General features: G+C 70.8%; 44 protein-coding genes and 1 tRNA gene (2 of these 45 only partly in view). 20 read left to right on the top strand and 25 right to left on the bottom strand.

The window, feature by feature from the left end; all coding sequences use genetic code 11:
* Positions 1-1,278 carry the 3' portion of an ABC transporter ATP-binding protein/permease gene (locus HZU84_RS08180; protein WP_149503840.1) on the top strand. 510 nt of this gene lie to the left of the window's left edge, so 1,278 of the gene's 1,788 nt are visible here — the last part of the coding sequence; its start codon lies off the left edge, out of view; its stop codon occupies positions 1,276-1,278.
* A gap of 9 nt (positions 1,279-1,287) precedes the next feature.
* Here HZU84_RS08180 and tcuB read toward each other — a convergent pair whose 3' ends face one another.
* From tcuB to HZU84_RS08150, 6 genes are all read right to left on the bottom strand, one after another.
* On the bottom strand, positions 1,288-2,454 hold the full coding sequence (gene tcuB / locus HZU84_RS08175; RefSeq protein WP_149503839.1) for a tricarballylate utilization 4Fe-4S protein TcuB: 1,167 nt from the start codon (positions 2,452-2,454) through the stop codon (positions 1,288-1,290).
* Positions 2,441-3,862 carry an FAD-dependent tricarballylate dehydrogenase TcuA gene (gene tcuA / locus HZU84_RS08170; protein WP_149503838.1) on the bottom strand — a complete coding sequence of 474 codons (1,422 nt, stop codon included), beginning with the start codon at positions 3,860-3,862 and terminating at the stop codon, positions 2,441-2,443. Before tcuA ends, tcuB begins: the two co-directional genes overlap by 14 nt.
* A gap of 9 nt (positions 3,863-3,871) precedes the next feature.
* Entirely contained in the window at positions 3,872-4,849 is a 978-nt protein-coding gene (locus HZU84_RS08165) for a Bug family tripartite tricarboxylate transporter substrate binding protein (RefSeq protein WP_149503837.1), read from the bottom strand.
* Between the two features lie 113 nt (positions 4,850-4,962).
* Positions 4,963-5,889 carry a LysR family transcriptional regulator gene (locus tag HZU84_RS08160; protein ID WP_149503836.1) on the bottom strand — a complete coding sequence of 309 codons (927 nt, stop codon included), beginning with the start codon at positions 5,887-5,889 and terminating at the stop codon, positions 4,963-4,965.
* A 159-nt stretch (positions 5,890-6,048) separates the two neighbouring features.
* Complete coding sequence (locus HZU84_RS08155; RefSeq protein WP_149503835.1) at positions 6,049-7,011, bottom strand: tripartite tricarboxylate transporter substrate binding protein; 963 nt, start codon at positions 7,009-7,011, stop codon at positions 6,049-6,051.
* Positions 7,012-7,042: 31 nt separating this feature from the next.
* Positions 7,043-8,110 carry a 4-oxalomesaconate tautomerase gene (locus HZU84_RS08150; protein WP_244954277.1) on the bottom strand — a complete coding sequence of 356 codons (1,068 nt, stop codon included), beginning with the start codon at positions 8,108-8,110 and terminating at the stop codon, positions 7,043-7,045.
* A 133-nt stretch (positions 8,111-8,243) separates the two neighbouring features.
* Here HZU84_RS08150 and HZU84_RS08145 point away from each other — a divergent pair, with 133 nt between their 5' ends.
* The 4 genes from HZU84_RS08145 (at position 8,244) to HZU84_RS08130 (ending at position 10,797) form a co-directional block, all read left to right on the top strand.
* The gene (locus HZU84_RS08145; protein ID WP_149503833.1) at positions 8,244-9,179 is read left to right on the top strand and encodes a LysR family transcriptional regulator; all 936 of its coding nucleotides are present in this window, start codon (positions 8,244-8,246) and stop codon (positions 9,177-9,179) included.
* A 31-nt stretch (positions 9,180-9,210) separates the two neighbouring features.
* Entirely contained in the window at positions 9,211-10,044 is an 834-nt protein-coding gene (locus tag HZU84_RS08140; protein WP_149503832.1) for a DUF3047 domain-containing protein, read from the top strand.
* Positions 10,045-10,114: 70 nt separating this feature from the next.
* Positions 10,115-10,405, top strand: a complete 291-nt coding sequence (locus HZU84_RS08135) for a nucleotidyltransferase family protein (RefSeq protein ID WP_149503831.1) — start codon at positions 10,115-10,117, stop codon at positions 10,403-10,405.
* Positions 10,402-10,797: a HepT-like ribonuclease domain-containing protein gene (locus HZU84_RS08130; RefSeq protein ID WP_149503830.1), complete on the top strand. Its 396-nt coding sequence runs from the start codon at positions 10,402-10,404 to the stop codon at positions 10,795-10,797. The genes HZU84_RS08135 and HZU84_RS08130 overlap by 4 nt, the downstream gene beginning before the upstream one ends.
* A 12-nt stretch (positions 10,798-10,809) precedes the next feature.
* Here the strand turns inward: HZU84_RS08130 and HZU84_RS08125 are convergent, their stop codons facing one another.
* Together HZU84_RS08125 and HZU84_RS08120 are read right to left on the bottom strand one after the other, a co-directional pair.
* Positions 10,810-12,165 (bottom strand): DUF1615 domain-containing protein, encoded by a 1,356-nt coding sequence (locus HZU84_RS08125; protein WP_219340893.1) that lies wholly within the window; start codon positions 12,163-12,165, stop codon positions 10,810-10,812.
* Between the two features lie 9 nt (positions 12,166-12,174).
* On the bottom strand, positions 12,175-13,395 hold the full coding sequence (locus tag HZU84_RS08120) for a GNAT family N-acetyltransferase (RefSeq protein WP_149503829.1): 1,221 nt from the start codon (positions 13,393-13,395) through the stop codon (positions 12,175-12,177).
* An 87-nt stretch (positions 13,396-13,482) separates the two neighbouring features.
* Between HZU84_RS08120 and HZU84_RS08115 the strand changes: the two genes are divergently transcribed.
* From HZU84_RS08115 to HZU84_RS08105, 3 genes are all read left to right on the top strand, one after another.
* Entirely contained in the window at positions 13,483-15,546 is a 2,064-nt protein-coding gene (locus HZU84_RS08115; RefSeq protein WP_149503828.1) for an NAD(+) synthase, read from the top strand.
* A 53-nt stretch (positions 15,547-15,599) separates the two neighbouring features.
* A complete protein-coding gene (locus HZU84_RS08110; RefSeq protein WP_180692850.1) occupies positions 15,600-18,407 on the top strand; it encodes a zinc-dependent metalloprotease in 2,808 nt (935 codons plus the stop codon).
* Positions 18,408-18,682: 275 nt separating this feature from the next.
* Positions 18,683-20,125, top strand: a complete 1,443-nt coding sequence (locus tag HZU84_RS08105; protein ID WP_149503826.1) for a methyl-accepting chemotaxis protein — start codon at positions 18,683-18,685, stop codon at positions 20,123-20,125.
* A 150-nt stretch (positions 20,126-20,275) separates the two neighbouring features.
* Here the strand turns inward: HZU84_RS08105 and HZU84_RS08100 are convergent, their stop codons facing one another.
* Genes HZU84_RS08100 through rarD form a run of 4 tightly spaced genes read right to left on the bottom strand, consistent with a single transcriptional unit; the run spans position 20,276 to position 24,708 of the window.
* Positions 20,276-20,539, bottom strand: a complete 264-nt coding sequence (locus tag HZU84_RS08100; RefSeq protein ID WP_149503825.1) for a hypothetical protein — start codon at positions 20,537-20,539, stop codon at positions 20,276-20,278.
* 46 nt (positions 20,540-20,585) lie between these two features.
* Positions 20,586-22,406: an aminopeptidase P family protein gene (locus HZU84_RS08095; RefSeq protein ID WP_149503824.1), complete on the bottom strand. Its 1,821-nt coding sequence runs from the start codon at positions 22,404-22,406 to the stop codon at positions 20,586-20,588.
* Positions 22,403-23,836, bottom strand: a complete 1,434-nt coding sequence (locus tag HZU84_RS08090) for a TAXI family TRAP transporter solute-binding subunit (protein ID WP_149503823.1) — start codon at positions 23,834-23,836, stop codon at positions 22,403-22,405. Before HZU84_RS08090 ends, HZU84_RS08095 begins: the two co-directional genes overlap by 4 nt.
* Positions 23,833-24,708, bottom strand: a complete 876-nt coding sequence (gene rarD, locus HZU84_RS08085; protein WP_149503822.1) for an EamA family transporter RarD — start codon at positions 24,706-24,708, stop codon at positions 23,833-23,835. The genes HZU84_RS08090 and rarD overlap by 4 nt, the downstream gene beginning before the upstream one ends.
* A 123-nt stretch (positions 24,709-24,831) precedes the next feature.
* On the opposite strand from rarD, the gene HZU84_RS08080 reads away from it, so the two are divergent.
* On the top strand, positions 24,832-25,944 hold the full coding sequence (locus HZU84_RS08080) for a S1C family serine protease (RefSeq protein ID WP_149503821.1): 1,113 nt from the start codon (positions 24,832-24,834) through the stop codon (positions 25,942-25,944).
* 15 nt (positions 25,945-25,959) lie between these two features.
* Here the strand turns inward: HZU84_RS08080 and HZU84_RS08075 are convergent, their stop codons facing one another.
* The 4 genes from HZU84_RS08075 to map all read right to left on the bottom strand — a co-directional run bounded on the left by HZU84_RS08075 (position 25,960) and on the right by map (position 30,095).
* Positions 25,960-26,331 (bottom strand): type II toxin-antitoxin system VapC family toxin, encoded by a 372-nt coding sequence (locus HZU84_RS08075; protein WP_219340892.1) that lies wholly within the window; start codon positions 26,329-26,331, stop codon positions 25,960-25,962.
* Positions 26,318-26,572 (bottom strand): antitoxin family protein, encoded by a 255-nt coding sequence (locus HZU84_RS20265; protein WP_219340891.1) that lies wholly within the window; start codon positions 26,570-26,572, stop codon positions 26,318-26,320. The genes HZU84_RS08075 and HZU84_RS20265 overlap by 14 nt, the downstream gene beginning before the upstream one ends.
* Before the next feature lie 64 nt (positions 26,573-26,636).
* Positions 26,637-29,273, bottom strand: a complete 2,637-nt coding sequence (locus HZU84_RS08070; RefSeq protein ID WP_149503819.1) for a [protein-PII] uridylyltransferase — start codon at positions 29,271-29,273, stop codon at positions 26,637-26,639.
* A 9-nt stretch (positions 29,274-29,282) separates the two neighbouring features.
* Positions 29,283-30,095, bottom strand: a complete 813-nt coding sequence (map, locus tag HZU84_RS08065) for a type I methionyl aminopeptidase (RefSeq protein WP_149503818.1) — start codon at positions 30,093-30,095, stop codon at positions 29,283-29,285.
* A 20-nt stretch (positions 30,096-30,115) separates the two neighbouring features.
* Here map and HZU84_RS08060 point away from each other — a divergent pair, with 20 nt between their 5' ends.
* Both HZU84_RS08060 and purL read left to right on the top strand, forming a co-directional pair.
* Positions 30,116-31,270 carry an NAD(P)/FAD-dependent oxidoreductase gene (locus HZU84_RS08060; RefSeq protein WP_149503817.1) on the top strand — a complete coding sequence of 385 codons (1,155 nt, stop codon included), beginning with the start codon at positions 30,116-30,118 and terminating at the stop codon, positions 31,268-31,270.
* Positions 31,271-31,378: 108 nt separating this feature from the next.
* Positions 31,379-35,395, top strand: a complete 4,017-nt coding sequence (gene purL / locus HZU84_RS08055) for a phosphoribosylformylglycinamidine synthase (RefSeq protein WP_149503816.1) — start codon at positions 31,379-31,381, stop codon at positions 35,393-35,395.
* A gap of 153 nt (positions 35,396-35,548) precedes the next feature.
* Here the strand turns inward: purL and HZU84_RS08050 are convergent, their stop codons facing one another.
* Complete coding sequence (locus HZU84_RS08050) at positions 35,549-36,109, bottom strand: TetR/AcrR family transcriptional regulator (RefSeq protein ID WP_149505264.1); 561 nt, start codon at positions 36,107-36,109, stop codon at positions 35,549-35,551.
* Positions 36,110-36,427: 318 nt separating this feature from the next.
* On the bottom strand, positions 36,428-37,807 hold the full coding sequence (locus HZU84_RS08045) for a pseudouridine synthase (RefSeq protein ID WP_149505263.1): 1,380 nt from the start codon (positions 37,805-37,807) through the stop codon (positions 36,428-36,430).
* A gap of 146 nt (positions 37,808-37,953) precedes the next feature.
* Between HZU84_RS08045 and HZU84_RS08040 the strand changes: the two genes are divergently transcribed.
* Positions 37,954-38,790 carry an undecaprenyl-diphosphate phosphatase gene (locus tag HZU84_RS08040; protein ID WP_149503815.1) on the top strand — a complete coding sequence of 279 codons (837 nt, stop codon included), beginning with the start codon at positions 37,954-37,956 and terminating at the stop codon, positions 38,788-38,790.
* Here the strand turns inward: HZU84_RS08040 and trmB are convergent.
* Positions 38,774-39,511 (bottom strand): tRNA (guanosine(46)-N7)-methyltransferase TrmB, encoded by a 738-nt coding sequence (trmB, locus tag HZU84_RS08035; RefSeq protein ID WP_149503814.1) that lies wholly within the window; start codon positions 39,509-39,511, stop codon positions 38,774-38,776. The genes HZU84_RS08040 and trmB overlap by 17 nt on opposite strands.
* Before the next feature lie 143 nt (positions 39,512-39,654).
* On the opposite strand from trmB, the gene dacB reads away from it, so the two are divergent.
* From dacB to HZU84_RS08020, 3 genes are all read left to right on the top strand, one after another.
* Complete coding sequence (gene dacB, locus HZU84_RS08030) at positions 39,655-41,232, top strand: D-alanyl-D-alanine carboxypeptidase/D-alanyl-D-alanine endopeptidase (protein ID WP_149503813.1); 1,578 nt, start codon at positions 39,655-39,657, stop codon at positions 41,230-41,232.
* Between the two features lie 26 nt (positions 41,233-41,258).
* Positions 41,259-41,332, top strand: a tRNA-Gly gene (locus tag HZU84_RS08025).
* Between the two features lie 78 nt (positions 41,333-41,410).
* On the top strand, positions 41,411-41,920 hold the full coding sequence (locus HZU84_RS08020; RefSeq protein ID WP_149503812.1) for a copper chaperone PCu(A)C: 510 nt from the start codon (positions 41,411-41,413) through the stop codon (positions 41,918-41,920).
* A 15-nt stretch (positions 41,921-41,935) separates the two neighbouring features.
* Here HZU84_RS08020 and HZU84_RS08015 read toward each other — a convergent pair whose 3' ends face one another.
* From HZU84_RS08015 to dapC, 6 genes are all read right to left on the bottom strand, one after another.
* Complete coding sequence (locus HZU84_RS08015) at positions 41,936-43,483, bottom strand: methyl-accepting chemotaxis protein (RefSeq protein WP_180692848.1); 1,548 nt, start codon at positions 43,481-43,483, stop codon at positions 41,936-41,938.
* A 228-nt stretch (positions 43,484-43,711) separates the two neighbouring features.
* Complete coding sequence (prmB, locus tag HZU84_RS08010; protein WP_149503810.1) at positions 43,712-44,629, bottom strand: 50S ribosomal protein L3 N(5)-glutamine methyltransferase; 918 nt, start codon at positions 44,627-44,629, stop codon at positions 43,712-43,714.
* Positions 44,626-45,777 (bottom strand): succinyl-diaminopimelate desuccinylase, encoded by a 1,152-nt coding sequence (gene dapE, locus HZU84_RS08005; RefSeq protein WP_149503809.1) that lies wholly within the window; start codon positions 45,775-45,777, stop codon positions 44,626-44,628. The genes prmB and dapE overlap by 4 nt, the downstream gene beginning before the upstream one ends.
* Before the next feature lie 21 nt (positions 45,778-45,798).
* Positions 45,799-47,061, bottom strand: a complete 1,263-nt coding sequence (locus tag HZU84_RS08000) for a PilT/PilU family type 4a pilus ATPase (RefSeq protein ID WP_149503808.1) — start codon at positions 47,059-47,061, stop codon at positions 45,799-45,801.
* Between the two features lie 70 nt (positions 47,062-47,131).
* Positions 47,132-47,977, bottom strand: coding sequence for a 2,3,4,5-tetrahydropyridine-2,6-dicarboxylate N-succinyltransferase (dapD, locus tag HZU84_RS07995; protein ID WP_149503807.1), 846 nt, complete (start codon positions 47,975-47,977; stop codon positions 47,132-47,134).
* A gap of 67 nt (positions 47,978-48,044) precedes the next feature.
* Positions 48,045-49,265: a succinyldiaminopimelate transaminase gene (dapC, locus tag HZU84_RS07990; protein WP_149503806.1), complete on the bottom strand. Its 1,221-nt coding sequence runs from the start codon at positions 49,263-49,265 to the stop codon at positions 48,045-48,047.
* A 134-nt stretch (positions 49,266-49,399) separates the two neighbouring features.
* On the opposite strand from dapC, the gene smc reads away from it, so the two are divergent.
* From smc to HZU84_RS07965, 5 genes are all read left to right on the top strand, one after another.
* Positions 49,400-52,930 (top strand): chromosome segregation protein SMC, encoded by a 3,531-nt coding sequence (gene smc / locus HZU84_RS07985; RefSeq protein WP_180692847.1) that lies wholly within the window; start codon positions 49,400-49,402, stop codon positions 52,928-52,930.
* Positions 52,931-53,005: 75 nt separating this feature from the next.
* Positions 53,006-54,226 carry a cell division protein ZipA C-terminal FtsZ-binding domain-containing protein gene (locus HZU84_RS07980; RefSeq protein WP_149503804.1) on the top strand — a complete coding sequence of 407 codons (1,221 nt, stop codon included), beginning with the start codon at positions 53,006-53,008 and terminating at the stop codon, positions 54,224-54,226.
* A 60-nt stretch (positions 54,227-54,286) separates the two neighbouring features.
* On the top strand, positions 54,287-56,407 hold the full coding sequence (gene ligA / locus HZU84_RS07975) for an NAD-dependent DNA ligase LigA (RefSeq protein WP_149503803.1): 2,121 nt from the start codon (positions 54,287-54,289) through the stop codon (positions 56,405-56,407).
* Positions 56,408-56,576: 169 nt separating this feature from the next.
* Entirely contained in the window at positions 56,577-57,125 is a 549-nt protein-coding gene (locus HZU84_RS07970; RefSeq protein WP_149503802.1) for a hypothetical protein, read from the top strand.
* A gap of 20 nt (positions 57,126-57,145) precedes the next feature.
* Positions 57,146-57,370, top strand: partial view of a hypothetical protein gene (locus tag HZU84_RS07965; protein WP_149503801.1) — the 5' end (the start) only. Its footprint extends 1,014 nt past the window's final position; 225 of the gene's 1,239 nt are visible here — the first part of the coding sequence; the start codon lies at positions 57,146-57,148; its stop codon lies off the right edge, out of view.

Below are 57,370 nucleotides of genomic sequence, written 5' to 3'. Positions count from 1 at the left end.
ACGCTGGTGACGACCACGCTGGCGCTGTCGATGGGCCTGGTCGGCGCGGTGGTGTCGATGTACGAGTTCACCGGCATCCTGTGGAATCTCTCGGCGCCGATGACGGTGGCCGGCACCGAGATTCCGCGCGCGATGGTGTTCCTGGTCTATCTGTACGTGATCGGCGCGTCGGTGTTCGCGTTCTGGATCGGCCGGCCGCTGATCGGGCTGAACTTCATGAACGAGAAGCTGACCGCGAACTACCGCTACCTGCTGGTGCGCCTGCGCGAGTACGGCGAGAGCATCGCGCTCTACCGCGGCGAGGCGGTCGAGCGCCGCGGCCTGCTGGCGAGCTTCGCCGCGGTCATCGGCAACGCCTGGGACACGCTGTGGCGCACGCTGAAGTTCGACGGCTACAACCTGACGATCAGCCAGATCGCGGTGGTCTTCCCCTTCATCATCCAGGCGCCGCGCCTGTTTGCCGGCACGATCAAGCTCGGCGACGTGATGCAGACCAGCCAGGCCTTCGGCCAGGTCGAGGAGGCGCTGTCCTTCTTCCGCACCTCCTACGACAGCTTCGCCGGCTACCGCGCGGTGCTCGAGCGCCTGAGCGGTTTCGAGCAGAACGTGCGCGCGTCGTCCCGCCTGGCGCTGCCGGCGCTGGCCGAGCAGGCGCAGGGACTGACGATCGAGCATCTGACGGTGCGCCGCCCCGACGGCCAGGTGCTGACCGCCGACCTGTCGCTGGCGCTGCCGGCCGGCAGCGCGCTGCTGATCCGCGGCCCCTCGGGCTCGGGCAAGACGACGCTGCTGCGCACGCTCGCCGGCCTGTGGCCGTTCTCGGACGGGCAGGCCGCCCGTCCCCAGGGCTCGGCCTGCCTGTTCCTGTCGCAGCGTCCCTACCTGCCGATCGGCACGCTGTCGGCGGCGCTGGCCTATCCGGCCGAGGCCGCGTCGCTCGATCCGGCACGCGCCGCGCAGATCCTCGAGCAGGTGCAGCTCGGCCACCTGGCCCGCCAGCTCGACCTGGCGCAGGACTGGTCGCAGGTGCTCTCGCCGGGCGAACAGCAGCGTCTGGCCTTCGGCCGGGTGCTGGCGAACCGGCCGGCGATCGTCTTCCTCGACGAGGCCACCTCCGCCACCGACACCGGTCTGGAGCACGGCCTGTACCGGCTGCTGCGCAGCGGGCTGCCGCAGACGGTACTGGTCAGCGTCGGCCACCGCGAGACGCTGGCGGCCTTCCACGACCAGGCGCTGACGCTGGCGCGCGACGGCAGCTGGCAGCTGGGCGCGCCCTGAGGGTCGGGATCACGCGTCCCCCAGGCCGATCCGGTCGGGTCGGCGCCGCTCCACCGCATATTTCAGCAGCGCCGCCCCGCGGTAGACCGCGTGCGCGAACTTGCCGTAGGGCAAGGTCAGGAACAGCGCCATCACCGTCCCGAGGTGCACCACCAGCAGCGCGGCCATCGCGCCGGTCTCGCGCCCGGCCAGCAGGGCCAGACCGGTCAGGCTCACCAGGAACAGCAGCATCAGAAAGGCGCGGTCCATCGGGCGCTGCCGCGGGTCGCCGTGCAGCGGGTCGCGGCGCAGGTTCAGCCACAGCAGTCCGGCCGGCCCGACCAGCAGCCCGAAGCCGCCCGCGGTTCCGAGCAGCACCGGCAGGCTGGTGACAGGGTAGGGCGCCTGCAGCCCCAGCAGGTAGTGGTAGAGCGTGGCGATCGTCGTGGAGGCGAAGCACAGCCCGAAGCCTCCTGCCGTCAGATGGTGGAAGCGGCGGCGCCAGTGGGTCGTGCGGTCGTCGGCATCGTGGCAGCCCTGGCCGTGTCCGCCGTCGAGATAGCGCAGGCGCAGCGCGTCGTGCGTCGCCTCGATCACCGCTGCGCCCGGCATCTCGCCCCCCGGCGTCACCCCGCGCCAGAAGCGCCGCACGCCCATGCCCAGCGCCAGCACCGCCCAGCCGAACACCGGCGCGAACAGCGCCACCATCAGCCCGTGCGGCAGCACGGCGTAGAAATCGCCAGCCAGCGGGGCATGCCACAGCCGGCCGTGCAGCGCCAGCACCAGCAGTCCGAACAGCGCCAGACCGGCCGCCAGCGCCAGCGCCACCGTCAGCCCGTTGCGTCGGTACAGCGCGCCGAAGGCGGCCGGCCAGGCATGGTCGGCATAGGTCGTCATGCGCACCTGTGCCATCGCCCGCGGCACGTTCAGCGCGAACTCGTGCGGTGGCGCGTACTGGCAGGCGTGCAGGCAGGCACCGCAGTTGTGGCAGAGGTTGGCGAGGTAATGCGCGTCGGCCGGATCGAAGGCCAGCCGCCGCGTCATCGCCGGGAACACCGCGCAGAAGCCCTCGCAGTAGCGGCAGGCGTTGCAGATGCCCATCACGCGCGCCACCTCGTCGGTCTGCGGCGTGGCGGGGACGAACTCGCCGCGCCCGAGCGCCAGCGCGTCGCGGGTCAGTGCCTCAAGCGTCTGCATGGACAGCTCCCTGACGTTGTCCCCGTCCAGCCAGCGCGCTGCGCGCCGCCGATGTGCCGGCGATGCGGCCGAACGCCGTGCCGATCGACATGCCCACGCCGGCCGTGTAGCCCTGGCCGAGCACGTTGCCGGCCATCATCTCGCCGGCCACGAACAGGTTGTCGCTCGGCCGACCACCGAAATGCACCGCCGCCTGGTCGTCGGTCTTCAGCCCGAGGTAGGTGAAGGTCACGCCCGGGCGCAGCGTGTAGCCGTGGAAGGGCGGCGTGTCGATCGGTCGTGCCCAGTGGGTCTTGGCGGGGGCGACGCCTTCGGTGTGGCAGTCGTCGAGCCGGGTGTGATCGAAGGTGCCGACGCGGCAGGCGCGGTTGTAGTCGTCGAGGGTCTGCATGAAGGTGGCTTCGTCCAGGCCGAGCTGGCGGGCGAGGTCGGGCAGCGTGTCGGCCTTGCAGCCGGGAAAGACCGGGGGCATGAAGCGCCCGATCGCCTTGGCATCGATCACGCAGTGCGCGATCTGGCCCGGCTGCTGGGCGACGAGCCGGCCCCAGATCGCGTAGCGCTTGGGCCAGAAGTCCTCGCCCTCGTCGTGGAAGCGCTGCGCCTCGCGGTTGACGACGACGCCCAGCGACACGCAGTCGATGCGGGTGCAGATGCCGCCGTCGTAGAGCGGGGCGCGGGCGTCGATGGCGACCATGTGCGCCTGCGTGGCGTCGCCGATCGGGTCCGCGCCGTGGGCGAGCATCTCGCGCAGCAGCGTGCCCTGGTTGAAGCGGGTGCCGCGGATCAGGAAGTTGTCCGCCGGCCACTCGCCGCGGGCGTTCTGGCCCCAGGCCTCGCGCAGCCAGCCCCGGTCCGACTCGAAGCCGCCGCAGGCCAGCACGCACGACCGTGCCGCGATGCGCTCCTGACCGATCCACGCGGCGACGAAGCGGTCGCCGTCCAGCTCGATCCGGTCGACCGGCGCCTCGTAGCGGATCTGCACGCCCAGCCGCTCGGCGCTGCGGTAGTAGGCATTGACCAGCGCCTTGCCGCCGCCCATGAAGAAGGCGTTGGTGCGCGCCGTGTGCAGCGCGCCGGACAGCGACGGCTGGAAATGCACGCCATGCGAGCGCATCCAGTCGCGGCAGTTCGACGAGGCGCGGATGACCAGCCGGGCCAGGTGCTCGTCGGTCTTGCCGGCGGTGACCTTCAGCAGGTCCTGCCAGAACTCCTCTTCCGGGTAGGCCTCGACCAGCACGTCCTGCGGCGCGTCGTGCATGCAGCGCAGGTTGCGGGTGTGGCTGGAGTTGCCGCCGCGCCAGGCGCGTGGCGCCGCCTCGAGCAGCAGCACCGAGGCGCCGGCCTCGCGCGCCATCAGCGCGGCGCACAGTGCGGCGTTGCCGCCGCCGATCACGAGCACATCGACCATGTCGCCCCCTCAGTCCGCCTTGATGCCCGCACGTCGGACGATCTCTTTCCAGATCTTCTGCTGCTGCGCGATGTAGGCGGCGAACTCACTCGAAGGCCCGCCGCCGCCCGTCGCGCCATCGGCGGTGAAGCGCTCGGTCACCGCATTCGACTTCAGCGCCTTCAGCGATTCCTCCTGGAGCTTTCTCACGATGTCGGCCGGCGTGCCGGCAGGCGCCAGGATGCCGTACCACTGCGAGGTCTCGAAATCCTTGAAGCCCATTTCGGCGACCGTCGGCACGTCCGGCAGCGCTGCCAGCCGCTGCGGCGTGCCCACCGCGATGGCGCGCAGCTTGCCCGACTTGATGTAGGGCAGCATCGCAGGCAGTCCGGCCGAACTGGCCTGCGTGCGCCCGGCGAGCAGATCGGTGAGCTGCGGGCCGGTGTCGCGGTAGGGAATGTGCGTCATGAACATGCCGGTCACCAGCTTCAGGTATTCCATCGCCAGGTGGCCGGCGCTGGCATTGCCGGCTGAGCCGTAGTTGAGCCGGCCGGGGTTTTTCTTCACGTGGGCGACGAACTCCCTGAAGTCCTTCGCCGGCACGTCCGGATGGATCACGAACAGGTTCGGCACCTTCGCCAGCAGCGTGACGGGGACAAAATCCTTGTTCACGTCGTAGGGCTGGTTCGGGAAGATGTACGGGTTCACCGCCAGCGAGCCGACATGGCCGAGGATGAGGGTGTGGCCGTCCGGCGCCGCCTTGGCCACCTCCTGCATCGCCGGCAGGCCGGCGCCGCCGCCTCGGTTGTCCACGAAGACGGTCTGGCCGAGCTGCTTCGTCAGCTCATGGGCGACGGTGCGCGCGACGATTTCCGATGTGCCTCCGGGCGCGAACGGCACGACGAAGCGGATCGACTGCTTCGGCCATCCGGAGGCGGAGGGCTGGGCGGCCGCGGGCAGCGCGAGCGCAGCCGAGGTGCACAGGAATTGGCGACGGGCAATGGGCATGGCGGTGTCTCCTCGTTGGAATGGGTCGCGCCAGCGGGATCGGCTCGCGACGGACTCGTTTCAATGTAGGAAGTCACCGGCCCGCAGGCCAGAGCGACACCGGCAAGAGGTCTTCAGTGATCGTGAAGACAGGCGCCCGGCCAGCGGCCTTCTCGCACCAGCGTGCGTACCACGTCGGTCAGCGTGACCCGGGTGGCCAGCGCTGCGGGGGAGAGTTCGTCGTCCGACAGGCTCACCAGCAGACTGGGCCGTCGTGCATGAAGCTCTGCGACCGGAATCAGCCGCAGCGTGGCCTGTGGCAGTCGGGCCGCTGCGGACCCCGGCTGGATCGTCGCGCCCAGCCCGGCACGGACGGCGTCCATCAGCAGCGCCAGTCCGTCGATCTCCGCGGCGATGCAGGGCACCAGGCCGGCTCGCTGGAACGACTGTTCGAGCAGCGCCCGCAGCCCGTGCGGTCCGCTGGGCAGGATCAGCGGCAGCGAGCCCAGGCTCTCCAGCGCCGCGGTCTCGCCCGGCGGCAGGCCGGGCAGCGATGCCGGGCCGATGACGAACAGCGCCTCGTCGAGCAGCGGCATCACGCTCCAGCGTCGGGCCGCCTCCGACCGGAACAGCACGGCGAGGTCGAGCTGGCGTGCATGGAGCATCTGCGTCAGATGTCCCGACAGGCTCTCGACCAGGTGCAGCCGCACATCCGGATAGCGCGTGCGCATCGCCTGCATCAGCGGCAGGCCGAGCACGGCCGCGGTCGACGGCGCCAGCCCGACGCTGACATGGCCCGACAGCCGCGCCTGCTGCGCGGCTCGGGCGGCCTCGTCGGCATGGCGCAGCACGAGCTGCGCCTGGCGCCAGAAGGCCACGCCGGCGTCGGTCGGCCGCACGCCGGTGGCGCTGCGCTGCAGCAGCCGCGTCGACAGCTCGCTCTCCAGCCGGCTGATCTGCTGGCTCAGGGCCGAGGTGACGACACCCAGCTCCACCGCCGCGCGGCCCATGCTGCCGAGTTCGACGACGCGGATGAAATAGCGGAGCTGGCGGAGTTCCATGGTCGCGTCGTCGTGCCAGCGTCAGGCCGACCGGGCGAGCCCCCGGTCCACCATCACGCCGGGCTGGTCCGGATCGTTTGCCGGATCATATACAGGGTGGCTCGCACGTCGTTTCTCCGTGCGGTTGCCGCGTCCGGCGGGCATGTGCTGCAAGCCGGATCAGTCTGCCGTGAGCCTGGCCTTCTGCACCACGTCCTTCCACTTGCCCAGCTCGGACTTGACCATGTCGCCGAGCTGCTCGGGCGTGCTGGTCTCGACGTCGGCGCCGTGATCCTCGATGCGCTTGATCACCTCCTTGTCGTTGAGCACCTGGTTGAGCGCCTTGTTCAGCTTCTCGACCACCGGCTTGGGCGTCTTGCCCGGTGCGAAGACCGCATACCACTGCTGCACGTCCACGCCGTTGACGCCCAGCTCCTTCAGCGTCGGCACCTCCGGCAGCAGCGGCGAGCGCTTCGGGCCGGCAATCGCCAGGCCCTTGAGCTTGCCGCTCTTGACATGCGGCGCGCCGGTGAACAGGCTCGGGAACATCACCTGCGTCTGGCCGCCGATGGTGTCGCTCACCGCGGGTGCCGCGCCCTTGTAGGGCACGCCCAGCATCTCCACGCCGGCGCTGAGCTTGAACAGCTCGGCGGCGAAGTGCGGTGCGGTGCCGTTGCCGGCCGAGGCATAGGCATACCGGTCAGGCTTGGCCTTGAGCTGGGCGATCAGGTCCTTGACGTCCTTGAACGGTGTGTTGGTGTTGGCCACCATCAGCGTCGGCGAATAGCCGACCAGACCGATGGGGGCGAAGTCCGCCACCGGGTCGTAGCGCAGCTTCTGCAGCGCCGGGTTCATCGCGTGGGTGGCGATGTAGCCGAGCATCAGCGTGTGGCCGTCGGCCGGAGCGCGCGCGACGAACTCGCTGGCGATCGAGCCGTTGGCACCGGCGCGGTTGTCGATGATGACGGTCTGGCCGAGCAGCGGGCCCAGCTTCTGGGCGATGGTGCGGGCCATCGCGTCGTTGCCGCCGCCCGCGGCGGTCGGCACCACGATCGTGATCGTCTTCTCCGGGAAGGCCTGGGCGATCGGGGCTGCTGCAGCCAGCACGGCGGCCAGGGCGGCGGGAATCAGATGTTTCGTCATGGATTTGTCTCCTTGATGGAATTCGCAGGCTTTACGGCGTGCGATGGGACGGGGAATACACGTAGTCGGGGATATGCAGCTCCCCTTGAAGGATCTTTCGGGCGGTGCGCACGAGTGCGGCGCGCTGGATGCGGGCGTCCTGGCCTTCGCCTTCGATGGCCACCTCGACATCGATGCGGCCCTGGGGGTGCAGCACCGCGAGATTGCGCACGCCGGCCACCACCGCCGGTCCGCTGGCGACCGTGCCCGGCAGGGCGAAGGCCGTGGCCACGCCGATGGCGCCGGTGACCGCATGCGAGGCATGGCAGCGGCGGGGCGTGAAGTAGCGCGAGGTGACGCTGTCGTCGTCGTGACCTCGGCTGACCAGGACCGGCTTCGGGATCACGCTGGCCGAGACGTCGCCCAGCCCCATGCGCTCGCCGGCCGCCAGGCGCAGCCGCTCCAGCCGTTCCAGCAGGACCGGGTTGGCATCCAGCTCGGTCGGCGATTCCCGGCCGGTCACGCCCAGGTCGGCGGCGCGCACGATCATCAGCGGCATCGCTGCGTCGATGCAACTCACCTCGACCCCGTCGATCAGGTCGATGCGCTGCCCGGTCGGGAAGACCGAGCCGGTCACCGAGCCCCAGGCGTCCAGGAAGTTCAGCCGGATGGGCGCGGCGGTGCCGGCCACGCCGTCGACATGGGCCTGGCCCTCATAGGTGACGCGCCGCTCCGGCGTCAGCACGGTCACGTCGATGCGCGACCGGGTGTTGACGTTGAAGACGCGGACCGTGGTCTCGCCATCCTGCGCGGCGACCAGGCCCTGCTCGATGGCGAAGGGCGCCACGCCCGAGAGCATGTTGCCGCAGTTGGGCCGGGTGTCCACCGAGCGCTGGCCGACGCCGACCTGCGCGAACAGGTAGTCCACGTCGCAGTCCGGCTGGCCGGAGCGCGAGACGATGGCGACCTTGCTGGTGAGCGTGCTGCCGCCGCCGACGCCGTCCACCTGCAGCAGATCCGACGCGCCGATCGCGCCGATCAGGGTCGCGTCGCGCTCGGTCTCGTCGGCCGGCAGCCAGTCGCGCAGGAAGAACGGGCCGCGCGAAGTGCCGGCACGCATCAGGACACAGGGAAGGGTGATCGCTTGCATAGAACGGATCATCCTGTCCTGATCGATGCATGTGAATTGCATTGTTGGGATCAATTGATAGACTGGGTGCATCAATGATGACGACCTCTCCGGGACTCTCTCCATGGCCCTGAACTTCGATCTCGACGACCTGCTGGCCTTCCGCGCGGTGGCCGAGCTGCAGAATTTCCGCAAGGCGGCGGAGTCGATCAACCTGTCGCAGCCGGCCTTCAGCCGCCGCATCGAGAAGCTGGAGGATGCCCTGGGCGTGCGGCTGCTGGACCGCACGACGCGCAGCGTGACGCTCACCGCCGTGGGCCGCGACTTTGCGCGCAAGGTGAACGACCTGCTCGACGACCTGGACGCGACGCTGCTGGGCATCCGCGGCGTGTCGGCCACCCGCATGGGCGAGGTCAGCATCGCCTGCGTGCCCTCCGCGGTCTACTACTTCCTGCCGCAGGTGGTGCGGCGCTATCACGAGGTCTATCCGAAGATCCGGGTCCGCATCCTGGATGCCGGGGCCAACGAGGTGCTGGAGACCGTGGCGCGAGGGCAGGCGGATTTCGGTCTCGACTTCATCGGCAGCCAGGAGCCGGACATCGACTTCCAGCCGCTGCGGGACGAGTGCTTCGTGGCCGCCTGCCGCCGCGATCACCCGCTGGCCTGCGAGCGCAGCGTCACCTGGAGCGCGCTGACGCGCTACGACTTCATCTCGATCAGCCAGTCCTCGGGCAACCGGGTGCTGCTCGACCAGGCGCTGGCCAGCCTGCATGAGCGCCCCCGCAGCATCTTCGAGACGGAGCATGTGACCACGGCGCTCGGCCTGGTCGAGGCCGGCCTGGGGGTGGCGGTGGTGCCGGCGATGGCGATGCCGGCCGCGGACCATCCCCTGCTGGTCAGCATCGCGCTGACCGATCCGGTGGTGCGGCGCACGATGGGCGTGATCCGGCGTCGCGGGCGTTCGCTGTCGCCGGCCGCACAGCAGCTGCATGCCTTCCTGATGGAGCTGCAGTCGCAGCCCGAAGACCGGGGTCCCAGTCGCCCGGCGCGGCTGTCCTGAAGCCGACACGCTCCGGCGCTACCGTGCGCGCATGGATATGTCGACCGATTTCCCCGATGTCCGTGGCGCCGCGTCGCGCCGGTCCTGGCTGCGCCGCGCCGGTGCGCTGGCGCTGTCGCCCTGGCTGCCGATGGTTCCGGTGGCGGCCGCGGTCCCGCCGCTGTCGTCGCTGCGGCCGGTGATGCCTTTCTCCGAGAGCGCGCCGGGCGAGGCGCTGCCGCCGGGCTGGGTGCCGCACCGCATACGCCCGGACCGGCGCGACACGCTCTACCGCACCGTGCCCGACCCGGACAGCGGCCGCACCGTGCTGCAGGCCCGCTCCGAGCGCGGTGCCACCGGCCTGCGCCACGACCTGCGCCGCGAGCCGGGCGAGTACCGCTGGCTGGAGTTCGGCTGGTGCGTCTCGCAGGTGCCCGAGCAGGCCCGCAGCGACGACGACAGCCGCGACGACTGCCCGGCGCGTGTGGTGGTGGCCTTCGACGGCGATCTCTCCGGCCTGTCGCTGCGCGAGATGATCTTCCGCGAGCAGGTCGAGCTGTTCACCGGCCACACCCTGCCGCACTCGACGCTGATGTATGTCTGGGACGGCCAGCTGCCGGTGGGCGCCGCGGTGGCCTATCCGCGCAGCAGCAGCATCCGCTATCTGGTCGTCGACAGCGGCGCGGCCGAGCAGGGCCGCTGGCGCTGGCATCGCCGCGATCTGGTGGCCGACTACCGCGCCGTCTTCGGCCGCGAGCCCGGCCCGATCCGCAGCGTCGGCGTCTTCACCGACAGCGACGACCTGGGCGGCGCGGTCGAGACGCTCTACGGCGACATCCGCCTGCCCGCGCCGGAGGCGGACATGCCGGCGCTGGCCGGGGGGTGAGGCGGGCGCCGGTCTTTTTTCGTTCAGGCGGTGTATTCTGGTCTTGCCATTGAATTCGCCGAAGCCTCTCATGCGCCCGTCCGAAGCCCTTGATGCCCTGCGACCCGCCGTACGCGAGGCCGCAGCCCGCCACCGTACCGCGAACCCGCGCGTGTTCGGCTCCACCCTGCATGGGCGCGACCGCGATGGCAGCGATCTCGACCTGCTGGTGGATGCGCTGCCTGGCGCGACGCTGTTCGACCTCGGCGCCTTGCAGGACGAACTGCAGGCCCTGCTCGGTGTACCGGTCGATGTGCGCACGCCGGGTGATCTGCCGGTGTCTTTCCGGGGGCAGGTGCTGGCGCAGGCGCGGCCAGTATGAGCGCGCCCCGACTGCCCGACTACCTCGAGCACATGGCGCAGGCCGCATCGGATGCCTGCACCTTTGTCGACGGACTGGACAAGGCCGCCTTTCTCTCCGATCGGCGCACGCAGCAGGCTGTCGTCATGAGCCTGATCATCCTGGGCGAGGCAGCGACCAAGGTCATGGACGCGCATCCGGACTTCGCGCAGGCCCACTCTGCCGTGCCGTGGCGCGGCATGCGCGGCATGCGCAACCGGATTGCACATGGCTACTTCGACATCAACCTCGATGTGGTCTGGGACACGGTGCAGATCGCTCTGCCCGAGTTGCTGCGCCAACTGCCGGTCTTGTGCCGTGCGGTGCAGATCGGTTCAGGGCAGGACGATCTCCCGGGGGCGGCCAGCGGCTGACCCCTTGCCGCCTCAGGGCCGCGGATCGCTGGCCGGCGGCAGCGAGGCCGAGGCGGCGTCGCGCGCCAGGCAGGTGCGGTAGCGGGCCTCGCAGCGGTCGGCGAACCAGGCGGTGGTGAGTTTGCGGATGATCTTCGGGCTGTTGAGGTCGATGTCGGGCAGCTGTTCGCGGGCGGGCTTCAGGCCGCGGCGCTCGGCGAGCTGGTACAGGCGCCGGTACGTCACCGACTGCTCGAAGGCGAACTGCTTCTCCAGCTTCAGGTCACGCTCGATCTGTGCGGCGTTCACGCCCAGCTCGGCCTGCAGCGCCAGCAGGGCCCGCCACGCCTGGCTCGGATCGCTGCGCGGCGACAGCGGCTCGCGGCCCTTGTAGCGCAGCAGGTCGCCGTCCGGGTCGATCTTCTGGCCGGTGAGCTGCGCCAGCAGCGACTGCACCGCCGCGTTGCGGCTGCTGTAGAGGCCGGCGTTGTAGTCGGCGAAGCGGTAGAGCATGCGGTTGTAGGACACCGGATAGTCCAGCAGCATTGCCGCGCCGAAATACAGGCCGCCGCGGCGCTTGAAGACCTCCTCGCGCGCGCTGCCGGCCGGCTTCCAGGGATAGGGCTTCTCGCGCATGTGGTCGGCGGCGAAGGCGATGCTGACCTGGGTCGAGCCGCCGGTGCGCACCGGGTTCTGGCCGCCGGCGACCTGTGCGCCCAGCGGGATCTCGCGGATCATGTCCTCGTAGAGATCGGACAGCTCGCGCTCGGTGCGCAGCCGGTCCAGGCGCTGCTGGTAGGTGCGGCCGTCCGGCGAGGTCTTCTGCAGCGCCAGGTCCATCACCGCCTTCGGGATGCCGAAACGCTCGCGTTTCTTGTCCAGCTCGGCCTTGGCGATCTTCGAGAGATTGGCCACCGGCGGGTCGGCCTGCCAGGTCGATTCCTGCTCGATCACCGCAGCCAGCGCGCAGACCTTGTGCGCCTGCGCCGGAATGGACAGCGCGGCAAACGCGGTGCCGATGTCCTCGGCCCAGCGGCGGCGGTCGCTCAGGTTGGGCGGCAGCACCCGCAGTGCGACATCGCGCACCTCGGCGGCGCTGACCGGCGCCGGGGCCGGAGGCGGGGGCGGAGCCGGAGGCAGCGGCGGCAGGGCCGGCGCCGGCGGGGGCGTCGGCACCGGCAGCGGAACCGGCGTGGGCGTCGGTGCCGGTCCGGGCGCAGGCGCCGGGGGCAGGGTGAAGACCGGGGGCAGCGTGCCCGGTGCAGGCGCCGGGGCCGGCGAGGGCCAGGGCGATGGGGCGGGGCGGCGGTCGCTGGGCAGGGTCGTGCAGGCGGCCAGCGTGGCCATCAGGGGCGCGAGGGCGGCAAGGCGCAGGGCGGACGATCTCATGGGCGGCGATTATCGGTCGCCCTGCCGGAAGGGATTGCGCTCGCGCAGTTCTCCCACGTAGGCCTCCACGCCTGCCGTCTCGCGTTCCAGGAAGCGCGCCACCGCATCGGCGAAGCCGGGGTGGCGCAGCCAGTGCGCCGAGGTCGTCGTCACCGGCAGCAGGCCGCGCGCCATCTTGTGCTCGCCCTGCGCGCCGCCCTCGAAGCGCAGGAAGCGCTCGCGCACGCACCAGTCCAGCGGCTCGTGGTAGCAGGCGGCGAAGTGCAGATGCGCCACCGGCTCGGTGCAGCCCCAGTAGCGCCCGTAGGCCACCTGCCGCTCGGTATCGATCGCGATCAGCGACGCCGCCACCCGCTCGGGCCCGCGCCGGGCGACGAACATCAGCCAGTGCCCGGGCATCGTGCGCGCCATCTCGGTCCAGAAGGCGCGACTCAGGTAGGGCGTCGAGCGGTGCTCGCGGTAGGTGTTGTCGTAGCAGCGGGCGAAGAAGTCCCAGTCGGCCTCGGTGATCTCCGCGCCGTGCCGCACGTCGAAGGTGATGCCGGCCTCGCGCACATAGCGGCGTTCCTGCGCGATCTTCTTGCGCTTGTCGCGCGAGAGGTGGGCGAGGAAATCGGCGAAGTCGGCATAGGGCTCGGGCTGGCGGTTGGTCCAGTGGAACTGCACGCCCTCACGCAGCAGCCAGCCCTGGGCTGCGGCGGCGGCCCGGTCGGCCTCGTCCAGGAAGAGCAGGTGGGCCGAAGACATGCCCTGATCGCGCGCGAAGGCCTCGATGGCGGCCAGCAGTGCCGCGCGTGTCTCCGCGTCGCGCGCCAGCAGCCGCGAGCCCGGCACCGGCGTGAAGGGCACGGCGCCGAGCAGCTTCGGGTAGTAGTGCTGGCCGGCGCGTTCCCAGGCGTCGGCCCAGGCCCAGTCGAAGACATATTCGCCGTAGGAATGGCTCTTCAGGTAGAGCGCGGCGCCGGCGCGCAGCACGCCGGCGTCGTTCTCGGCGGTCAGCGTCATGAAGACCGGCTGCCAGCCGGTGGCGGCGCAGGCGCTGCCGCTGGCGTGCAGCGCCGCCAGGAAGGCGTGGCGCAGGAAGGGCGTCGGCGCGGGCGAGGCCGCCAGCAGCGCATCCCAGGCGGCGGCATCGATGCGGCCGGGGTCGTCGTGGATCTGCAGCCGCAGCCGGGGCGGCCGGGCCGGGCTGGGGCGGGAAGGGGTCGTCGGAAGGGCGGCGTCCGTCATGCGGGCGATGTTCGCATGGCCCCTGGAACCGCAGCGGCTACAGTTCGGCATTCCCCGTGAACCCGTCTGACTTCGGAGTCGCCTGCCTTGAACCCCCGGGATCCGTTCCTCAATCTCTACAGCCATGGCTTCGCGCGCGTGGCGGTCGCGGTGCCGGTGTGCCGTGTCGCCGATCCGGCCTTCAATGCCGCCGAGACCGTCCGGCTGCACCGCGAGGCCGCGCGCCAGGGCGCGGTGCTGGTCGCCTTTCCCGAGCTGGGCCTGTCGGCCTACAGCTGCGAGGACCTGTTCCACCAGCGCGCGCTGCTCGAGGGCTGCGAGCGCGCGCTGGCCGAGGTGATCGAGGCCTCGCGCGGCGTGGGCGCGGTGGCGGTGGTGGGCCTGCCGCTGCAGGTCGACGGCGCCCTCTACAACGTGGCGGCGGTGGTGCTCGACGGCCGGCTGCTGGGCGTGGTGCCGAAGTCCTACCTGCCGAACTACGCCGAGTTCTACGAGGCGCGCCAGTTCAGCCCCGGCGGCCAGGCGCTGGCCACCGAGGTGACGCTGTGCGGCCAGACCGTGCCCTTCGGCGCGCAGCTGCTGTTCGCGGCGCAGACCGGCCTGGCGCACGCGCCGCTGACCTTCGCGGTCGAGATCTGCGAGGACGTCTGGGTGCCGATTCCGCCCTCGTCCTTCGCGGCGCTGGCCGGCGCGACCGTGCTGGTCAACCTCTCGGCCTCGAACGTGACGGTCGGCAAGGCCGACTATCGCCACGCGCTGGTGTCGCAGCAGTCGGCGCGCTGTCTGGCCGCCTACCTCTACAGCTCGGCCGGTCCGGGCGAGTCGACCACCGATCTGGCCTGGGACGGCCAGGCGCTGATCTGCGAGAACGGCGCGCTGCTGGCCGAGTCCGAGCGCTTCCGCGCGGACGCGCAGCTGGTCTGCGCCGATGTCGACCTGGAGAAGCTCGCGCGCGAGCGCATGCGCCAGACCAGCTTTGCCGCCAGCGTCGCGCGCCACCGCGGCGAGCTGGCCGCCTGGCGCACGGTGCGCTTCGCGCTGCGCCGCCCGGACGAGGAGGTGCTGCCGCTGCGCCGCGTCTTCGACCGCTTCCCCTATGTGCCGTCGAACCCGCAGCGGCTTGACGCCCGCTGCGAGGAGATCTATCAGATCCAGGTGAGCGCGCTGGTCAAGCGGCTGCAGTCCTCCGGGCTGAGAAAGCTGGTGATCGGCGTCTCCGGCGGGCTGGACTCCACGCATGCGCTGCTGGTGTGCGCCCGCACGATGGACCGGCTCGGCCTGCCGCGCGCCAACATCCTCGCCTACACGATGCCGGGTTTCGCCACCAGCCTGCGCACGCTCGACCAGGCGATGCGGCTGATGGAGGTGATCGGCTGCGGCGGCGGCATGATCGACATCCGCCCGAGCTGCGAGCAGATGCTGAAGGACCTCGGCCACCCCTACGCCAGCGGCCAGCCGGTCTACGACATCACCTTCGAGAATGTGCAGGCCGGCGAGCGCACCAGCCACCTGTTCCGCCTGGCCAACCACCAGGACGCGCTGGTGGTCGGCACCGGCGACCTCAGCGAGCTGGCGCTGGGCTGGTGCACCTATGGCGTCGGCGACCACATGTCGCACTACAACGTCAACGCCAGCGTGCCCAAGACGCTGATCCAGCATCTGGTGCGCTGGGTGGCCGCACGCGGCGAGTTCGGCGAGGCCTGCAGCCGCGCGCTGACCGATGTGGTCGAGACCGAGATCAGCCCGGAGCTGGTGCCCGGCGACGCCTCCGGCCAGCCGCAGCAGTCCAGCGAGGCCAGCGTCGGCCCCTACGAGCTGCAGGATTTCCACCTCTATCACACGCTGCGCTCGGGCTTCGCGCCGTCGAAGGTCGCCTTCCTGGCGCTGCACACCTGGGGCGACGCGGCCGCCGGCCGCTGGCCCGAGGGCGTGACCACGCGCAACGCCTACCCGCTGGCGGAGATCCGCCGCCACCTGCGCACCTTCCTGTGGCGCTTCTTCAAGACCAGCCAGTTCAAGCGCAGCTGCGTGCCGAACTCGCCCAAGGTCGGCTCGGGCGGTTCGCTGTCGCCGCGCGGCGACTGGCGCGCGCCCAGCGATGCAGAAGCCACGGTCTGGCTGGGCGATCTGGAGCAGGTGCCCGAGCGCTGAGGGCCTGCACGGTCACAATGCGGCTCACCCCGATCTGATCGAACCGAGTCCGCATGCGCCGCTGCCTTCTTCTCCCGCCCCCGTCCTCGCTGTCCGTGATCGCGCTGGCGGCGACCCTGCTGATGGCGGGCTGCGCCACGCCGGCCGGCCGCCCGAATCCGCCGGTGGCCGCCGCGACGCCCCCGGCCGCTGCCAAGCCGGCGGTGGCGCCGGGCAGCCCCGCGGCATCGGCACCGGTCGCGGCATCCGCAGCGGCGCCTGCCGCTGCACCGGGGGCGGCACCTGCTGCCACGCCGGCGGCCACGCCACCGGTGCCGGCGCTGCCGCCCTTTGCCCAGGTGGTGCGCGAGGCGCGCCGCATCGACGGGCTGATCCCGGTCTGGCAGAAGGACGAGAAGGTCTGGCTGGAGCTGTCCGAGAAGGACTTCGGCGTGCCCTTCTTCCTGTCGCCGAAACTGGCCAGCGGCATCGGCGAGGGCGGCGTGCTCGGCGGCCTGATGGGCGGGCGGGGCGGCGCCGGCGGCGCGAAGTGGGTCGAGTTCGTGCGGGTGTTCAACCAGGTGCGGCTGGTGGCCCGCAATGCGGCGCATGTGGCCGCCGCCGGTACGCCGCAGGCCCGTGCGGTGGCCGCGGCCTTCTCGCCCAGCCTGCTGGCCAGCGCGGCGGTGCTCAGCCAGCCGCATCCCGAGCGCCGCACGGTGCTGGTCGATGCCTCGGCGCTGTTCCTGTCCGACCTGATGGGCGTGGGCGCACAGCTGCAGCGCAGCTACCGCCAGGGCTATGCGCTCGATGCGCGCCATTCCGGCATCACCGCGGTGCGCGGCACCCCGGAGCTGCTGGCGCTGACGGTGCAGCAGCATTTCGCCACCGGCGCGCTGGCCAGCGCGCAGCCGGGCACTCCGGCCGGTGCCGGCCCCTCGGTGCCGGCCACGCTGCCCGATCCGCGCAGCCTGTTCGTGCGGCAGCATCTGTCGCTGACCCGGCTGCCAGCCGCGCCGATGCGCACCCGCGCGGCCGACGCCCGCATCGGCCACTTCGTCACCTCGGTCAGCGACTTCGGCGACGAGTTCGCCCGCAGCCCGAAGAAGCGCTTCATCAACCGCTGGCGGCTCGAGAAGAAGGATCCTGCCGCCGCGCTGTCCGAGCCGGTGCGCCCGATCGTCTACTGGATCGACCGCAGCGTGCCCGAGCGCTACCGCGAGCCGATCCGCGCCGGCATCCTGGAGTGGAACCGTGCCTTCGAGGCCATCGGCTTCAAGGAGGCGATCGTCGTGAAGGTCCAGCCCGACGATGCGGACTTCGACACGCTCGAGACCGGCATCGCCTCGGTGCGCTGGATGACCAATGCGACGGCGATGTTCGGCGCGGTCGGCCCCAGCCATGTCGATCCGCGCAGCGGCGAGATCCTGGACGCCGACATCGCCATCGAGAGCCTGAGCTCGCGTGCGCTGCGCACGCTGCGCAGCCAGGTGATCGCCACGCCGGCGCCGGTCTTCGCGCAGCCGCCCGATCTGGGCGCGCCGGGCCTGCTGGCGGCCTGCCAGCATGCCGATCTGGCCGCCGAGCAGCTCGGCTATGCGCTCGACCTGCTGTCGGTGCGCGAAGGGCTGGATCCGGCCGGCCCCGAGGCCGAGGCCTTCGTCGCTGCCTATCTGAAGGATGTGACGATGCATGAGGTCGGTCACACGCTGGGGCTGCGGCACAACTTCCGCGCCTCGACCGTGCGCGACGAGACGCAGCTGTCAGACCCTGAGTTCACCCGCCGCCATGCGCTGACCGGCTCGGTGATGGAATACGCCGGCATCAATCTGCCCGCACGCGGCCAGCCGCAGGCCGCGGCCTTCCAGACCACGCTCGGGCCCTACGACTACTGGGCGATCGACTATGCCTACCGCGACATCGCGCCGGCTGAGGAGGCCGCGACGCTGGCGCGCATCGCCGCGCGCAGCGGCGAGCCGGAGCTGGCCTTCGGCACCGACGAGGATGTGATCGCCGGGCTCGACCCGGAAACGCTGCAGGGCGATCTGGGCCGCGATCCGGTGGCCTTCGCGCGCAAGCGCCTGGGCATCGCGCGCGATCTGCTGACCCGGCTGGAGGCGCAGCCGCTGGCCGCCGATGCCGATCCGGCGCGGCTGCGCCGGGTGGTGGGCTTCGCGCTGCGCGATGTCGGCCGCTCCACCGCGATGCTGATGCGCCAGCTCGGCGGCCTGCGCACGCTGCGCGACGCGCCCGGCACCGGCCGCGATCCGCTGCAGCCGCTGCCGCTGGCCGAGCAGCGCCGTGCGCTGGAGCTGCTGCTGGGCGAGCTGCTGTCGCCGCAGGCGCTGACCGTCTCGCCGGCGCTGCAGCGCCGGCTGGCGCCCGACTATCTCGAGCGCAGCGAGGCCATGCTGTCGGGCCAGGGCGCGGTCGCCACCGACTTCAACCCGGCCCGCCAGCTCGCCGAGATGCAGCGCCAGATGCTGCTCGAGCTGATGGGCGAGGCGCTGGGCAGCCGGCTGCTCGACGGCACCGGCCGCGCCGACCCGGCGCTGGGCAGCCTGTCGCTCGAGGAACTGCAGGGCCGCCTGACCGCGACGCTGTGGGCCGACCTGAGCTCCGGCGGGCCCATCGATGCGGCCCGACAGTCGCTGCAGCGCGACCAGATCACGCTGCTGACCCAGTGGCTGCTGGCGCCGCCGGCGGCCGGACGTGCGGAAATGCGCATGCAGATGCAGCGCCAGGCCCGCGAACTGCTGGCACGGCTGGACCGGGTACGTTATCGTTCCGATGCGTCACCCGAAACGCTGGCCCATCTGAAGGACAGTGCGCAGCGCCTGCGCGAGGCGATGCAGGCCCGGGTGATGCGAGCGGGCGTGTGACGATGGCGATGTGACCGGGTGTTCCGGGCCGCGGAAGCCCCCTTCGGCAGGGGCCCCGCAGAACCCCTGGATGCGGGGCATATCCCTCAGTTTCGGCCCGGGTGATCAGGCGGGAAAGACCGGTTTGCGGGATCCGGCACCCCGGCACGCAGGGTGGAGGTTTCAGACCTCGCAGTTCATCCTGGACGTGTCAGATCGTGACGTATTTATCGACATGTAGACCTTGAACAGAATCGGGGCCCAGACCCATCCGACTTTGCGGAGCTGTACCCGATATGCCTTCCCTGCGAGATTCCCGTGACGCCCTGGGCCGACTGCCGGTCGCCACCCGCCTGGCCTGGGGCTTCGGCTTCTTGGTCGCGCTGCTGATGGTGCTGACCTGCGCCGGGCTGCTGCTGCTGGGCCAGGATCCGGCGCTGCAGTCGCAGCGCCAGATGCTGGGCCTGATCGGCTCGGCGGCGATGGTGGCGGCCGGCATGGTCGCCTGGCTGATGGTCGACAGCCTGAAGTGGCCGCTGGACCGCACGCTCGACTTCGCCGAGCGTCTGGCCGACGGCGACGACACCGCTGCGGCGCCGAAGATGAGCGCCGACGAGTTCGGCCAGCTCCAGCATGCGCTGATCGAGCTGCGCGACCGCCTGCGCCGCCAGGGCCGGGCCGCCGCGGCCGACGAGATGGCCGACGAGCCGCTGCCGGAGAGCTTCACGCCGCTGCTGTCGCAGGTGCTGGCCCGTGCGCAGTCGGGCCAGGGCCTGGCGGCGCCGGCCACCGTTCCCGCCGCAGCCCCGGCTGCCGCCTCGCTGGCGGCCACGGCGCCGACCGAGCCGGCGGCTCCGTCCGATGCCGCGCTGCCGGCCGACGGCCCGGCGCCGGTGGCCAGCAGCGATCTGGTCATGCCGCTGACCGGCCTGACCCCGCGCGAGCTGCTCGACACCGCGGTGGCCGCGGCCCATCAGGGCGGCGACGTGGTCTCGCAGGTGGTGGCCAACATGGAGGACATCCGCCAGTCCAGCCGCCAGATCTCCGAGATCCTGGGCACCATCGACAGCATCGCCTTCCAGACCAATCTGCTGGCGCTGCAGGCCGCGATCGAGGCGGCGCAGGCGGGCGACAAGGGCAAGGGCTTTGCGGTCGTGGCCGGCGAGGTGCGGGCGCTGGCGGTGCGCGCCGGCAATGCGGCGCGCGAGATCAAGCAGCTGGTCACCGCCTCGGCCGCGAAGGTCGAGTTCGGTGGCCGCCTGGCCCGCGATGCCGACGCGACGATGGATGCGCTGATCGTCTCGGTGCAGCGCATGACCGACATCGTCGAGCTGAGCAGCCCGGACCAGGACGGGCGCGACCCGTCGGCGGTGCAGGCCGAGCTGACCGGCAGCAGCATCGAGCAGCTCGACCAGCTGACCCGCCACAACGAGTCGGTGGTCAGCCAGAGTGCCACTGCCGCCGAGGCGCTGCGCCAGCAGGCCGAGCGGCTGCAGAAGGTGGTCAATGCCTTCCAGCTGCTGCAGCGCACCCAGCAGGCCGCCTGGAATGCCCATCACGCGATCCACAGCGCCCGGGTCAAGGCCCGCGGCGAGGTGCCGCCGGCGCTGCCGCCGTTCCCGTCCTCGGACTGGGGCGCACTCGACGGCATCGAGCCGAGCCCGCAGCCGCAGCCCCGGCGCCGTCGCGACGACGGACACGGCAATGACGGCGGCGGCGGCGACTGGACCCGTTTCTGACCCAGATGGAACCCGAAGACAAGAAGGCTCGAGGCTGAGCGAAGTCGAAAGAATGGAACGAGGTTGAACGGGGCGAGGGCCGTCAGGGGTGGCGGTCCTCGGTCGAGGGGGAGAGGTCGGGGCTGGCAGCGATGCCGGCTCCGTTCCTTTTCAGTGCGGCGCGACCTGGCGCGCCTTGGCCAGCCACTGGCCGAGCGCGTCCGACAGGTCGCCGCGGCTGAAGCTGCAGCTCTCCTCGGTGAAGAGCGCGCTCGACTCGACCTGCATCAGCAGCTGGCCGAGCACCTGGCTGTAGCGCTCGGGCAGGCCGGGCCAGTGTGCGGCGGTGTCGCGGAAGCCGTGCGCCAGCGCGGTGGCGTCCAGCTCGCCGCTGCGGAAGTCGATCAGCAGGGTGTCGAGGTGGCGGGTGCTCATCGGCAGTCTCCTTGGTCGGGGGGCGAGAGGGAACGAGGCTCGGGGCTCAGACCGGCTCGGTGCGCCGCAGCAGCCAGTCGAGCGCGGCACCGTCCAGGCGCGGCGCCAGGCGGCGGCGCACCTCGGCGTGGTAGTCGTTCAGCCACTGCAGCTCGTCGGCGCGCAGCAGCGACAGCTCCAGGCAGCGGCTGTCGATCGGGCAGAGCGTCAACGTCTCGAAGGCGAGGTACTCGCCGAACTCGTCGGGATGGCCGACGCTGATGTTCAGCACCAGGTTCTCGATGCGGATGCCCCAGCGGCCGTCGCGGTACAGGCCCGGCTCGACCGAGGTGATCATGCCGGGGTGCATCGCCATCGAGGCGTCGGGCATCGCGCGCGAGATGCTCTGCGGGCCCTCGTGCACGTTCAGGAAATAGCCCACGCCGTGGCCGGTGCCGTGGCCGAAGTCCAGGCCCGCCTCCCACAGCGGCGCACGCGCCAGCGTGTCCAGGTGCGGCGAGAGCGTGCCGGCGGGAAAACGCGCCCGCGACAGCGCCATCGTGCCCTTGAGCACCCGGGTGAAGTCGGCCTTCTGCGCCGCCGAGGGCGTGCCGATCGGCCAGACGCGGGTGATGTCGGTGGTGCCGCCCAGGTACTGTGCGCCGGAGTCGATCAGCAGCAGGCCCTCGGCCACCAGCCCGTCGGGCGTGGAGATCTCGGCGAAGGACTCGGGCGTGGCGCGGTAGTGCGGCATCGCGCCGTTGGCGTTGAAGCCGGCGATGGTCGGAAAGCTCAGGCTGACGAAGCCGTCCTCGCGGGCGCGCTCGGCCGTCAGGCGCTCGTCGATGGTCAGCTCGCTGATCGCCTCGCGGCCGAGTGCGGCCTCCAGCCAGGCGTAGAAGCGGCACATCGCCGCGCCGTCCTTCTCCATCGCCTCGCGGATGAAGGCGGCCTCGGCCGGCGTCTTGCGGCTCTTGGCCAGCGTGCTGGGGTTGATCGCCTCGACCACCGGCACGACGGCCGGCACCGCCTCGCGCAGGCCCAGCGTGATGCGCTTCGGGTCGACCAGCAGCACCGCGTCGGCCGGCAGCGCCGCCAGCGCCGGGGCGGCCTCGGCATAGTCGGCCAGGTCGATGCCGTCGGCGGCCAGCCGCGCGGCCAGCGCCGCGTCGACCTTGCCCGCGGCGACGAACAGCGTCGCGCGCTGCGGGCCGATCAGCAGGTGGGCCAGGAAGACCGGGTTGTAGTCGACATCCGCGCCGCGCAGGCTGGTGATCCAGGCGATGTCGTCGACGGTCGAGACCAGATGGTGGCTGGCGCGGTGGCGCGCCAGGCCGGCGCGCACCGCCGCCAGCCGCTCGGCGCGCGGCACCGCCGCATGCGGCGCCAGATGCTCGCGCACCGGCGCGGCCGGCAGGCCGGGGCGTTCCGGCCAGGCCTCGGCCATCAGGTCGAGGTCGGTGCGCAGGCCGATGCCGTGGCGCTGCAGCGCGCCGGCGAGCATCTGCGCCGCCGCCAGGCCCAGCACCGCCGCATCCACCGCCAGCGTCTGGCTTGGCGAGAGCGTGGCGGTCAGCCAGTCGATGGGGTGGGTGGCCGCGCCGGTGGGGATCTTCACCAGCTCGACCGTGGTGCCGGCCAGCTCGGCCTCGGCCTGGGTCCAGTAGCGGCTGTCGGCGAAGACCGCGGCACGGTCGCGGGTGACCACCAGCGTGCCCATCGAGCCGGTGAAGCCGGAGAAGTGCACCCGGCCCTGCCAGCGCTCGGGCAGGTATTCGGACAGGTGCGGGTCGCTCGAGGGCACCAGCACCGCGGCCAGGTCATGGCGCACCAGCGCCTGGCGCAGCGCGGCCAGGCGGTCGGGAATCGGGGAGGGCGAGTGGGTCATGTCGATGTCCGGGCAGGATCGTCAGGGGTCGCGGGAGAGAGGCTGGAGGGGCTGGCGGTGCCATCCAGGCGCTGCCGCACCATCGCGATGTGGCTGCGCAGCGAGTAGAGCTCGTCGGCATAGCTCAGCGGCACCGGCAGGCGCTCGATGCGCGCATCGAGCTGATCCAGCTCGGCGCGCAGCGCGGCGAGCGGCCGGCTGCCCTCGGCATGCTGCTGCTCGATCTCGCGCAGCAGGCCGTACCAGCGGAAGATGCGCGAGCGCACCCGGAAGTTGTACAGCGGCGGCACCACCCGCGACAGCGGGATCAGCACCGCCACGATCGACAGCAGCACCACCCACATCCGGTCGATCAGGTTGGCATAGCCGAAGGGCAGATGGCGCTGCAGCAGCGGCTCGCCGGAGGCGTAGAAGCGCTGCGCCTCCGGCGAGAGCGGGTGGTCGCCGGTCTGCGCCTTCGGATATTCGCCCTTGTCCTGGAACCAGTTGGGCTCGCTGTGAATGCGTCGTGCGGCCTGCACCAGCAGCTGCTGCAGCGCCGGATGCGTGTCCTCGCGCACCAGCAGCGAGGCGGTGGCCGCCACCAGCCGCACATCCTGTCCGGGCAGGTCCTGCGCCAGGTCGACCACGCCACGCGGCAGCAGCACCGGCGCCACCTGCGGCACCCGGCGCGCATAGGCCTCGGCCTGGGCGAAGTCGAACAGCCGGATGCCCGGCGTGATCAGCAGCATGCGCACGATCGGCGACTCCGGCGCCGACACCAGCGCCAGCGCATCGAGCCGGCCGTCGAGCAGCGCCATCACCGCCGGCGTGGTCGGCAGCTGCGACAGCGGCAGCTTCGCCGGCTCCAGCCCGTTGGCGATCAGCAGCCGGTGCATCAGATGCGTGATGCCGCTGCCCTCCTGGCCGACGTTGAGCCGCCATTCGGCGATCTGCGACAGGCTCTCCAGCCGCTCGCCGCCGAGCCGGGCGCGGGCGCTGTCCTCGCGGTAGAAGATCCAGACCGGCTCGCGGAACAGCGCGCCCAGGCTGAGCAGCTCGTCGGGCGGGCGGTCCTCGTCGCCGCTGCGCAGCATGTCGGCGCCGCCCTGCACGAAGGCGGCATCGACCTCGCCGCTGCGCAGCAGCGCCAGGTTGTCGAGCGCGCCGCGGGTGGCGCGCAGCTCGACCTCGATGCCCTGGCGGGCCAGCGCGTCCCGGTAGAGCCGGCCGAACTCGGCATAGGCGCCCTGGGCGCCGCCGGTGGCCAGCACCATGCGCTGCGGCGGAATCGGATCCAGCACCCGGTAGGCCAGCCAGAACAGGCCGATGGCCAGCAGCAGCACCGGCCCGCCGGTCAGCAGCAGATCGCGCAGCGACAGCAGCGCGCTGCGCAGCTGCAGCGCCGCACCGTGCCCGAGCCCGCGCGTGGTCTGCGGACGGGCGCTCATCGCAGGTTCTCCCGGTGGCGCCAGAGCAGTTCGGCGCTGAAGAGCAGGCAGGCGGCCCAGATGATCATGAAGCCCTGGGCGCGGCCGCCGGCGAAGGGCTCGCCGAAGACCCACACGCCCAGCGCGAGCTGCAGCGTCGGGCCGATGTACTGCAGCATGCCCAGCAGGCTCAGCGGAATGCGCCGTGCGCCGCCGGCGAACAGCAGCAGCGGGATGGCGGTCAGCGGCCCGGCCGCCAGCAGCAGCATCTGCTGGTGCAGCGGCACCTGCGTCAGGCTGTCCTGGCCTTGTGCCACCGCCCACAGCAGGCCGGCGATGGCCAGCGGGCCCAGCAGGATCGTCTCCAGCGTCAGGCCTTCCAGCGCCCCCAGCGAGGCGGTCTTGCGCAGCAGACCGTAGCTGGCGAAGGTGGCCGCCAGCGCCAGCGCGATCCAGGGCGCCGCGCCCTGCGTCCAGGTCAGCCAGATCACGCCCGCGGCGGCGATGGCCACCGCCAGCCACTGCGCCGGCCGCAGCCGCTCCTTCAGCACCAGCCAGCCGGTCAGCACATTGACCAGCGGCGAGATGAAGTAGCCCAGGCTGGACTCCACCACCCGGCCTTGCGAGACCGCCCAGATGTAGATGAACCAGTTGGCCGCGATCAGCAGCGCGCTGGCGATGAAGCGCTTCATGACCGCCCGGTCGGCCAGCGCCGGGCGCAGCCAGCTCCACTGGCGCCGCATGCCCAGCACCCCGACCAGGAACAGCAGCGACCAGACGATGCGGTGCCCCAGCACCTCCAGCGCGCCCACGCCCTGAAGCAGCCGGAAATACAGCGGAAACAGTCCCCAGATGACATAGGCCGCAGCGGCCTGGAGGATGCCGGCGCGCATCAGTCGCCGTGTTCTTGAACTTGCATGAGCGCGAGGATAACCGCCGGCCCGCTTCATGTCCGGGCCGCTTGAAACCGGCAGAATCGACCTCATCCGTCCCTTGCCTTCGACTGTCCGCCCATCATGAAGACGTTCCGGTCTGCCCCTTTCCCGCTCATCGCCACTGCGGCGCCCGGTCTGGCGGCGCTGCTGCTGTCGGCCTCGCTGCTGGCGCCGACGGCGGTCTGCGCCCGGGAGAGCGCCCAGGCCGCGCCGCGTGCGGTCGCGCCGCGCGGTGCGCTGCTGAGCGAGGAGCAGGCGGTGGTGAGCCTGTTCGAGCAGTCCTCGCCCTCGGTGGCCTACATCACCACCGAGACGGTGCAGCGCGGCGTCTTCGGCGGCGCGGAGGTCAGCCAGGGCGCCGGCTCGGGCTTTGTCTGGGATGCCTCGGGCCATGTGGTCACCAATTTCCATGTGGTCAAGGGCGCGCGGCGGGTGTTCGTGCAGCTCGACGCCGGCAAGCCCATCGAGGCCGAGGTGGTCGGCGGCGCGCCGGAATACGATCTGGCGGTGCTGCGGCTCAAGAACGTGCCCAGGACCCTGCGCCCGGTGCCGCTGGGCTCGTCGCGCGACCTGCGCATCGGCCAGACCGTCTACGCCATCGGCAACCCCTTCGGCCTGCAGCGCACGCTGACCAAGGGCCTGGTGAGCGCGCTCGACCGCGAGCTGCCGACCGCCAACTTCCGCGAGGTCGCCGGCGTGATCCAGACCGACGCGGCGATCAATCCCGGCAACTCGGGCGGGCCGCTGCTCGACAGCGCCGGTCGGCTGATCGGCGTCAACACCGCGATCCGCTCGGCCAGCGGCAGCTCGTCGGGCATCGGCTTCGCGATTCCGGTCGATCTGGTCAACCGGGTGGTGCCCTCGCTGATCAACCGCGGCCAGGCGCCGCTGCCGGGCATCGGCGTCACGCCGATCTCGCCCGACCAGGTGGCGCGTGCCGGCATCTCGGGCGTGGTGCTGGGCGCGGTGGGCCGGGGCACACCGGCGGCCTCGGCCGGCCTGCAGCCCTACAACCCGCAGACCGGCGATCTGGGCGACGTGATCATCGGCGTCAACGGCCGCCCGGTGCAGACGCTGTCGACCTTCGTCGGCGAGCTGGAGCGCGCCGGCATCGACGCGACCGTCGAGCTGACGGTGCGCCGCGGCGAGAAGGAGCGCCGGGTGCGGGTGAAGGTGATCGATCTGCGGGGGTGAGCTGCTGGCGTTCCCTCAGGGGAGATCCTGCATCACCCGCGCCAGGCGCTGATCCTGCGTCAGCAACCGGGCGCCGCAGACGCGGGCCGTGGCAGCGACGATGGCATCCGGCAATTTCAGTCCGCCATGGCGGCGCAGCCGGATGGCCTCGCTCTCGATGTCGTCGCTGAGGCGAACCACTTCGCAGCAGGACAGGAACGCCCGGGCTGCCTGTTCTTCATGCGCGCTCAGGGCCGGGAATCCGAGCAGTTCCATCCGGGTGATCTGGCTGACCCCCGTCCGGGCCATGATCAGCCCGGACTGCTGCATCAGCGCGAGCGCCGGCTCCGCGCCCTTGAGCAGGCCGATGACCACATTGGTATCGAGCAGATGATCAATCCCACTCACGGCGCATCGCCTCCTGCACGGCCTGCGGATCGCCGTTCCAGTTCGGCGAGTCCTTGAGCATCCCGGCGAACTGCTGCCAGTCGCCTGTCGCCGGTGCGGGGGCCGTCGAGGCGGGGCGCAGACTGACCGCCGCAGCGAGCGGCAGGCGGACGATGACCAGATGCTCATCCTCCTGGAACTGCACCGGCTCCAGCGGAATGATCTGGCCCGCACGGCAGATGGCTTCGATGGCCTGGTACATGGCGAGCACCTCCAAAGGGCAGTGGAAAGACCGATGCGCTATCTTGGCATCGAAGGGCCAGGGCTCAGCCCAGCGCGTCGAGCAGCTCCGTCTCGAACTCGATCTGGCTGCGGTTGTGCTGCAGCACCGCGCCGTCGACCAGGAAGGTGTCCTCGACCCGCTCGCCCAGCGTGCTGATCTTGGCCAGCTGCAGGTTGATCTGGTGGCGCGCCAGCACCCGGGCGATGCTGTAGAGCAGGCCGGAGCGGTCGCTGGCCGAGACCGACAGCACCCAGCGCTGCGCCCGTTCGTCCGGGCGCAGCTGCACCCGAGGCGAGATCGGGAAGGACTTGACCCGGCGCGACAGCCGGCCCCGGCTGGGCTCGGGCAGCGGGCCTTCCTCGGTCAGGGTGGCCATCAGCTGGTGCTCGACCAGCGCGATCAGGTCGCGGTAGGCCTGATCGAAGAAGGGCGTGATGACCTGGAAGGTGTCGAGCGCGTAGCCGGCGCGGGTGGTGTGCACCCGGGCGTCGAGAATGCTGAACTGCGCCGCGTCGAAGTAGCCGCAGATGCGCGCGAACAGGTCCTGGCGGTCGGGGGCGTAGACCAGCACCTGCAGCCCTTCGCCGACCGGCGAGAGCCGTGCGCTGACCAGCGGCTGCGGCGTGTCGGCGCGGCGGTTCAGCGCCCGCGCGTGCCAGGCGATCTCGTTGCTGTCGTGGCGGGCGAAGTAGTTGAGGTCGAGCGTCTTCCACAGCGCCTCCTCGGCGCCGGGCAGCATCGAGTGCAGCGCCAGCAGCTGGCGGGATTCCTGCTTGCGCAGCTCGATCTCGGCGTCCATCTGCGGCTTGGCGCCGCCCAGCGCGCGCAGCGTGGCGCGGAACAGGTCCTCGAGCAGCTTGCCCTTCCAGGCGTTCCAGACCTTCGGGCTGGTGCCGCGGATGTCGGCCACCGTCAGCAGGTAGAGCGCCGTGAGACGACGCGGATCCTTGACATGGCTGGCGAAGGCGTCGATCACGTCCGGGTCCGACAGATCCTCCTTCTGCGCGACCCGCGACATCGTCAGATGCTCCTTGACCAGGAACTCGATCAGCCGGGCGTCGTCCCGGGCGATGCGGTGGTCGCGGCAGAAGCGCCGCACCTCGACCGCGCCGAGGTCGGAGTGGTCGCCGCCGCGGCCCTTGGCCACGTCATGGAAGAGCGCGGCCACATACAGCAGCCAGGGCTTGTCCCAGTGCGCGGCCAGCTGCGAGCAGAACGGGTACTCGTGGGTGTGCTCGGCGATGAAGAAGCGGCGCACATTGCGCAGCACCATCATGATGTGCTGGTCCACGGTGTAGACGTGGAACAGGTCGTGCTGCATCTGGCCGACGATCTTGCGGAACACCCAGAGGTAGCGCCCGAGCACCGAGGTGTCGTTCATCAGCCGGAAGACATGGGTCTGGCCCTGCGGCTGCTGCAGGATCTCCATGAAGGTGGCGCGGTTGACCGGATCGGCGCGGAACTTCGCGTCCATCAGCTCGCGGGCGTTGTAGAGCGCGCGCAGCGTGCGCGCCGACAGGCCCTTGCAGCCATGGCTGCGCTGGAAGACCAGGAAGGTCTGCAGGATGGCGTGCGGGTCGCGCTGGTAGAGATCGTCGCTGGCGACCTCGATCAGGCCGCCGCGGTCGAAGAAGCGGGCGTCGATCGGCCGCATCGGCGCATCGCGCGAGCCCGACACATGCTCCTCGATGCCCAGCATCAGGATCTGGTTGAGCTGCACCACCGCCTTGGCCGCCCAGTAGTAGCGCCGCATCAGCGCCTCGCTGGCGCGCCGCTCCGGGGTGGAGGCGTAGCCGAAGCTCTCGGCCACCGCGGTCTGCAGATCGAAGACCAGACGGTCCTCGCGCCGGCCGGCGATGGTGTGCAGCCGCGCGCGGATCAGGCGCAGCAGGCCCTCGTTGCGCTGCAGCTGCGTGGCCTCGAAGCGGGTGATCAGGCCCTTCTTCACCAGCTCGGCCCAGGAGCGGCCCAGACCGGCGCCCTGTGCCACCCAGCGCACCACCTGCAGGTCGCGCAGGCCGCCCGGGCTTTCCTTGCAGTTGGGCTCGAGCGAATACGGGGTGTTCTCGTACTTCACATGGCGCTGCTGCATCTCGAGCGTCTTGGCGCGCAGGAAGGCGGCCGGGTCGAGCACATCGGTCGTCCAGCGCCGGAACTGGTCGAAGAGCTTGCGGGTGCCGCAGAGAAAGCGCGCCTCCAGCATCGCGGTCTGCACCGTCACGTCGGCCTGCGCCTCGGCGACGCACTCGTCGACGGTGCGCACGCTCGAGCCGATCTCCAGGCCGATGTCCCAGCAGGCGGTGATGAAGGCCTCGATGCCGGCGCGGCGCGGGTCGGGCGTGGCATCGGGATCGAGCGCCTGGCCGTGCGGCTCGGCCATGTCGTCGGGCAGCAGCACCAGCACGTCCACATCCGAGTAGGGATAGAGCTCGCCGCGGCCGTAGCCGCCGACGGCCACCAGCGCCGCGCCGCGCGGCAGATCGCCCTGCTGCCACAGCTGGGTGATCACGCCGTCGACATGCTGGCTGATCTGGCGCACCAGCTGCGAGGCCGCCGGCACGGTGGCCGGGCCGTCGCGGAACTGGCGGATCAGGGTCTGCTTGCCTTCGCGCATCAGCCGGCGCAGCTCGGCCACCGGCAGCACGTCGGAGACGTCGCTGCGACGTTCGGACAGACGCATCCCCACGCCTCAGCAGCGGGTGGTGGTGACGAAGTCGGGCAGCGGCGGGCTGCCGTCCGACAGCGTCAGCACCTCGTAGCCGGTCTCGGTGACGACGACGGTGTGCTCCCATTGCGCCGACAGCGAGCGGTCCTTGGTGACGATGGTCCAGCCGTCGCCGCCTTCCTTGATCTCGCGCCGGCCGGCGTTGACCATCGGCTCGATGGTGAAGATCATGCCGGGCTTGAGCTCGTCGAGCGTGCCGGGGCGGCCGTAGTGCAGGATCTGCGGTTCCTCGTGGAACTTGCGGCCGATGCCGTGGCCGCAGAACTCGCGCACCACCGACAGGCCCTGGTTCTCGACGAAGGTCTGGATGGCGTTGCCGATGTCGCCCAGCCGGGCGCCCGGCCTGACCTTCAGGATGCCCTTCCACATCGCGTCATAGGTGAGCGCGCACAGGCGCTTGGCGGCGATCGAGCCTTCGCCGACCACGAACATGCGGCTGGTGTCGCCGTGCCAGCCGTCCTTGATGACGGTGATGTCCAGGTTGACGATGTCGCCGTTCTTCAGCGGCTTGTCGTTCGGGATGCCGTGGCAGATCACCTGGTTGACCGAGGTGCAGATCGACTTCGGATACGGCTTGTAGCCCGGCGGCTGGTAGTTCAGCGGCGCAGGAATGGCTTTCTGCACGTTCACGATGTGGTCGTGAGCGATGCGGTCGAGCTCGTTGGTGGTCACGCCCGGGCGGACGTGCGGGCCGAGAAGGTCCAGGACTTCGGAGGCGAGGCGGCAGGCCGTGCGCATCGCCTCGATGTCTGCGGCGGTCTTGATCGTGATCGACATGGTGGGCGATTATCGCATCCATGGACAACATCGATACCCTGGTGGTCGGCGCGGGCGTGGTGGGGCTGGCCGCGGCGCGCGCGCTGGCGCAGGCCGGCTGCGAGGTGGTGATCGCCGAGGCGCGCGAGGCCTTCGGCACCGTCACCAGCGCACGCAGCAGCGAGGTGATCCACGCCGGCCTCTATTACCCGACCGGTTCGCTCAAGGCGCGGCTGTGCGTGCGCGGGCGCGATCTTCTGTATGCCTTCTGCGCTGGGCGCGGCATCGCGCACCGGCGCTGCGGCAAGCTGATCGTCGCCACGTCCGAGGCGCAGCTCGGCCGGCTCGACGCGCTGCAGGCCCAGGCGCAGGCCAACGGCGTGCACGATCTGCAGCGCCTGAGCGCCGAGCAGGCGCGCGAGATGGAGCCCGCGCTGGCCTGCGTGGCCGCGCTGTGGTCGCCCTCGACCGGCATCGTCGACAGCCACGGCCTGATGCTGGCGCTGCTGGCCGATGCCGAGGCTGCCGGCGCGGTGCTGGCGCTGAAGTCGCCGGTGCAGGCCATCGAGGCGATCGACGCCGGCCGCGGCGGCTACCGGGTGACGATCTGCGGCGAGATGGCGGGCGAGGGCGGCGAGACGCTGCAGGTGCGCCGGCTGGTCAATGCCGCCGGGCTGGCGGCGCCCGATCTGGCCGCGCGCCTGCAGGGGCGTCCGCCGGGCGCGCCGCGGCCGCCCGAGGCGCATTTCTGCAAGGGCAGCTATTTCACCTTCGCGGGCCGCGCGCCGTTCTCGCGGCTGATCTACCCGGTGCCGGAGGCCGCCGGCCTGGGCGTGCATGTCACGCTGGACCTGGGCGGGCAGATGCGCTTCGGCCCGGATGTCGAGTGGCTGGACATCCCATCCGAGGCGCAGATCGACTACCGGGTCGATGCGCGCCGCCAGGCCGGCATGGCCGAGGCGATCCGGCGCTACTGGCCGGGCCTGCCCGAGGGCGCGCTGCAGCCCGGCCACGCCGGCGTGCGGCCGAAGATCTCGGGGCCGCAGGCGCCGTCGGCCGACTTCCGCATCGACACCGAGGCGGTGCATGGCCTGCCCGGGCTGGTCGAGCTGCTGGGCATCGAGTCGCCCGGGCTGACCGCCTCGCTGGCGATCGGCGAACAGGTCGCGGCCGCACTGGGCGACGCACTCCACTAGAATCCCGGACTTGTCTCACGGTCCGGCCGCCGGCCGGGCCCGCGCTGGCCGCGGCATCGCGCAGCCCGCCGACCCCACCGCATCAACAGCCCTTCGGGACTCACACGCGTGTCTTCCTCCTCCCCCAAGCACCTCCAGCATTTCGAGGGCGGCAACGCCCTTTCCGCCTTCCGCGCCCAGGCGCTGCTGCCGCGCCTGCAGGCCGTCAGCGCCCGCATCGTCGGCGTGTCGGCCCGCCATGTGCACTGGGTCTGGAGCGACACCGCGCTCGACGCGGCCGCCACCGACAAGCTCGCCGCGCTGCTGACCTATGGCGACGCCGCCGAGACCTCGGCCGAGGGCGAACTGGTGGTGGTGATGCCGCGCCTGGGCACCGTGTCGCCGTGGGCCTCCAAGGCCACCGACATCGCCCACAACTGCGGCCTGGACATCCACCGCGTCGAGCGCGTCACCGAGTTCCGCCTGCAGCTCAAGTCCGGCCTGATCGACGCGCTCAAGGGCGGCGCCAGGCCGCTCTCGCGCGAGGAGATCGAGGCCTGCGCGATGCTGCTGCATGACCGCATGACCGAGTCGGTCGCCTTCGACCGCGAGGCCGGCCGCCACCTGTTCGACGCCCGGCCGGCCGAGCCGCTGGCCCATGTCGACGTGATCGGCCAGGGCCGCGCGGCGCTGGAAGTCGCCAACAAGGACTTCGGCCTGGCGCTGTCGGACGACGAGATCGACTACCTGGTGAAGGCCTTCACCGAGCTGAAGCGCAACCCCAGCGACGTCGAGCTGATGATGTTCGCGCAGGCCAACTCCGAGCACTGCCGCCACAAGATCTTCAACGCCGACTTCACCATCGACGGCGAGCGCCAGCCGCTGTCGATGTTCGGCATGATCCGCAACACGGAAAAGCTCGCTCCGCAGTCGACCGTCATCGCCTACAGCGACAACGCCGCGGTGATGGAAGGCGGCCCGGTCGAACGCTGGCTGCCGCAGGGCTACACCAACGCGCCGCAGTACGGAGCGCGCGCCGAGACCGCGCATGTGCTGATGAAGGTCGAGACGCACAACCACCCGACCGCCATCTCGCCGTTCCCGGGCGCCTCCACCGGCGCCGGCGGCGAGATCCGCGACGAGGGCGCGACCGGCCGCGGCTCCAAGCCCAAGGCCGGCCTCACCGGCTTCCATGTCTCGAACCTGAACCTGCCCGGCACGAACGAGCCGTGGGAGAACGATGCCGTCGGCAAGCCCGAGCACATCGCGAGTCCCCTGCAGATCATGACCGAGGGCCCGCTGGGCGGCGCGGCGTTCAACAACGAGTTCGGCCGCCCGAACCTGGCCGGCTACTTCCGCGTCTTCGAGCAGACGGTGGCTGGCGTGCGCCGCGGCTACCACAAGCCGATCATGATCGCCGGCGGCCTGGGCACGATCAGCGCCGGCCAGACCGACAAGCTGCCCTTCGGCGCCGGCACGCTGCTGGTGCAGCTCGGCGGCCCGGGCATGCGCATCGGCATGGGCGGCGGCGCCGCCTCGTCGATGGCGGCGGGCACCAACACCGCCGCGCTCGACTTCGATTCGGTGCAGCGCGGCAACCCCGAGATCCAGCGCCGCGCGCAGGAGGTGATCAACCACTGCTGGGCGCTGGGCGCGACCAACCCGATCATGGCCATCCATGACGTGGGCGCCGGTGGCATTTCCAACGCCTTTCCCGAGCTGGTCGACGGCGCCGGCAAGGGCGCGACCTTCGACATCCGCAAGGTGCCGCTGGAGGAGACCGGCCTGGCGCCGAAGGAGATCTGGTGCAACGAGAGCCAGGAGCGCTATGTCCTGGCGGTCAATCCGGACCTGCTGCCGCTGTTCGACGAGATGTGCCGCCGCGAGCGCGCGCCCTACGCGGTGGTGGGCATCGCCACCGACGACCGCGAGCTGATCCTCGAGGACGGCCCCGGCGGCGAGCGCCCGATCGACATGCCGATGGACGTGCTGCTGGGCAAGCCGCCCAAGATGCACCGTGACGTCACCCGCGTCGCGCGCACCGAGCAGCCGCTGAACCTCACCGGCGTGAACCTCGACGAGGTGGCGCTGAGCGTGCTGCGTCACCCGACGGTGGCCTCCAAGCGCTTCCTGATCACCATCGGCGACCGCACCGTGGGTGGCATGAGCCACCGCGACCAGATGGTCGGCCCGTGGCAGGTGCCGGTGGCCGACTGCGCGGTCACGCTGGCCGACTACGCCGGCTTCCGTGGCGAGGCGATGTCGATGGGCGAGCGCACCCCGCTGGCCTCGCTGGATGCGCCGGCCTCCGGCCGCATGGCCGTCGCCGAAGCCATCACCAACCTGCTGGCCGCGCCGATCGAGCTGTCGCGCGTGAAGCTATCGGCCAACTGGATGGCCGCCTGCGGCGAGGCCGGCGAAGACGCCGCGCTCTATGACACCGTCAAGGCGGTCGGCATGGAGCTGTGCCCGGCGCTGGGCATCGGCATCCCGGTCGGCAAGGATTCGCTGTCGATGCGCACCAAGTGGAGCGACAAGGGTGAGACGAAGCAGGTGGTCGCGCCGGTCTCGCTGGTCGTCACCGCCTTCGTCACGCTCGACGACGTGCGCGGCACGCTCACGCCGCAACTCAGGACCGACACCCCGGCGGGCCTGGACACCACGCTGATCCTGATCGACCTCGGCCAGGGCAAGAACCGCATGGGCGGCTCGATGCTGGCGCAGGTGCTCGGCCAGTTCGGCGACACCGTGCCGGACGTGGACGATCCGGCCCAGCTCAAGGCGCTGGTCGCGGTGGTCAACGAGCTGCGCGCGGCCGGCAAGCTGCTGGCCTACCACGACCGCAGCGACGGCGGCCTGTGGGCGGCGGCCTGCGAGATGGCCTTCGCCGGCCATGTCGGCGTGAGCCTGAACGTCGACCTGCTGGTCACCGAGGGCGACGGCATCAGCGACAGCCGCGCCGACATGGGCGACTCGAAGAACTGGGCCGCCCAGGTCAGCGAGCGCCGCAACGAGCTGACGCTCAAGGCCCTGTTCAACGAGGAACTCGGCGTCGTGCTGCAGGTCGCCACGACCGACCGCGACGAGGTGATCCGCACGCTGCGCGCGCACGGCCTGAGCCGCCACAGCCATGTCGTCGGCAAGACCAACAACCGCAGCGCGGTCGAGGTCTGGCGCGACGCCAAGACGGTGTTCAGCGCGCCGCTGCAGCAGCTGCACCAGGCCTGGGACGAGGTGAGCTGGCGCATCAACGCGCAGCGCGACAACCCGGCCTGCGCCGACAGCGAGCACGCCGCGGCGGGCGCGCCGGACGACACCGGCCTGCATGTCGCGCTGAGCTTCGACGCCAGCGAGGATGTCGCCGCGCCCTTCATCGCGAAGGCTCGTCCGAAGGTGGCGATCCTGCGCGAGCAGGGCGTCAACTCGCATGTCGAGATGAGCTACGCGATGGCGCAGGCCGGCTTCGACACCTTCGACGTGCACATGAGCGACCTGCAGGCAGGCCGCGCGCGCCTCGAGCAGTTCCACGGTCTGGTCGCCTGCGGCGGCTTCTCGTATGGCGACACGCTCGGCGCCGGCGAGGGCTGGGCGCGCTCGGTGCTGTTCAACCCGCTGCTGGCGGAGCAGTTCTCGGTCTTCTTCCAGCGCCAGGACACCTTCGCGCTGGGCGTGTGCAACGGCTGCCAGATGATGGCCGCGCTCAGCCCGATCATTCCGGGCGCGCAGGACTGGCCGAAGTTCACCCGCAACAAGAGCGAGCAGTTCGAGGCCCGCCTGTCGCAGGTCGAGATCCTCGAGAGCCCGTCGATCTTCTTCCAGGGCATGGCCGGCAGCCGCCTGCCGATCGCCGTCGCCCACGGCGAAGGCTTCGCGGACTTCTCGCAGCGTGGCGATGCCGCCAAGGTGCATCGTGCGATGCGCTTCGTCGATTCGGCCGGCCGTCCGACCGAAGCCTATCCGGCCAACCCGAACGGCAGCCCGGACGGCCTGACCTCGGTCACCACCGCCGACGGCCGCTTCACCGTGCTGATGCCGCACCCGGAGCGGGTCTTCCGCAACGTGCAGCTGAGCTGGACCTCGGGCGACGTGTCGGCGCGCAGCCCGTGGGCGCGCATGTTCGGCAACGCGCGCCGCTGGGTCGGCTGAAGACTGCAGAGCGCAGCACCCGCACGGGTCTCGAGCCCGTGCCCGCCAACGACCAAGGGGCCGGCACCGTCAGGTGGCCGGCCCCTTGTGCGTCGGGGAGTTCGGAAAAGGGTGGGCTGGAGTGGTGGAGGGCAGGCCGGCGCGCGGCTGTCCTCAGTGATCCTGGGGCAGAGGCCGGCCTTCGGTCGTGCTGCGGTGGGCCTGGATCGCTGCGCGCACCACCTGCGCTGCACCATCGGCGCATTCGGGGAGCTGCTCGACGCGGTCCTGCTCGATGGCCTGCAGCACGATCTCGGTCAGGGCGCCGACGATCGCGTTGGCCTGCCAGGCGGCTGCATCACCTTCGGCCTGCTGCGGCAGATCGGCGATCAGGTCCGCGAGCTGGCGATGCACCTTGCGGCGCGCCTGCAGGCCCTCGGAGCCGACCGCCAGCACATCGATGAAGAGCGTGCGCATCAGCAGCGGATTGGCGGCCAGGTGGCCGAAGTAGGCCTTGACCGCCTGATCCACCCGCGTCGTCCAGTCCTGGGATGGTTCGATGGCTTTCGACAGCGAGCTGATGCTGCGCTGGCTGGCATTCTCGTAGAGCGCGATCAGGCACTCCTGCTTGGTCCGGAAATGCTCGTAGAAGGTTCGCTTCGACACCCTGGCCGCGGTGGCGATGTCGGCGATGGTGGTGTCTGCATACCCCTTGGTGGCGACGCAGCGCGCCATGCCCTCGAGGAGACGAGTACGGTGGTCCAGTGAAGAAGAGATTATGGCTGTTTGCTCGATCATGGGGCTTCCCCTCTGCCCAATCGTACTTGAGCTTTCCTGCTTGAAAGCAGAAAAAATGATAAAAAAGGGTACCTATCATTACCAAAGACTACCGAATCTGTGTGGTCGATAGCAATGAAAGGCTTCGTGACGAACTTGGCGTCACGAAGTCTCAAGTCTCGGAGCGCAAGGGTGACAGCAAAGCAGCGAAGTGGTACGGCTCTTACCCGTTTATTTGATTTTGTTTCTTGCTGCTTTGGAATGAATCCGTTCCATTCAGGCGAAATATTCATCCTGGCGCAGATAACGCCACTGTCCGACCGGCAGATGGCCCAGCGGAACGCTGCCGATGCGCACCCGCTTCAGGCCGACGACCTTCAGGCCGACCGCCTCGCACATGCGCCGGATCTGACGTTTCCTGCCTTCACGCAGCACGAAACGCAGTTGATCTTCGTTCTGCCAGCTGACCTTGCAGGGACGAAGCTGCTTGCCGTCCAGGCTCAGGCCGTGGTTGAGCAGCGCCAGGTCCTCGTCGGGCAGGCGGCCCTCGCGGGTGTATTCGACCCGGACCAGATATTCCTTTTCCACCTCGGATTCATCGCCGATCAGCTGGCGGGCGACCCGGCCGTCCTGGGTCAATACCAGCAGACCGACAGAATCGATGTCGAGCCGGCCGGCCGGAGCGAGGTTTCGCAGATGGCCCGGATGCCAGCGCAGACCGGAACGATCCTCCGCCCACTGATTTTCCGGACGAATCAGCGCGACGGCCGGCTCATACCCGTCCTCGGCCTGGCCGCTGACATGGCCGATCGGCTTGTTCAGCAGGATGGTGACGCGACGGGCCTGTTCCTTGTGCGCCCGTTCATCCACCTCGATGCGATCGCCGGGCAGCACCCGCTGACCCAGCACCGCCGGCTCGCCGTTGACGCTGACCCAGCCGGCCTCGATCCATTCGTCGGCCTCGCGGCGCGAGGCCAGGCCGAGCGCGGTCATGCGCTTGGACAGGCGCTCGCCGTCCTGCTCGGGCCGAGCAGGGGCGGTGGCGGCTGCAGCCGCTTCCACCATCTGCCGGGCCAGCTGCGGGTTGGCCACGCTGCGCAGCGGCCGTGCGGCGGGATCGCGCTGCACGGGCGGGCGATCCTGGCGCTGCTGCGGGCGGCCGGTGTCCGGATTGCGGCTGGCGCGCTCAAGGATCTGGCGCGCACGCTCGGCATTGCCGACGCTGCGCAGCGGCGAGGCCGGTGCCTCGATGCCCGGACGGCCCGGGCGTGCGGCACGCGGATCGCGGCGATCGCCATGACGCGGATCTTCGCGGCGGGGCTCTCGGCGGGCGTCGTGACGTGGATCCTGACGGGGATCGCGCCGAGCCTCCCGGGGATCGCGGCCGGAACGGGCCTCGCGCGGGTCACGCGGGTCGCGCGAATCGCGGGCGTCGCGCGGGCCGGGTCGGCCCCCTGGGCGGCGCTCGTCCTGCCAGCGCGGCGTCTCGGACGGGGCCGGGCGCCGGGCCAGCTCCTCGGCCTGGCGGGCGCGCTGCTCCTGGGCCTCGGCCAGCGTCGGGCGCTGGCGCATGCCGCTGCTGCGCAGCGGCCGGTTGCGGGAGGAGGGGATGTCGGCGCCGGCGCCGGGTTTCTTTTTCAGTGTGAGCGTGACCATGTCGTGTTTTGACAGCTTGGCCTGAAGCTGGGCAGAAGGGAGCCGCCACAGGCCTGTGCTATCTTCAATCGCAGTATTGAACAACAGAGAGATGCCCCGTCAATCGGGGCGTTTTCTTGTCCGAGCCTCAGGAAAGGGTTGATTGCGTGGATATCGTGATGTTGTTGAAGGCGGCGGTGATGGGCATCGTCGAGGGGTTGACCGAGTTCCTGCCGATCTCGAGCACCGGCCACCTGATCCTGGCCGGCCAGCTGCTCGGCATGCAGGACCACATGAGCGAGGCCACCGTCAAGGTCTTCGACATCGCCATCCAGACCGGTGCGATCTTTGCGGTCATCCTGGTCTACTGGCAGCGTCTGTCAGGGACCGTCACCCATCTGGGCAGCAGCCGTGACGCGCGCCGCTTCGCGCTGAACGTGCTGATCGGCTTCCTGCCGGCGGTGGTGCTGGGCCTGCTGATCGGCAAGATGGTCAAGGCCCATCTGTTCACGCCCATCATCGTCGCTTCCGCCTTCATCGTCGGCGGCTTGATCATCCTGTGGGCCGAGCGCCGTCCGGCCAGCGCGGTGAGGGTGCACTCGGTCGACGACATGACGGCGCTGGATGCGCTGAAGGTCGGCCTGGTGCAGTGCTTCGCGATGATTCCCGGCACCAGCCGCTCGGGCTCGACCATCATCGGCGGCATGCTGATGGGCCTGTCGCGCCAGACCGCGACCGACTTCAGCTTCTTCCTCGGCATTCCGACGCTGATCGGCGCCGGCGCCTACAGCCTGCTGAAGGAGCGCGAGCACCTGTCGATGGCCGACGCGCCGATGTTCCTCGTCGGCCTGGTGTTCTCCTTCCTGTCGGCCTGGCTGTGCGTGCGCTGGCTGCTGAAGTATGTCGCGACGCACGATTTCGTGCCCTTTGCCTGGTACCGGATCGGCTTCGGTCTGCTGATCCTGGTGACCTCCTACACGGGCGTGGTCAACTGGACCGAGTGAAGACCAGATCCCAGACGCCGTGGCCGAGCTTCAGGCCACGGTTCTCGAACTTGGTCAGCGGCCGGTAGTCCGGCTTCGGCGCATAGCCCTCGGCGGTGTTGGCCAGCTGCGGCTCGGCCGACAGCACCTCCAGCATCTGCTCGGCATAGGGCTGCCAGTCGGTCGCGCAGTGCAGGTAGCCGCCCGGCGCGAGCCGGGTGACCAGGCGGGCGACGAACTCCGGCTGGATCAGCCTGCGCTTGTTGTGCTTCTTCTTGTGCCACGGATCGGGAAAGAAGATGTGCACGCCGGCGAGCTGGCCCGGCGCGATCATGTGCTCGAGCACCTCGACCGCGTCGTGCTGGACGATGCGCAGGTTGCCCAGCTCGCGCTCGTCGATCAGCTTGAGCAGCGCGCCCACGCCGGGCGTGTGCACCTCGACGCCGAGAAAGTCGGTGTCAGGGCGGTTCGCGGCGATCTCCGCGGTGGCCCCGCCCATGCCGAAGCCGATCTCCAGCACCAGCGGCGCGCTGCGGCCCCAGACGGCTGCGGCGTCGAGCGGCTCGGCGCGGTAGGGCAGGCAGAAGCGCGGGCCGAGTTCCTCGAGCGCACGGATCTGGCCGGTGCCCATGCGGCCGGCGCGCACCACGAAGCTGCGGATCGCGCGGCGCGGTGCGCCTTCGGTGGAGGTGTCGTCGGCATCCGCGCCGATCGGTTCGAGGGTGGGCTGGGAGTCGTTCATGGAATGCGAAGCGCCGCATGCGACAGTGCGGCGCGTGAATATTTCAAGATGAAACCCCGGAAACAGGGGCTTTCAGCACTGGACAGGAAGAAACCGGCGATATTGACCTGTCGGGGGTCATTCGGGCCGGCTAGGCTCAGAGGATGCGCGATTCTGCACCAAGCCCGGACCGGCCCGGGCACGATGACGCTGCCGCCGGACTTCTCGACCGCCGTCGCTGCCTGGGCCGTCTGGCCGCTCTGGCGCTGGCCGGCGGTGCTGTCCCGGCGCACGCGGCCCGGCGCCGCCCGGGCCGGGACAGCGCCGCAGCCAGCCTGCCGGCACCGGTCGACCAGATGCCCGCGGTGCTGCGGCAGGCGCTCGAGTCCAGCGGTCTGCCGCTGGAGAGCTTCGGCCTGCACGCGCAGCCGCTCGATGGCGGCGAGGCGCTGCTGTCCTGGCAGGCCGCGCGGCCCTTCGTGCTGGCCTCGACCTCGAAGCTGCTGACCTCGATGGCGGCGCTGGACCTGCTCGGTCCGGCCTACTGCTGGCGCACCCGCGCCTACCTGAGCGGTCCGTTGACCCAGGGCCGGCTGCTGGGCGATCTGGTGATCCGCGGTGGTGGCGACGCGATGCTGACCAGCGCCGATCTGCTGCAGTGGTTCCGGGAGATCCAGACCCAGGGCCTGCGCGAGGTCTGGGGCGACATCGTCATCAATCGCGAGGCCTTCCGGCTGCGGCCCGAGGATCTGGCGACCACGCCGGAGCCGACGCCGGAGCGGCCGCACCATGTTCGTCCGGATGCGCTGGCGCTCGACGCCGGCGTGGTGCGGGTGGCGCTGCGCAGCGACGCGGGCGGGCGCACCGACATCGAGGTCACTCCGCCGCTGCACGATGTGCGGCTGGTCAACAGCCTGGGGCGGGGCGGTGGCTGCGCGGCCAGCGCGGTGCTGCGCGACGATGGTTCGCAGCTGCAGCCTCAGCTGCAGGTCAGCGGTCAGTGGTCGCCACGCTGTGGCGCGCAGCAGATCCGCTTCGCGCCGGTGGGCGTGCGCGATCTGGGTGCCCGTGCCATCGAGGGCCTGTGGCTGCAGGCGGGCGGCGTGCTGCGCGGCCGGGTGGTCGAACATGACGGCGGCACCCCGACGCCCTGGCGTGCCACCGAGGCCGGTGGTGGCGCGGCGCCGTTCGCCGAGCATCTGTCGGCGCCGCTGTCGGTGCAGCTGCGCGAGATGAACAAGCGCAGCGACAACCTGATCGCACGTCATCTGATGCTGAGCCTGGCGCCGGACTTTCCCGATCGTTCGGCCACCGCCGAGGCGGCGCGGCTGCGCATGCGTGACTGGCTGCGCCGGCGCGGCGGGCTGCGCGACGAGGCGGTCGTCGGGCTGGACACCGGCTCCGGCCTGTCGCGGCTGGAGCGCGCCACGCCGCAGGCCTTCGTTCACCTGCTGCAGCGCGCGGCCCGCGGGCCGCACTGGAAGCTGCTGCAGCGCACGCTGCCGGTGGCCGGCGTGGACGGCACGCTGGAGGGCCGACTGCGCGGCAGCGCCGCCCAGGGCCGCGCCTGGCTGAAGACCGGCACCCTGCTCGACACCCGTGGCCTGGCCGGCTGCGTGCAGACCCGGGGCGGACGCATGATCGCGGTCACGCTGCTGGCCCATCATCCGGACCAGAACCTGATCGCCGCTGCGGTGCCGGCGCTGGATGCCTGTGTCGACTGGATCGCGCATCTGGCATAATCGCCAACCAGCCGATGCGCACCCGGGCGGGTGTAGTTCAATGGCAGAACGGCAGCTTCCCAAGCTTCATACGAGGGTTCGATTCCCTTCACCCGCTCCAGTCCTTGCCGGCCTTGCCGCCTTCTTCCCCAGCCCCTGCAGCTCTCATGGCTTCAGGGGCTGTGTCATTTTGCGAAGCATGAAGACTGTCCTGCCCCCTTCTCGCCGTGCCCTGCTGGGTGCGCTGTTCCTGATGCTGGCTGCACCGGTCCTGCCGGTTGCGGCGCATGACTTCAAGGCCGGATCGGTGGTCGTCGATCATCCCTACGCGGCACCGACGCCCGCAGGCGCGCGCAGCGGCGCGGTCTATTTCCGGATGCTGACGAACGAGGGCCGCCAGCCCGACCGGCTGCTGAGCGCACGCAGCCCGGTGGCCGCGCGCGTCGAGATCCACGAGAGCACGATGGAGGGCGACGTGATGCGCATGCGCGCGCTGCCGGCGCTGGAGCTCGCGCCCGGCGCGGCGGTGCCGCTGCGTCACGGCGGGCGTCACCACCTGATGCTGATGGAGCTGAAGCAGCCGCTGCGCGACGGCGACCGTTTCCCGGTCACGCTGGTGTTCGAGCGCGGCGGCAGCACCGAGGTGATGGTCGACGTGCATCCGGTGCGTGCGGCCCGCACGTCTGCGGGCGGCACGGCGCATCACTGAACCGGGCGATCCGGCTCAATGGAAGGCGCGGTCGAGCCGGAAGCGGCTGACCGATCCGGTCAGCCGGCGCGCTTCGTCCTCCAGGCTGGCGGTGGCCTGGCTGGACTGCTCGGCCAGCGTGACATTGGCATCGCCGGCCTTGGACAGCATCTCCACCGCCTCGCCGAGCTGGGCGATGCCCGAGGTCTGCGCGAAGGTGGTTTCCCAGATGTCCTTGACCAGGCGGTTCATCGTCTCGACCTGCGTGGCCATGTCGACGATGGCGCGGGCGGTGCCGGCGGCCAGATCGGTGCCGCTGCCGACCTGGCGGGTGCTGTCGGCCGCCAGCGTGCGGATCTCGCGTGCGGCCATCGAGGAGCGCTGCGCCAGCATGCGCACCTCGGTGGCGACCACCGCGAAGCCGCGGCCCTGATCCCCGGCCCGCGCGGCCTCGACCGCCGCGTTCAGCGCCAGCAGATTGGTCTGGAAGGCGATCGACTCGATCACGCCGACGATCTCGCTGACCCGGGCCGACGAGGCGGCGATGCCGCTCATCGTCTCGCTCATGCGCCCCATCGCTTCCTGGCCGCGTCGTGCCGCCGTCTCGACGCTCTCGACCAGTCCGGCCGCCTGCTCGGCCGCCTGGGCGCTGTGGCTGATCATTCGCGTCACTTCGGCCAGATTGCCGCGCACATGGCCGAGCTCGTCCAGATGGCCGGCGGTGCGGCTCTTCAGGTCGAGGTTGCCGGCATGGATCTGCGCGCAGACGCTGGCCATGCGCAGGCTGCCCTGGCGCAGCTCGGACACCATGTCGCCGAGCTGGGTGCGCATGCGCTCGAGCGACTGCAGCAGCCGCGCGGTCTCGTCGCTACCCTCGACCGCGACCTGGCGGCTCAGGTCGCCGCCGGCCACCGCCTCGGCGAGGTCGACCGCCTGGTCGAGCGGGCGGGTCACCGAGCGGGCGAGCTGCCAGCTCAGCAGTCCGAGACCCAGCACCGACAGGCCGAGCAGCAGGAGCTGCAGGCTGCGACCCCGCTCCACGGTGGCATCGAACTCGGCCATCGACTGGCTGCTCAGCGCGTTGCCGCGAACCACGGTCACATCCACCGCGGCCCGGTGCTTGAGATAGAGCGCGTGCACCACGCCGAGCTGCTGCCGGGCCGCATCCGGATCACCGGCGTCCAAGCTGGCGAGCATGAGCTGCGCGGCGCCGATGAGCTCGACCGCCGCCTGATGCTGGGCGCCGAGCAGATCCTGCTCGAGACCGAAGGGTGGATTGGCCTGCCAGTGACTGACCCGGGCCTGATATTCCTTGTCCAGTCGGGCCAGCTCGCTCTTGGCCTGAGCGGTGTCGAGCCGACCTTCGAGCGCCTGCGACAGCAGCAGGCGCATCTCGATCAGGTACATCGGCGGGGGCAGGATGTCGGCGACCACGTCCTTGGCAACAAAGGCGCGCTGGCTGGCCTGCGACAGCCGGGATTCGCTCCACAGGCCGGTCAGCGCGCAGGCCGAGACGGCGGTGATGCCGATCGCGGCCATCGCGATCTGGCGGGTCCGGACGGATATGCTGTTCAGGAAGGTCATCGGGCGGCTATCCGTGGCAAGAGTCCTGTCCGACATCGGCGACAGGTTCTGCCCGGATGGAGCCGTTTCCATTCAAGCCATGTCCTGAGCTGCCGGACATGGCGCAGTGTCACTGCCTCGCGGATGCCCGAATCGGCAGATAAGAACGGGAATCGGCTGAGATTGACGCAGCCTGGTGCGGATGGCACCAGAAGTGTGCGTTTGTCTTCAGTGGCTGCCTTGACGGTCTCAGCTGCCCAGCAGCGCCGCGCGCGTCAGCAGCAGCACCTGGTCATGGCCGGCGCTGGTCTCCAGCCAGATCGCCTCGAGCTGCGGGAAGGCGGCCTCGAAATGCTCGCGCTCGTTGCCGATCTCCAGCACCAGCACCGCGTCGGGCGACATGCGCGCCGGCGCGTCCTTCAGCAGCTGACGCACGAAGTCCATGCCGTCGCTGCCACCGGCCAGCGCGATCTGCGGCTCGGCCAGGTATTCGGGGGGCAGTGCCGCCATCGACGCGGCGTTGACATAGGGCGGGTTGCACAGGATCAGGTCGTAGGGCCCGGCCAGCGCGGGCGCGCTCAGGCCGTCGCTCTCGACCAGGCGGATGCGCCCGGCCAGGCCGTGGCGGTCGACGTTGAGGCGTGCCACCGCCAGTGCGTCCGGGGAAATGTCTGCGGCGTCGACCTCGATGTCGGGGAAGGCCATCGCCGACAGCACCGCCAGGCTGCCGTTGCCGGTGCACAGGTCCAGCACCCGGCGGGTGTCGGGCGAGAGCCAGGCGTCGAGCTCGGCGCCCAGATCGGCGTCGGCCAGCAGCTCGGCGATGAAGGAGCGCGGCACGATGACCCGCTCGTCGACATGGAAGGGCACGCCCTGCAGCCAGGCCTCGCCGGTCAGGTAGGCGGCCGGGCGGCGGCTGTCGATGCGGCGCTGCACCAGCGACTCGACCTGCGCGGCGGCCTCAGGGGTCACCGCGTCGTCCGCGACCTCGTCGAGCGCGTGCAGCGGGTGGCCGAGCTGCCACAGCACCAGCCAGGCGGCCTCGTCGAAGGCGTTGGTCGTGCCGTGGCCGAAGCTCACGCCGGCGGCGTCGAGCCGCGCGGCCATCGCCTCGACGAGCTGCAGCGTGGTGAGCGGGGCGGCGGCGGGGGAAAGGGTCGAAGTCATGCGAGCAGGCGCTCCAGCGTGCGCAGGTAGATGTCCTTGAGCGGGCCGAGCGCGGAGAGTTCGCAGTTCTCGTCGATCTTGTGGATGGTGGCGTTGACCGGGCCGAACTCGACCACCTGCGGGCAGATGCGCGCGATGAAGCGGCCGTCGGAGGTGCCGCCGCTGGTGGAGAGCTCGGTCTCCAGGCCGGTGATGTCGCGGATCGCGCCGGCCAGCGCCTCGACCAGCGGGCCCGGCCGGGTCAGGAAGGGCCGCCCGCTCAGGCTCCAGTCGAGCCGGTAGTCCAGGCCGTGGCGGTCGAGCACCTCGTGCACCCGCGCCTGCAGGCCCTCGGGCGTCGACTCGGTCGAGAAGCGGAAGTTGAAGTCGGCCACCAGCTCGCCCGGAATGACGTTGGTGGCGCCGGTGCCGGCGTTCAGGTTGGAGATCTGCCAGCTCGTCGGCGGGAAGTGGTCGTTGCCGGCGTCCCAGACGACGGCGGCCAGCTCGGCCAGCGCCGGCATCGCCAGGTGGATCGGGTTCTTCGCCAGATGCGGATAGGCGATGTGGCCCTGCACGCCGCGCACCGTCAGCCGGCCCGACATCGAGCCGCGCCGGCCGTTCTTGACCATGTCGCCCAGGCGCTCGACCGAGGTCGGCTCGCCGACGATGCAGGCGTCGAGCCGCTCGCCGCGGGCCTCCAGCCAGTCGCAGACCTTGACCGTGCCGTCGCGTGCCGGGCCTTCCTCGTCGCTGGTGAGCAGGAAGGCGATCGCGCCGCGGTGGTCGGGACGGGCGGCGACGAACTCGCGCACCGCCTCGACCATCGCCGCCAGCGAGGTCTTCATGTCGGCGCTGCCCCGGCCCCAGAGGCGGCCGTCGCGGTGCGTCGGCACGAAGGGGTCGGAACTCCACAGTTCGACCGGGCCGGTGGGCACCACATCGGTGTGGCCGGCGAAGACCAGCGTCGGGCCGTCGCCGCCGCTGCCCTGGCGCTTGGCCCAGAGGTTGCTGACGCGGAAGTCGTCCGGGCCGAAGGGCAGGTCGTGGCAGTCGAAGCCGAGCGGGCGCAGCTCGGCGGCGATCAGCGCCTGGCAGCCGGCGTCGTCGGGCGTGACCGAGCGGCGGGCGATGAGCTGCTCGAGCAGCGTGAGGGTGGGCAGGTGCATGGAAAAGGGAACGGAAGTGGCTCAGCGCTGCTTGGCGGGAAAGGGGCGCGGCGTGAGGCCGACGGCTGCGCGGCCCGGCGGGGTGACGCCGCTCATCGGCATCGTGCCGGTTGCCGCGCCGCGGCGCGGCTCGGGCACCACGTCGAGTTCGATCTCGGTGAAGGACGGGCCGGCCTCGGCCTCGGGCTCCTCGTCGGCGCTGCGGCGTCCGGGCGCCATGTCGTTCTGCAGCCGCCACAGCAGATTGGTCGGCGAGTCGGCATGGGCCACGCCCTCGTCGCGGGTGACCAGACCCTCGGTGATCAGCCGGGCGATGTCCTGCTCGAAGGTCTGCGAGCCCTCGGCCATCAGCCGCTCCATCGCGTCCTTGACGCCGGAGAGGTTGCCCTGGTCGATCATCTCGGAGACCAGCTGGGTGTTGAGCAGCACCTCGACCGCCGGCATGCGGCCGCCCTGGGTCGAGCGCAGCAGCCGCTGCGAGACGATCGCGCGCAGGCCGGCGGCCAGATCGGACTGCAGCGCCGGCCGCGCCTCGGGCGAGTAGAACGACAGGATGCGGCCCAGCGCATGGTGGCTGTTGTTGGCATGCATCGTCGACAGCACCAGGTGGCCGGAGAGCGCGTAGGACAGCGCCGCGCTCATCGTCTCGCGGTCGCGGATCTCGCCGATGAAGATGCAGTCCGGCGCCTGCCGCATCGCGTTCTTCAGGCCGATCTGCAGCGACTGCACGTCGCGGCCGACCTCGCGCTGGTTCACCACCGACTTGTGGTTGGTGAACAGGAACTCGATCGGATCCTCGATGGTCAGGATGTGCCCGGCGACCTGGCGGTTGCGGTGCTGGATCATCGAGGCCATCGTGGTGCTCTTGCCGGTGCCGGTGGCGCCGACCATCAGCACCAGACCGCGCTTGGCCAGCGCGAGCGTCGCCAGGATGTCGGGCAGGCTGAGCGTCTCCAGCGCCGGGATCTCGGTCGGCATGAAGCGGAACACGCCGGCGATGGTGCCGCGCTGCTTGAAGGCCGACAGCCGGAAGGTGCCCAGCCCGGTGATCGGCACGCCGACATTGAGCTCGCCGGTCTCGTCGAGCTCCTCGAGCTGGGTGGCGCCGAGCACCTCGGCCAGCAGCTGGCGCGGCTGGTTCGCGCCCAGCGGTTCCTGCGTGAGCTGCAGGATCTGGCCGTGGATCTTGATCAGCACCGGCATGTTGGCCGACAGGAACACGTCGGAGGCGCGTTTCTCGGCCATCAGCCGCAGGATGCGCTCCATGTTGCGCGTGCCGTTCATCGTCTTCTTCCCCCTTCGTGTTCCGGTGCGGCGCGGTCGACGCGATCGCTCGGTCGATCCGCGTGGGCGATCAGTCGCGCAGCAGGTCGTTGATGCTGGTCTTCGAGCGGGTCTGCGCGTCGACGCGCTTGACGATGATCGCGGCGTACATGCTGTAGTCGGCGCCGTTGGCGGCCTTCTTCGGCAGGTTGCCGCTCACCACCACCGAGCCCGAGGGCACGCGGCCGTAGGAGATCTCGCCGGTGGCGCGGTCGAAGATCGGGGTCGACTGGCCCAGGTACACGCCCATGCCCAGCACCGAGTGCTCCTCGACGATCACGCCTTCGACCACTTCGGAGCGTGCGCCGATGAAGCAGTTGTCCTCGATGATGGTCGGGTTGGCCTGCAGCGGCTCCAGCACGCCGCCGATGCCGACGCCGCCCGACAGGTGCACGTTCTTGCCGATCTGCGCGCACGAACCCACCGTGGCCCAGGTGTCGACCATGGTGCCGGCGTCCACATAGGCGCCGATGTTGACGTAGGACGGCATCAGGATCGCGCCGGGCGCGACGAAGCTGCCGCGGCGGGCGACGGCCGGCGGCACCACGCGCACGCCGGTGGCGCGCAGCTGCTCCTCCGACAGGCCGCCGAACTTGGTCGGCACCTTGTCGAAGAAGGTCAGGGCGCCTTCGCCCATCACGACGTTGTCGTTCAGGCGGAAGCTCAGCAGTACCGCCTTCTTCAGCCACTGGTGCACCGTCCACTGGCCGACGCCTTCGCGGCTGGCCACGCGCAGGCGGCCGGCGTCGAGCTCGTTGATGGCGTGCGCGACGGCCTCGCGGATCTCGGCCGGCGCGGCGGCGACGGACAGGTTCGCGCGGTCTTCCCAGGCGGCTTCGATGACGGACTGCAGTTGGCTCAGGCTCAGGTCGGACATGGGGATCTTTCGGAAGGAAGGCGGAGGAAGGGGAGGGGCGCCGCAGCGCCCGGGTCGGAACGCAGGGTCAGGACGCGGTGTGGGCGCGGATGAATGCGGCGATGCGGTGCGCGGCCTCCAGGCACTCGTCGACGCCGGCCACCAGCGCCATGCGCACCCGGCCGGCGCCGGGATTGATGCCGTGGGCCTCGCGCGCGAGATAGCTGCCCGGCAGCACCGCGACATTGTATTGAGCCAGCAGCTCGCGGGTGAACGCGGTGTCGCTGCCGCTGCAGACCGCCTCGGGCACCTTGGCCCACAGGTAGAAGCTGGCGTCGGGCAGCGCCACGTCCATCACCTCGGCCAGCACCGGCGTGACCTGCGCGAACTTGCGCCGGTACATCTCGCGGTTCTCGACCACATGCGCCTCGTCGTCCCAGGCGGTGATGCTGGCCTGCTGCACCGTGGTGCTCATCGCGCTGCCGTGGTAGGTGCGGTAGAGCAGGAAGGCCTTCAGCAGCGCCGGGTCGCCGGCGACGAAGCCCGAGCGCAGGCCCGGCACGTTCGAGCGCTTGGACAGGCTGGTCAGCACCACCAGGCGCTCGAGGCCGCGGCCCAGGCGCCTGGCGGCCTGCAGCGCGCCCAGTGGCGGCTCGTCGCGGAAGTAGATCTCGGAATAGCACTCGTCGGAGGCTATGACGAAGCCGTGGCGGTCGGACAGCGCGAAGAGCTGCTCCCATTCCTCCATCGGCACCACCGCGCCGGTCGGGTTGCCGGGCGAGCAGACGAAGAGCAGCTGCGTGCGCGACCAGGTCTCGTCGTCGATCTGCGACCAGTCGGCGGCGAAGTTGCGCGCCGGATCGCTGTTGGCGAAGACCGGCGTGGCGCCCGACAGGTAGGCCGCACCCTCGTAGATCTGATAGAAGGGATTCGGGCAGACGATGACCGGGCCGCCGCGCTCGCGGTCGCGGCTCGGGTCGATGACGGTCTGCGCCAGCGAGAACAGCGCCTCGCGCGAGCCGTTGACCGGCAGGATCTCGGTGTCGGCGTCGAGCGTGACGCCGTAGCGGCGCTCGATCCAGCCGGCGCAGGCGCGGCGCATCGCCGGCAGGCCGGCGGTGGCCGGGTAGGCCGCCAGGCCGTCGAGCGAGCTGGTCAGCGCGAGCTTCAGGAACTCCGGCGTCGGATGCTTGGGCTCGCCGATGCCCAGGCTGATCGGCGCGAGATCCGGGTTCGGTCGGACATCCTTGGTCAGCGCGCGCAGGCGCTCGAAGGGGTAGGGCTGGAGACGCGTGAGCAGGGGGTTCATGGGTGCCGGATTATCCGGTATCCGGCCTGTGTCCGGCTCGCGCCCGGCCCGGTCAGGGCCCGGTGCTATCATCGCGCCCGCCCCGTGATGGATGGTTGCGGGAAAATCACTTTCAGATCAAAGACTTGCGGCCGATGCGCCTGAATTCGATCAAGCTCGCGGGCTTCAAGTCCTTTGCCGATCCGACCCATTTCCAGCTGCCCGGGCAGCTGGTGGGCGTGGTCGGCCCCAACGGCTGCGGCAAGTCCAACATCATGGACGCGGTGCGCTGGGTGCTGGGCGAGAGCAAGGCCAGCGAGCTGCGCGGCGAGTCGATGCAGGACGTGATCTTCAACGGCTCCGGGCAGCGCAAGCCCGCCGCCCGCGCCAGCGTCGAGCTGATCTTCGACAACGCGTCGGCGCGCGCCGGCGGCCAGTGGAACCAGTACGCCGAGATCGCGGTGCGCCGCGTGCTGACCCGCGACGGCACCAGCCAGTACTACATCAACAGCCAGCCGGTGCGCAGGCGCGATGTGCAGGACGTGTTCCTGGGCACGGGCCTGGGCCCGCGCGCCTACGCCATCATCGGGCAGGGCACGATCAGCCGCATCATCGAGTCGCGCCCCGAGGAGCTGCGCCTGTTCCTGGAGGAGGCCGCGGGCGTCTCCAAGTACAAGGAGCGCCGCCGCGAGACCGAGAACCGCCTGAAGGACACCCGCGAGAACCTGACCCGGGTCGAGGACATCCTGCGCGAGCTTGACGCCAACCTCGAGAAGCTCGAGGCGCAGGCGCAGGTGGCGCAGCGCTTCCGCGACCTGCAGCAGGCCGGCACGCTCAAGCTGCACCAGCTCTGGTTCCTGAAGCACCGCGACGCCACCGGCGAGCAGCAGCGGGTGCGCGAGGCGGTGCTGGCGGCGACCAACGCGCTGGAGTCGCGTCTGGCCGAGCTGCGCCGCACCGAGGCGGCGCTGGAGTCGCTGCGCCAGTCGCACCATGAATCGAACGACGCGCTGCATGTCGCCCAGGGCCGTCTGGCCGAGGCGGCGATGCAGGTCAGCCGCCTGGAGGAGCGCATCCGTCATGTGGCCGACGCGCGCCGGCGCAGCCAGCAGCGGCTGATGGAGGCGCAGGCCCAGGCCGCGCAGTGGGTCGAGCGTCAGGCCGAGGCCCAGGCGCAGCTCGAAGACGTGGCTGGTCGCCAGATCGAGGCCGAGGAGCAGGCCGCGGTGCTGGCCGCGCAGCTCGAGGAGCAGGCCGAGGCGCTGCCCGCCGCCGAGGACCGGCTGCGCCAGGCCACGCAGCAGGCCGGCGCCCAGCGGGCCCGCGCCACCGGCGTGCAGCAGCAGATCCAGCTGCTGGCGGCGCAGTCGCGCCACCTCGACGAGCGCCGCCGCGAGCTCGAGCTGCGCCGCGAGCGTCTCGGCACCGAGCGGCGCCAGCTCGCCGCGCCGGATGCCGATCGGCTGGCGCTGCTGCAGGCGCAGCTCGACGAGGCCCGCGATCTGCAGGTTCAGGCCGAGGAGCGGCTGGCCGCGCTGACCGAACAGCTGCCCGAGCTGGAGGAGCAGCGCCGCGCCGCGCAGCAGCTCGCCAGCCAGGAGCAGGCGCGCCGCGCCCAGCTGGCCGCCAAGCTCGACGCGCTGCGTGCGCTGCAGGAGAAGGTGCAGCGCGGTGGCCGGCTGCCGCCCTGGCTGGCGCGTCACGGCCTGGACGGGCTGGCGGCGCTGTGGACCCGGCTGCAGGTCGAGCCGGGCTGGGAAAGCGCGCTGGAGGCGGCGCTGCGCGAGCGTCTGCAGGCGCTGGAGATCGGCCGGGTCGAGACGGTGCGCGCCTTCGAGGCCGATCCGCCGCCGGCGCGGCTGGTGTTCTGCAGCCTGGCCGAGGCCGGCCGCACCGAGGCGCCGGCCGAGGAGGCGCCGCGCCTGCCGCTGCCGACGCTGGCCTCGCGGCTGCGCCTGGGCGATGTGGCGCTGTCCGGGCTGCTGGAGGACTGGCTGGCGGGCTGCCGCACCGCGCCGGATCTGGCCGCGGCGCTCCTGCTGCGCGAGCGGCTGCGCCCGGGCGAGCTGATCCTGACGCCGGCCGGCCATGCGGTCAGCCGTCATGCGGTGGCCTTCCATGCGCCGGACTCCGAGCAGTCCGGCCTGCTGGCGCGCGCGCAGGAGATCGAGCAGCTCGACCGCCAGACCCGCGCGCAGGTGCTGCTGGCCGACGGCGCGCGCGACGCGCATGTGCGTGCCGAGGCTGCCGCCGCCGAGGCCTCGCGCCAGCTCGCCGTCGCCCGGCGCGAGGCGGGCGAGGCGCAGTCGCGCGCGCATCAGCTGCAGGTCGAGGTGCTGCGCCTGGCGCAGCAGGCCGAGCAGGCCACCCGCCGGCGCGAGCAGCTCGACGCCGAGATCGCCGAGATCGACCTGCAGGCCGAGGACATCGAGGAGCGCCGCCAGACCGATCAGGCCCGGCTGGAAGCGCTGGATCTGCAGCTCGGCGACGCGCAGGAGGCGCAGGTCGCCGCCGAGGACCGGGTGCTGGAGGCCGAGCGGCGTCTGAACGATGCCCGCGAGCAGCTGCGCCGGCTCGAGCGCGGCGCGCAGGAGGCGCAGTTCGGTGCCCGCGCGCTGGAGGCGCGCCGCGGCGAGCTGCAGCGCGCGATCGAGACTGCCACGCAGCAGATCCGCGCCGCCACCCAGACCGAGAGCCAGCTGCAGCTCGAGCTCGACGGCTTCGACGAGGCCTCGACCAGCGAGGGCCTGCAGGAGGCGCTGGCGCTGCGCATCGAGCGCGAGCAGGCGCTCTCGGGCGTGCGCTCGCGCCATGAGGAACTCACGCTGCAGCTGCGCCAGCATGACGAGCGCCGCGGCGCGCTCGAGCGCGAGCTGCAGCCGCTGCGCGACGACATCACCCGGCTGCAGCTCGAGGAGCAGGCCGCCTCGCTGGGCGGCGCGCAGTTCATGGAGCAGTTGCAGGCCGCCGGCGTCGATCTGGCGCCGCTCGCCGAGGGCATCGATCGCGACGGCGTGCGCCTGCACGGCCTGCAGGCCGAGATCGACCGGCTGCAGCGCGAGATGAACGCGCTGGGCGCGGTCAACCTGGCCGCGCTCGAGGAGCTGGGCTCGGCGCGCGAGCGCAAGGGCTTCCTGGATGCGCAGAACGCCGACCTGCAGGAGGCGATGCAGACGCTGGAGGAGGCGATCCGCAAGATCGACGCCGAGACGCGCGACCTGCTGCGCAGCACCTTCGAGCGGGTCGACGCCGGCTTCGGCCAGATGTTCCCGTCGCTGTTCGGCGGCGGCACTGCCCGGCTGGTGATGACCGGCGAGGAGATCCTCGACGCCGGCGTGCAGGTCATGGCGCAGCCGCCTGGCAAGAAGAACTCGACCATCCATCTGCTGTCGGGCGGCGAGAAGGCGCTGACCGCCATCGCGCTGGTCTTCGCGATCTTCCAGCTCAATCCTGCGCCGTTCTGCCTGCTCGATGAGGTGGATGCGCCACTGGACGACGCCAATACCGAGCGATATGCCCGTCTCGTGCGCAAGATGTCTGATCAAACGCAGTTCCTGTTCATCTCGCATAACAAAATAGCGATGGAAATGGCAGAACAGCTCATCGGGGTGACAATGCAGGAGCAGGGGGTCTCGCGCATCGTCGCCGTCGACATGGAGGCTGCCGTCTCGATGGCGGACTCATGAGATGAGCCTGTGCCTGGCAGGGCTGCCGCGCTGCGCGAGCAACGACACGACTGAAGACAAGGAAAACAGGGTCCGATGAATTCGCTGCAAATCTGGTTGGCCATCATCGGCGGCTTGGTGCTCGCCGGAGTGATCGGGCATGGTGCCTGGCAGACGCGCCGGGCCGCCGGCCGTGCCCGGCCGACCTCTGCCCCGGCCGGCACCGCCTCCGACACCGCGCCGCTGCCGCCGCCCGATGCGTCCGACTCCGGCCCGGGCACCGTGCCGATGGCGCTCGAGCCGAGCTTCGGTCCGGAGCCGGCCTCCACCCGCCCGACGGTCTTCGATGCGCTGCCGCGCGAGCCGGCCGCCGTGCGGGAGCCGGAGATGCACGCGATCGCGCCTGCTCCGGCGGTCGTGCCGGTGACGCCGATCGAGCAGCGTCTGAGCGAGGTACCGGCCGCGCTGGCGCATGCGCCGCGCCGCCACAGCAGCCCGGCCCGCATCGACGCGCTGATCGACGCGATCGTGCCGATCGGGCTGGACGCGCCGCTGTCGGCCGAGCAGGTGCTCGCGCAGGTGCCGCCGACCCGCCGCGCCGGCAGCAAGCCCTTCCTGATCGAGGGTCGCCATGCCGAGACCGGCCAATGGGAGCCCCTGGCTGCCCCGGCCCGCTACAGCGCGCTGCAGGCTGGCGTGCAGCAGGTCAACCGCGGCGGCGCGATCAACGAGATCGAGTATTCCGAGTTCGTCCAGAAGATCCAGGCCTGCGCCGATGCGCTGGGCGGCGAGGCGCTCTTCCCCGACATGCTCGAGGTGGTGGCGCAGGCCCGGGCGCTCGATCACATCGCGGTCAACCATGACGCCCAGCTGGCGATGCGCCTGCAGGCCCGGCGCGGCAGCTGGCCGCTGAGCTGGGTCCAGCAGCATGCCGCGCGCCATGGCTTCGTCGACGGACCGACGCCGGGCCGGCTGGTGCTGCCCGGCCGCACCGAAGGCGCGCCGCCGGTGCTGGAGCTGTGCCTGGACGCCCAGGCGGCCCTGGCCGACGATCCTGGCCAGGTCTGGGTCGACCAGATGTCGCTGATCTTCGACGTGCCGCAGACGCCGCGCCAGGACCAGCCCTTCAACGCCTGGTGCGCGGCCGGCCAGGCGCTGGCGATCTCGCTGGACGCCGAGGTGACCGATGATTCCGGCCAGCGCCTCCATGCCGAGTCCTTCGCGATGATCCGCGAGGATCTCGACGGCCTGTACGACAAGCTCGAGGAGTTCGGCCTGCCTGCCGGTGCGCCGGTCACGCGCCGCCTGTTCAGCTGAGGTTCAGCCGAGATCCAGCCGAGATTCAGCCGAGGGCGTGCCGCGCCTACACTGGCGCGCATGTCCCAGACCGATCTCTTCTCCGACGCTCCCTCCGAGCCGACTTCCGAGGCGCCGACCGCCCTGCGCGCAGCCGAGCTGCGTCGCCAGCTCCACCATCACGCCCACCGCTACTACGTGCTCGACGCGCCGGAGATTCCGGACGCCGAGTACGACCGCCTGTTCGCCGAGCTGCAGGCGCTGGAGGCGGCGGATCCCGCGCTGCGCACGTCCGACTCGCCGACGCAGCGGGTCATCGGCGCGGTGCTCGACGGCCTGTCGCCGGTGCGGCATGCGGTGCCGATGCTGTCGATCAAGACCGAGACGGACACCACATCGCAAGGCGCCATCGCCTTCGACGAGCGGGTGCGCTCGGCCCTGAAGCGGACCGAGTCCGACCCGCCGGTGCGCTACGCGGCCGAGCTGAAGTTCGACGGTCTGGCGATCAACCTGCGCTACGAGGCCGGCGTGCTGGTGCAGGCCGCCACCCGCGGTGACGGCGAGATCGGCGAGGATGTCACCCAGAACATCCGCACGATCGGCCAGATTCCCCTTCGACTGGCGGGCGTCGACGCGCCGGTGATCGAGGTGCGCGGCGAGGTCTACATGCGCCGCGACGACTTCGAGCGGCTCAACGAGGCCCAGCGCCAGAAGGGCGAGAAGACCTATGTCAACCCGCGCAACACCGCCGCCGGTGCGGTGCGTCAGCTCGATCCGGCGGTGACGGCGCAGCGCCCGCTGAGCTTCTTCGCCTACGGCCTGGGCGACGTGCAGGGCTGGGACATTCCGGCGACCCATGCCGGGCTGCTCGATGCCTTTGCGGCGATGGGCCTGCCGGTCTGCGCCGACCGGATCGTGGCCGAGGGCGCCGACGGGCTGGTCGCCTTCCATGCCGCGATCGGCGCGAAGCGCGATGCGCTGCCCTTCGACATCGATGGCGTGGTCTACAAGGTCGATGACCGGGCGCTGCAGCAGCAGCTCGGCTTCAAGACCCGCGAGCCGCGCTGGGCGGTGGCGCACAAGTACCCGGCGCAGGAGCAGATGACGCGGGTGCTGGCAATCGACATCCAGGTCGGGCGCACCGGCAAGCTCACGCCGGTGGCCAAGCTCGAGCCGGTCTTCGTCGGCGGCACCACCGTCAGCAATGCCACGCTGCACAACGAGGACGAGACGCGTCGCAAGGATGTGCGCACGGGCGACACGGTGATCGTGCGCCGCGCCGGCGACGTGATTCCCGAGGTGGTCGGCGTGGTGCCGGAGCGCCGCCCGCCGGACGCCGGCGAGCCCTTCGATCTGTACCAGCGCCTGCAGGGCCGCTGCCCGGTCTGTGCCAGCGACATCGTGCGGGAAGAAGGCGAGGCCGACTGGCGCTGCACCGGCGGCCTGTTCTGCCCGGCGCAGCGCAAGCAGGCGCTGCTGCACTTCGCCGGCAGGCGCGCGATGGACATCGAGGGGCTGGGCGACAAGGTGGTCGACCAGCTGGTCGACAGCGGCCTGATCCGCACGCTGCCCGAACTCTACAAGCTGGGCGTGCTCAAGCTCGCCGCGCTCGAGCGCATGGGCGACAAGAGCGCGCAGAACCTGGTCGACGCGCTGGAGCGCAGCCGTCACACCACGCTGGCGCGCTTCCTCTTCGGGTTGGGCATCCGCCATGTGGGCGAGTCGACCGCCAAGGCGCTGGCGCGCCACTTCGGCAGCATCGACCGGCTGATGGACGCCTCGCCCGAGCAACTGGTCGAGGTGCCCGACGTCGGGCCGATCGTGGCCGCTAGCCTGCGCACCTTCTTCGACCAGCCGCACAACCGCGAGGTGGTCGAGCAGCTGCGCGCCGCCGGCGTCACCTGGGACGAGCACGAGGGCGCGCCGCCGGCGCAGAGCCTGCCGCTGGCCGGCCTGACCTTCGTGCTGACCGGCACGCTGCCGACGATGGGCCGCGATGATGCGAAGGATCTGATCGAGGCCGCCGGCGGCAAGGTCAGCGGCTCGGTCTCGAAGAAGACGAGCTATGTCGTGGCAGGCGCAGAGGCCGGATCGAAGCTTGACAAGGCTCAGGCTCTGAGCCTGCCGATCCTCGATGAGGAAGGTTTGCTGAAGCTTGTCGCCTCGTTGCGGGCGGCTCAGTGGACTTCAGACGTCCAATAAGTCGCAATATCGGAAAAGCCGCGACATGAACCCCCTGAAATGAAGGATTAGGGTCCTTCTTCACCGGTTCCAGAATGTCTCATCGGTCGGGAGTGAGCTCCGGACAGGCTCTCTGGATGAGCCTGAATCGGTTCCCGGCCATCGAGTGACCTGCTTGGAAACGATGATCATGAAGAAGTTGTCGATGATGGGGGCGCTGCTGACGCTCGGCCTGCTGGCCGGTTGCGGCGGTGGCGGCGGCGGTGGCAGCAGCGACGGTGGCGCGGGAACGGGAACGACGGCGAAGACCACCACCGAGGTGATGGCCGGCGTGTCGGGCTCGACGCTGGTGCTGGACCGAGGCAGTGCCGCTGCCGGCACCGATGCCAACGCCGATGGCGTGCGTGACGATGTCGCCACCTGGATCGGCAGCCAGGGCTACACCAGCGCGATGAGCGCGGCTGCAACCCAGCTGGCCCGGGCCTATCAGGGTGCGATCACGGTCAGCACGACCGACGCCGATGCGCTGCGCACTGCCCGCACCGCGGCCAGCGATGCGGTGGAATGCGTGATGCAGAGCGCCGCCTCGATCGACGCCGGCTACAAGGCGGTGGCCGACGTGCGCCGCGTGGCCCTCAACACCGACGCACGCGCCTCGGCCTATCTGGCCTATGCCGCGGCGGTCAACGACACCGTCGTGCGTGCCCCCGAAGGCACCGGCTGCACCAGCAGCAACTGACATCGACCGGGAGCGACACGATGAAGATCAAGCTGAAGAGCAAGCACAACTTCCTGCGTCACGCGCTGGCGGGCGCAGCCGGCCTGGCCCTGATGGCTGGACACGTCACCGGTTCTGCCGCGACCGCGGGCATTTGTGATCCGGAGGGTGGCTACGTCGTTGCCTACTACAACGGCACGATGGCTCTGCCTGACGACGCAGACGCGCAACGCGCCGCGATGCGCCGTGCTCGGCATGGGGTTAAC

Origin of the sequence: Sphaerotilus sulfidivorans, assembly GCF_013426975.1 — a bacterium.
GTDB classification, from domain to species: Bacteria; Pseudomonadota; Gammaproteobacteria; order Burkholderiales; family Burkholderiaceae_C; genus Sphaerotilus; species Sphaerotilus sulfidivorans.
Note: the sequence above shows the minus strand (reverse complement) of the source record. Positions and strands in the feature narration are given on the sequence as shown.

Excerpts from the sequence above, each read along its gene's own strand:
- trmB (WP_149503814.1), bottom strand. The coding sequence starts at position 39,511 with ATGAACGACTCCCAGCCCACCCTCGAACCGATCGGCGCGGATGCCGAC.
- HZU84_RS08125 (WP_219340893.1), bottom strand. The coding sequence starts at position 12,165 with ATGAGATCGTCCGCCCTGCGCCTTGCCGCCCTCGCGCCCCTGATGGCC.
- HZU84_RS08100 (WP_149503825.1), bottom strand. The coding sequence starts at position 20,539 with ATGAGCACCCGCCACCTCGACACCCTGCTGATCGACTTCCGCAGCGGC.
- dapE (WP_149503809.1), bottom strand. The coding sequence starts at position 45,777 with ATGCACCTGCCCACCCTCACGCTGCTCGAGCAGCTCATCGCCCGCCGC.
- HZU84_RS08045 (WP_149505263.1), bottom strand. The coding sequence starts at position 37,807 with ATGGTCACGCTCACACTGAAAAAGAAACCCGGCGCCGGCGCCGACATC.
- HZU84_RS08130 (WP_149503830.1), top strand. The coding sequence starts at position 10,402 with ATGAGCGCGCCCCGACTGCCCGACTACCTCGAGCACATGGCGCAGGCC.
- HZU84_RS08160 (WP_149503836.1), bottom strand. The coding sequence starts at position 5,889 with ATGGAACTCCGCCAGCTCCGCTATTTCATCCGCGTCGTCGAACTCGGC.
- dacB (WP_149503813.1), top strand. The coding sequence starts at position 39,655 with ATGCGCGATTCTGCACCAAGCCCGGACCGGCCCGGGCACGATGACGCT.
- smc (WP_180692847.1), top strand. The coding sequence starts at position 49,400 with ATGCGCCTGAATTCGATCAAGCTCGCGGGCTTCAAGTCCTTTGCCGAT.
- HZU84_RS08095 (WP_149503824.1), bottom strand. The coding sequence starts at position 22,406 with ATGACCCACTCGCCCTCCCCGATTCCCGACCGCCTGGCCGCGCTGCGC.
- HZU84_RS20265 (WP_219340891.1), bottom strand. The coding sequence starts at position 26,572 with ATGTACCAGGCCATCGAAGCCATCTGCCGTGCGGGCCAGATCATTCCG.
- tcuA (WP_149503838.1), bottom strand. The coding sequence starts at position 3,862 with ATGGTCGATGTGCTCGTGATCGGCGGCGGCAACGCCGCACTGTGCGCC.
- HZU84_RS08060 (WP_149503817.1), top strand. The coding sequence starts at position 30,116 with ATGGACAACATCGATACCCTGGTGGTCGGCGCGGGCGTGGTGGGGCTG.
- HZU84_RS08120 (WP_149503829.1), bottom strand. The coding sequence starts at position 13,395 with ATGACGGACGCCGCCCTTCCGACGACCCCTTCCCGCCCCAGCCCGGCC.
- dapC (WP_149503806.1), bottom strand. The coding sequence starts at position 49,265 with ATGAACCCCCTGCTCACGCGTCTCCAGCCCTACCCCTTCGAGCGCCTG.
- map (WP_149503818.1), bottom strand. The coding sequence starts at position 30,095 with ATGTCGATCACGATCAAGACCGCCGCAGACATCGAGGCGATGCGCACG.
- HZU84_RS08150 (WP_244954277.1), bottom strand. The coding sequence starts at position 8,110 with ATGCGTGCCGGCACTTCGCGCGGCCCGTTCTTCCTGCGCGACTGGCTG.
- HZU84_RS08020 (WP_149503812.1), top strand. The coding sequence starts at position 41,411 with ATGAAGACTGTCCTGCCCCCTTCTCGCCGTGCCCTGCTGGGTGCGCTG.
- HZU84_RS08155 (WP_149503835.1), bottom strand. The coding sequence starts at position 7,011 with ATGACGAAACATCTGATTCCCGCCGCCCTGGCCGCCGTGCTGGCTGCA.
- HZU84_RS08165 (WP_149503837.1), bottom strand. The coding sequence starts at position 4,849 with ATGCCCATTGCCCGTCGCCAATTCCTGTGCACCTCGGCTGCGCTCGCG.
- HZU84_RS08105 (WP_149503826.1), top strand. The coding sequence starts at position 18,683 with ATGCCTTCCCTGCGAGATTCCCGTGACGCCCTGGGCCGACTGCCGGTC.
- HZU84_RS08140 (WP_149503832.1), top strand. The coding sequence starts at position 9,211 with ATGGATATGTCGACCGATTTCCCCGATGTCCGTGGCGCCGCGTCGCGC.
- HZU84_RS08000 (WP_149503808.1), bottom strand. The coding sequence starts at position 47,061 with ATGAACGGCACGCGCAACATGGAGCGCATCCTGCGGCTGATGGCCGAG.
- HZU84_RS08135 (WP_149503831.1), top strand. The coding sequence starts at position 10,115 with ATGCGCCCGTCCGAAGCCCTTGATGCCCTGCGACCCGCCGTACGCGAG.
- HZU84_RS08145 (WP_149503833.1), top strand. The coding sequence starts at position 8,244 with ATGGCCCTGAACTTCGATCTCGACGACCTGCTGGCCTTCCGCGCGGTG.
- HZU84_RS07980 (WP_149503804.1), top strand. The coding sequence starts at position 53,006 with ATGAATTCGCTGCAAATCTGGTTGGCCATCATCGGCGGCTTGGTGCTC.
- HZU84_RS08110 (WP_180692850.1), top strand. The coding sequence starts at position 15,600 with ATGCGCCGCTGCCTTCTTCTCCCGCCCCCGTCCTCGCTGTCCGTGATC.
- HZU84_RS08070 (WP_149503819.1), bottom strand. The coding sequence starts at position 29,273 with ATGCGTCTGTCCGAACGTCGCAGCGACGTCTCCGACGTGCTGCCGGTG.
- HZU84_RS08080 (WP_149503821.1), top strand. The coding sequence starts at position 24,832 with ATGAAGACGTTCCGGTCTGCCCCTTTCCCGCTCATCGCCACTGCGGCG.
- HZU84_RS08050 (WP_149505264.1), bottom strand. The coding sequence starts at position 36,109 with ATGGCGCGCTGCGTCGCCACCAAGGGGTATGCAGACACCACCATCGCC.
- HZU84_RS08015 (WP_180692848.1), bottom strand. The coding sequence starts at position 43,483 with ATGACCTTCCTGAACAGCATATCCGTCCGGACCCGCCAGATCGCGATG.
- dapD (WP_149503807.1), bottom strand. The coding sequence starts at position 47,977 with ATGTCCGACCTGAGCCTGAGCCAACTGCAGTCCGTCATCGAAGCCGCC.
- ligA (WP_149503803.1), top strand. The coding sequence starts at position 54,287 with ATGTCCCAGACCGATCTCTTCTCCGACGCTCCCTCCGAGCCGACTTCC.
- tcuB (WP_149503839.1), bottom strand. The coding sequence starts at position 2,454 with ATGCAGACGCTTGAGGCACTGACCCGCGACGCGCTGGCGCTCGGGCGC.
- prmB (WP_149503810.1), bottom strand. The coding sequence starts at position 44,629 with ATGACTTCGACCCTTTCCCCCGCCGCCGCCCCGCTCACCACGCTGCAG.
- HZU84_RS08090 (WP_149503823.1), bottom strand. The coding sequence starts at position 23,836 with ATGAGCGCCCGTCCGCAGACCACGCGCGGGCTCGGGCACGGTGCGGCG.
- rarD (WP_149503822.1), bottom strand. The coding sequence starts at position 24,708 with ATGCGCGCCGGCATCCTCCAGGCCGCTGCGGCCTATGTCATCTGGGGA.
- HZU84_RS07970 (WP_149503802.1), top strand. The coding sequence starts at position 56,577 with ATGAAGAAGTTGTCGATGATGGGGGCGCTGCTGACGCTCGGCCTGCTG.